Source organism: Collinsella sp. AF28-5AC (assembly GCF_003457875.1).
GTDB lineage: Bacteria > Actinomycetota > Coriobacteriia > Coriobacteriales > Coriobacteriaceae > Collinsella.
Genome location: NZ_QRTA01000002.1, coordinates 226,550 through 284,220, shown reverse-complemented (window position 1 = coordinate 284,220; position 57,671 = coordinate 226,550). Strand labels below are relative to the sequence as shown.

The following is a 57,671-nucleotide window of genomic DNA, read 5'->3' as shown; positions in this document are numbered from 1 at the left end:
GGGTAAGTAATCAGTTCAAGACGATAGAGGTAGCCCTGGCAACATTCATCGACCTCGCTATCAACCCTCAGCCCGAACCCCATACCTTCATTCAAGAGCAAACTTTACGTCGAATGGTCAACCGGAATTTAAACGGCCAAAACCCGATTTACGGAAGTCTTACAAGGGCTTGGGCGATACAACTACTAGAAACCCTTGAAAGCCATTTTTCCTGGAACACATGCCGCGAATGTGGGCGACCGTATAAAATCCGCCAGCAGAGAATGAGGGCCTACGTCAAGCAAGAGGACGCGAACGAAGACCGCCTCAAAGACCGAAACAACGCACGCGATAAAAATGGCTATTGCTGCAAAGCGCACGAACAGCGCATACGGCGCAAAAAAGACAAAAGGATCAGCGACGACCAGATGGATAAAGCTGCCCGAAAAATGGACGAGCGCGACCGATAGAATGGTGAAACTATGAATTTAAATAATTCAATATAAAGGTCAAAATCCGTTTTATTGCACACGTCATTGCACAGTCCGTTGCACACCGCATCCTAAAAACAAGAACGCAGGTCAGAGAAAACAACCTCTGACCTGCGTTTTTGTTAATGGAGCCAGTGACAGGAATCGAACCTGCAACCCACTGATTACAAATCAGTTGCGCTACCGTTGCGCCACACTGGCACACTTGGCGCTTTCACGCGAAGCCAGTTAAGAATAAAGGAATTGCCGACGAGGCGCAACAGGCCCTTCACCCGACCACATCTCAAAACCATTCGTCAGAACGAATAGTTTTAATTACAATTGCTATATATAAAACTATTCGTTCTGACGAAGGGTTTCGCGATGCTTACTACCAAGGAAGCAGCCGAACTGCTCGGCATCACTCCGCGCAGGGTGCAGGAGCTCATAAAAAACGGAGCACTTGAGGCCCGCAAGGCTTCTGGTGTATGGCTCATCGACAAAGACAGCGTCGACACGCGACTCCGCTCCGTGACCAAAACGGGGGGACGTCCCCGCCGCGGCCACGGTAAGAGCGAGATCGCGTTCACCCTCATGAATCGCACGCACGAAGTCGCTCAGCTGGTCTACAGCACATCTCGAAAAGACTTTACCCACATCGGCGCCGACATCGATTACGCCCACGCCCCTATTGGAGTATTTGGCCCTAATAGCCCCATATCGCTCGACTCCTTCCGCATCTGGTGGCGCGGCCGCGGTATCCCGCTCGCACGCATTGGGCTAGCCTCCCTGCTTGCAGAAGCCGCAGTCGATGTTCCCGATGAACTCGTCCAGCGAAATCTTGGCCTCTCCCTATCCGACCAGTATTGGATTAGACCCCAAGATTCCGGTCTCGCCTGGGAGGATATCAACTTCTTCAATAACGCCTTTGATGACGTCTCGCTGTCCATTGCGCCCTTTGCCCCAGAGGGAAAAGCGGCTGCCGCAAAGCCCGATAACACCTCGGACGGCAATCTTCAAAAGTACTGGACGTGCGAGGGCGGGCGTCGAATTCTGCATAAGGCAGGAGCGCACCTGAACCAGGAACCTTATAACGAGCTGGTGGCGACCGCGCTCCACCGTCGCATCCTAAACGCCTGCGATTACGTGCCTTACTCGCTCGAGGGCACGGGCACTTCCGCCCTGAGCATATGCGATGTCTTCTTAACTGATGAAGAAGAGTATGTCCCTGCGTTCTATGTAAACCAGCACGCAAACGCAGATGAACGGCTAACCGACTACGAGCGATATGTAGCAAATTGCGAGGAGCTCGGGGTGGCAGGCGTTAAGGATGCCCTTGACCGCATGATCGTATGCGACGACATCATCGCCAACTACGATCGTCATTGGCGCAACTTCGGCCTCGTGCGAAACGTCAACTCACTGGCCTGCAGACCAGCCCCCATCTTCGATTCGGGCTCATCGCTCTGGTGCAACATATCTCTAGAGGAGCTTAGGGCAGGAGAGCACAGTTTTGCCAGCGCGCAGTTCCATTCAAGTCCCGCGAAACAAATGTTGCTTGTTGAGGATATGAGCTGGTTTGACGGGGGCAAACTCGAAGGTTTTGTCGACGAGGCAATCGAGATTCTGTCTAAAAACGATGCCCTAGCAGCGAGACTGCCTTATCTAAAAGAGGCGCTAACGTGGCGCCTCGAAAGAATGATCGACATCGCTGAATGGAGTTAGCAAGGCAGCATTGCCCCGCCAACTCCCCTACCGTCCGCGCAGGGCCTTGAGCTTGGCCAGGGCATCGGGACTCAGGCGGCTGCCCAGAGTCATCTTAATCTGCGGAGCTTCCTCTGCCTCGTGAACGTCGTTATCGATCTGTTTGATCTCGTCCACCAGCATACGGCTCGAGATGCGCGTGACGCCCTTGCCCATGACAACGGCCTGGATCGTGCCGTCGCTCGATACCACGGAGCACGCGCGGCCTTCCTCACGTGCCTCGATGCAGAGCTTCTGCACCACGGTATCGGCCGAAACACCCGTCGGCGAAAACTCAATGCGCACACCGCGGGCCGGTAGGTTGGGGCGCTCGCTGGAGATATTGCCCGCGCCGTCAAATACGATCACAGCCTCGTAGCGGCCCTGGGCAAACGCAGCTACGTCATTAATGAGCGCCGTGCGCGCCATATCGTGAACGTCGCTGGAATACGGATCGTCAGAATGGTCGTACACGAGCTTTTCGTAGCGCGGCGTACAGTGGATCACGTTGTAGCCGTCGACCACCAGCAGCTCGGGCTTGTTGGAGTGCACCGTCGAGACCGGATCGGCGATGGCCTGCGCAAACGCATTGCCGCCCACGCCATAGGTCGCGGCCGAAACAATCGGCTTGGCCGAGCCCTCGCCAAAGCGCTTGGCCTTGGACTTGGCGCGGTTCTTTTTGGACATGCGCTACTCCTCCCCCATGAGCTCGCCGGCGTTGCGGCGCAGCCACTCAAAGCACAGCGCCGTGGTCGCCTGGGCAACATTGAGGCTCTCGGTCATGCCGCGCTGGGGAAGCTTGGCCAAAAAGTCGCATTTCTCGAGCACCAGGCGCGAGATGCCGTCGCCCTCGGAGCCCATGACGAGCGCCACGCGGCCCTCGAAGGGAGCATCCCAGCAACTGCCTTCGGCGTGCTCGGAGGCACCGCCCACCCAAAAGCCAGCGTCCTTAAGATCGTCGAGTGCGCGGGCGATGTTGGGCACCTGCGCGATAGGCAGATGCATGACGGCGCCGGCTGAAGTCTTGTAGCTGCCCACGGTCACGCCGGCGGCGCGCTTGTTGGCGATGATGACGCCGGCCGCGCCCACAACCTCGGCGGAACGCACGATGGCACCAAAGTTGCCGTCGTCAGTCACATGGTCGAGCACGACGACGAGCGCCGGTCCGTCACCCGCGCGGTCGAGGATGTCGGCGACATCGGCGTAAGGGAAGTTACCAACCTCGAGCGCGATACCCTGGTGAGCGCCATGGCTCGACAGTGCGTCGAGCTGCGCGCGCGGCACATACTTGATGCGGACGCCCGCAGCGTTGAGGTCGTCGACCAGGCGCGACAAGGCGGCATCGCGCTCCCCGCCCTCGGCAATGAGCGCGCACTTGATGGGAAAACCGGTGCGCAGCGCCTCGGCAGCAGCACGGCGACCCTCGATGAACTCACCCTTGGGAGCCTGGGCAGCGTCGCGGTTGCGATCGCGCTGCGGACGTGCGGCCTGGGTGCGATCGCGCTGGCCCTTGGGAGCGGCAGCGCGGTCATTGTGGCGAATCGGACGCGAGCCAGAAGCGGCCTGTTTGCCTCCACGCGGTACACGCTTGCGATTGTCGGCCATAAAACGGCCTCCTTAAATAGATAACGAACAAGAATCGACCGTCCGAGCCACGGCACCTTGCCTTTCAATCGTCGGGCATGACCACCAGGTCTATGCCTTCCCCTTTCAAGGCAATCTGCCACACCTCGAACGGTCGACAAATACTAGAGGGTCTTAATACGAGTACCCGCGGCCGTATCTTCAATGGTGAGGCCCAGGTCCTTGAGCTGGTCGCGGATGGCGTCTGCCAGGTCCCAGTTCTTGACGGCACGGGCCTCGGCGCGGGCCTCGAGAATCTTGGCAGCGGCCTCGTCCACGTCGTCGCCCGTGTAGGCGACCAGGCCGGCGGCAACGCCCAGCAGACCCAGCGGCAGCTCGACCTTGGGCTCGGGAAGCTCGACGCCAAACGTATCGAGCAGCTCGGCCAGCGTGTCGGCGGCGGCAAGCGCGGCGGTCTTGTCGGCAGCGTCGCCCGCCTGCTCCAGGTACTGGTTGCACTCGGTGACAAAGCCAAAGACGGCACCCATGGCACCAGCGGTGTTAAAGTCGTCGTCCATGCACTCCTTAAAGGTGGCACGGGTCTCGGCGGCCTTGGCGGCAAACGCCTCGGCAGCCGCTTCGTCGGCATCGGCCGTCGCGTGGTTCGCGGCCCAACGCAGGTTCTCGACCGTACCGGCGATACGCGTGAGCGAGTTCTCGGCACCCTCCAGGCGCTCCCAAGAAAAGTCGAGCGGCGAGCGATAGCTCGTCTGCAGCATCAGCAGGCGCAGGGCGGCAGCGGAGTGCTGCTCGAGGACCTCGGCCAGCGTAAAGAAGTTGCCGAGCGACTTGGACATCTTCTCGCCGTCTACCAGCAGCATGCCCGTGTGCATCCAGGTGTTGGAGAAGCCCTGGTGCCAGGCGCAGGTGGCCTGGGCGCACTCGTTCTCGTGATGCGGGAAGGCAAGGTCGGAGCCGCCGCCGTGGATGTCGATCGGAGTGCCCAGGTAGCGATGCACCATGGCGGCGCACTCGGTGTGCCAACCGGGACGGCCCTCGCCCCAGGGGCTCGGCCAGCTGGGCTCGCCGGGCTTGGCGGCCTTCCACAGGGCAAAGTCGAGCGGGTCGTTCTTGTCCTCGTTCTCCTCGATGCGCGCGCCAACCATAAGGTCGTCGATGTTGCGGCCCGAGACCTGACCATAGTTGGGATCGCTGCGCACGGCAAAGTACACGTCGCCGTTATCGGCTGCGTAAGCGTGGCCCTGCTCGATAAGCGTCTTGATCATGGCGATCATGGGGCCGATCTCCTTGGTGGCGCGGGGGCGCACATCGGGATCGAGCACGTTGGCGGCGCGCATGACGCCGATGAACTTGTCGGAGAACTCCGTCGCGACCTCGGCGGCCGTACGGCCCTGCTCGTTGGCGCGCTTGATGATCTTGTCGTCGACATCGGTGAGGTTCTGGGCGAACGTGACCTCGTAACCGCTCGCGATGAGCCAGCGGCGAATCACGTCAAAGCTGATGAACGTACGGGCGTTGCCGATGTGGATGTTGTCGTAGACCGTGGGGCCGCACACGTACATGCGGACCTTGCCGGACTCGATGGGCTGGAACTCTTCCTTTTTATGGGTAGCGCTGTTGTAGATACGCATTCGTTACTCCTTAACGGTTTTCTGTAGCAGGCAGACGGCCCAGGCGCCGATTCCCTCGCCCTGGCCTTCCCAACCGAGCTTTTCGGTCGTAGTGGCGGCGACGCCCACGTTTTCGACGTCAACGCCCAGGGCATGGGCAAGGTTGGCGCGCATGGCATCGCGATGCGGGGTGATCTTAGGCTGCTGGCAGGCAATGGTGCAATCGGCATCGACAAACTCAAAGCCCAGCTCACGCGCATAGTCCATCACGCGGGCAAGCAGCACCATCGAATCGGCACCCTCGTAGGCGGGATCGGTGTCGGGGAATAGCTTGCCGATGTCTCCCCCACGGCAGGCGCCCAGAATGGCGTCGGCCAAGGCGTGCGCGAGCACATCGGCATCCGAGTGGCCCAGCAGGCCGCGCTCGTAGGGAATGTCGACACCGCCGATGATACATCGACGCCCCTCCACCAGACGGTGAACGTCGTAGCCATGGCCAATGCGCAGGTTACTGAACATGGGGAAGGTCCTCTCCCTCGGCCATGCGGCCAAGCAGAATCGCGGTTACGGGACGCAGGTCCTCGGGCACCGTCACCTTAAGGTTATCGCGTGGGCTCTGGACGCAGCGGACGCGCCCACCCATGCGCTCGACCAGCGACGAATCATCGGTACCGATAAAGCCCTCGGCAATGGCTGCAGCGTGGGCGCGCTTCATAGCATCGACGCTAAAGATCTGCGGCGTCTGCGCTGCCCAGTAGAGTTCACGCGGCGGCGTCTCGACGATATTATCGCCGTCAACGATCTTGAGCGTGTCGATCGCGGGCTGACCGCACACGACACCGTCGAGGGCACGGTCGCTCACGAGCACGTCGATAGCGTGGTCGATGGCCTCGGTCGTAATGAGCGGACGAGCGCCGTCGTGGATGGCGACATATTCGAAACCCGCCGGAACCGCATGCACGCCGGCACGGGTGGAATCCTGACGGGTATCGCCGGCATCGGCAAAGCTGATGGGCGTGTCATAGTCAAACGGGTCAATGGCCAGGCGGCGCATCTCGGCACGGCGCTCGGCAGGGCAAACCACGACGATATGGCCGACCTTATCGCTACGATCGAACGCGCGGATGGACCAGCTCATGAGCGGACGGCCCGCCACATTAACGAGCTGCTTGCCGCCGGGATTTCCAAAGCGCTGGCCGCTGCCGCCGGCAACGACCACGGCGCATACGGGCGCCATTATGCGTTCCCCTGTTTGGTGCCCTTCATGCGGTACAGCGAGTCCGCAAGAATGGCAGGGTTGTTGACGCCAAAGTCGCCCAAGCGCTCCGGATCCTCGCTGATGTCGTCCATGAGCTCCTGCAGCGAGCCGTACTCGTCGACGATCTTCTCGGCCACGCCGTCGCGCACGACGGACACGCGCGAAAGCGTGCGCAGGCCCAGCGGCGTCATGACGGAGTCCTCGTCCAAGTCGTCATAGCCCAGAACTGCCGCCACGTGCTGCGGGTCGGACAGGTCCTTAGGCGTCATACGGCTCAGCTCGGCGCGAATCTTCTCGGCGTTGGCCTCAGAGGAATCGCTCGCGTAGTCGCGGATCATCAAGTCGTATTCGGTATCCATGCTGGAGCCCGCGAGCTGCTCGAGCTGCATCTGCACGAGCTTACCCTGGTTGCCCAGCTTGACAATGCAATCCTTAAGCTCGGTCTTTGCCTGCTGCATGATCTCGAAGCTCGAGAAAATACCGGTAATGTCGGCGAGTGTGACGTAGTCGTCGAGCTCGAGGGCCGTCAGGCGCAGCAGGGAGCGATCGAGCGACTGACGGGTAGTCTGGAGCGTGGCGACGAGCTGGTTGACCGAGCTCATGATGGTGGTGACGGGCTGGATCTCGTAGCTCTTGCCGTGGACGTACACGTTGACGACGGCGCGACGAGCCGAAACCGAGATCACGATGGCATCGGTGAGCACCGACATGCGAGCGGCAGTACGGTGACGCATGCCCGTCTCACTCGTGGCGAGCGAGGGATCGGGATTGAGGTGGAAGTTGGCGCGCAGGATCTGGGTGAGGTCGCCATCGATAACGATGGCGCCGTCCATCTTGGAAAGCTCGAACAGGCGGTTCGAGGTAAACGAAATGTTGAGCGGGAAGCCGTCGTTACCGGCAGCGAGCACGTTTTCGGTGTCGCCGACGCAGATAAGGGCGCCCAGGTGACCGGCGATGATCATGTCGAGGGCGGTGCGGATCGGCTGACCAGGTGCCGTCAGGCGGATGGCCTGTTCCATACGCTTTTGCAGCTCGTTCTTATCCAAGGCATCGCTCCCATCGTATACGCTCCATAAACGCTAAATAGTTTCTCACGGTTTGTCCCTGCGGCGCTTGCGAAATCCGATGCTTACAGAATGAGCGAACACAGCTGAGAGCCCAACCCAAATCAGCTGTTCATGTGGTAGCATCGGGATTCGCATAAATGAGGGAGTAGTCGCGTGATCGGGTTCGCCTCCGGTGGCGCGGCAAGTCAACACACTGGCCGATGCGGCCTGGCTTGCCTTAATGAACGAGACTCGTGGCTGTGCGCGCAACGCGTACGCCACGGGTCTTTTTTGTTACTCCCCCAAGAGGTACACGCGGGCCCGCCCGCAGAGAGGGAGCCAGACTATGGGACTCGCAGAGCTTGTGTTGCTCGCTATCGGCCTTTCTATGGACGCTTTTGCCGTATCCATCTGCAAGGGCCTTGGCATGAAAAGGATCAACCTTAAGGTCGCCGTGATACTCGGCCTGTTCTTTGGCGGTTTCCAGGCCGGCATGCCCGTAATTGGGTGGGCCCTTGGTAGCCAGTTCATGGGCATCATCAGCCCCATCGACCACTGGATCGCCTTTATCCTGCTCGCCTTTATCGGCGGCAAGATGCTGTGGGAAGCCTTTACTGAGGACGAGAACGAAGGCGACGGCAAGGATGCCGAAAAGATCGACCTGGGCGAATATCTAATCCTTGCCATCGCCACCTCGATTGACGCGCTTGCCGTGGGCATCTCGTTTGCCGCGCTCTCGGTCGATATCGTTCCCGCCGTGTCGCTCATTGGCATCACGACCTTTGTCTTCTCCGTTGCCGGCGTAGCGATCGGCCACACCTTTGGCGCGCGCTACGAAAAGCCCGCCACCATCGTGGGTGGCGTCGTGCTCGTCCTCATCGGGCTTAAGATCTTGCTTGAGCATCTGGGGATTCTCGCACTGTAACGAATAACGGCCGCCCGGCATTACGCCAAGCGGTCGTTTTCATAGCCAGCCGTTTTAGAGCGGCTTAACTAAGGCGACCTTTACGCAGCGAGGCGCTTGAGGACATCGATGAGCAGCTCGTAGAAGCGCTCGGCAGAAGCGAGCTCCATGCTCTCGTCCGGGGTGTGGACATCGGAGAGCGTCGGACCCACGGCGATGGCGTCCAGGCCGTGCAGGGCCTCGGCAAACAGGCCGCACTCAAGGCCGGCGTGAATGGACTCGATGCGCAGCTCGGAACCAAAGAGCTCGCGATAGCTCTCGACGAAGACGTCGCGGACCGGCGAATGCTCGGCATAGCTCCAGCCGGGATACTCGAACTCGAACTTGGCGTCGAAGCCCAGGACATCGGCCAGCGTCTGCAGACGGTCCTTGAACTCGTTCTGCAGCGAGGTGATCGAGGAGCGCGGGGACAGCATGATCTTGACCTCGTCGTCAGAGGTGGCAACCACACCGATGTTGGAGGAAACCTCGACGGAGCCGTCGGTGGCGACGTTGCGGCGGATCACACCGTTGGGGGCAAGACGCAGGGCGCGGATGAGGGCAAGCGCGGACTTCTGGTCCATGGCCTCGACCTCGGCGTCGTCGGCAATCTCGACGGTGCAGGTAAAGCCGGGGTCGAAGACCTCAAGCTCGGCGGTGACGTCGGCGATGATGCCCCTTGCGATCTGGGCCGCGGCCTCGGCGGCAGCGTGGTCGACGTAGACCAGAACAGCCTTGCACTCACGGTTGATGGCGTTGTCCTTGGTGCCGCCGTTAAAGCTAACGATGGCGGGCTCGCCGGCGACCATCAGGCGGTCGATGATGCGGGCCATGATGAGGTTACCATTGCCGCGCTCCAGGTGGATATCGCTGCCGGAGTGACCGCCCAGCAGGCCGGAGATGTCGAGCGTGAGGGTGCTACCGGTCTTGTGCTCGCGCACGATCGGGCAGGTGTAGGTAACGACGACGCCGCCGGCACAGCTGACGGTGGCAACGCCCTCTTCCTCGGAGTCGAGGTTAATCATGGTGCGGGCGCTAATCTGGGACTTGTCGAGCGTCTCGGCGCCGACCAGGCCAGTCTCCTCGTCGGTGGTGAACACGCACTCGAGGGCGGGGTGAATGATCGAATCGTCATCGAGAACAGTGAGCATCAGAGCGACGGCAATACCGTTGTCGGCGCCCAGAGTGGTGCCGTTAGCGGTGAGGACGCCGTCCTTGACGACAAGGTCGATACCATCAGTCGTAAAGTCGTGCTCAACGGAGCCCAACTTGTCGCACACCATATCGATGTGGCCCTGCAGCATCACGGTCGGGGCATTCTCGGCACCGGCAGATGCGGGCTTGCGAATGATGACGTTGTAGACCTCGTCCTGGTACACATCGAGGCCGCGCTCCTTGGCAAACGCGACCAGAAAATCGCTGATGCCCTTCTCGTTGCCAGACCCGCGGGGGATCGCGCTGACCTCCTCAAAGAAATGGAACAGCTGGGCGGGCTCGTAGCCGGTAATCTTGTAGTCCATGGTGCCTCCTTGGCGCAACTGGTTAGACAGTAAGACATGCGACTTGTATATTCCCAGACTTTGCGTGCATAAACCAGTCGAAAACGCCGAGCGCCCTCGCATCATCGGCTAACGGTGGACCGCATAGCGTAACGGTCACAGTTACCGCAGCTCTACAAATCGAGGCGCCCTTTCCGGAGCGCCTCGATTGCGCGTATCAAATTGTCGCCACGCCCTACAGCGCGCCGGAACCGGCTTGCATCATGCCGCCGGGGCCCGAGCTCACGCCACTGCTCACAGGCGCGGCGTTTCCGGTGTGCGGCGCCGCCGGAGCGGTATCGCCCCCGAGTGCACCCGCCGGACGCGGCGCCGGAATCTCACCCGTGCCGTGGCTAAAGACAAACTTGCCGTCGACCACGTCGCACAGGACGGTATCGCCCTCGCCCCACTCACCGGCCAGCAGCTCCTCGGACAGCGGATCCTCGATGAGCTTTTGGATGGCACGACGCAGAGGACGCGCGCCGTTGGTGAGGTCGGTACCCTCCGCCACAATCTTGTCGTAGGCCGCATCGGTAAGCTTGATGTTCATGCCGTTTGCGATCAGGCGCTGGCGCAGATCGTCCACCAGCAGGTGCGCAATCTTGGTCAGGTTCTCGCCCGAGAGCTTCTGGAACACCACAATATCGTCGATACGGTTGAGCAGCTCGGGGCGGAACAGGCGCTTGAGCTCGCCCATCGCACGGCCCTTGATCTCGCTCGACGTGAGACTCTGCTCGCCGGTGGTGCCAAAGCCAACGCTCGCATCCTGCGCGATCTCGCGGGCGCCCACGTTTGACGTCATGATGATCACCGTATTGCGGAAGTCGACCGTCTTGCCCTGGCTATCGGTCAGACGGCCCTCCTCCAACACCTGCAGCAGGATATTGAAGATGTCGGGGTGCGCCTTCTCGATCTCGTCGAACAGCACGACCGAGTACGGGTGACGGCGAACAGCCTTGGTGAGCTGGCCGCCCTCGTCGTGGCCCACATAGCCCGGGGGGCTACCGATGAGCTTGGAGACCTCGAACTCACTGCCAAACTCCGACATATCGAAGCTGATGAGCGCGTCCTTGCTGCCAAAGAGATACTCGGCGAGCGTCTTGGCGAGCTCGGTTTTGCCCGTGCCGGTGGGGCCCAGGAAGATAAAGCTGCCGCCGGGGCGACGCGGGTCCTTGAGCGGCGAGCGGCTGCGGCGCACGGCCTTGGCAACGGCCTCGACGGCCTCGTCCTGACCGATGATGCGCGTCTTGAGCACGCTTTCGGCCTGCAGCAGGCGGCGGCTCTCGCTCTCGGTGAGCGAGGACACCGGCACGCCCGAGGTCACGGACACGATGTCGGCAATCTGGGAGACATCGATGGTGAGCGGGCTGGCGTCGAGCTCGGCCGTCCAGGCAGCCTTGGCCTCGGCGAGCTCAATCTCGGCAGCCTTTTGCTGCTCGGTGATCTCGGCGGCCTTGTTCATGTCGTCGCTCTCGGTGGCCTCCTGCGCGGCGGCCTTAAGCTCCTCCACGCGATGCTCGGCCTCGCGCACCGGCTCGGGCGCGCGGTTGGCGGCGATGCGGGCGCGGGCGCCGGCCTCGTCAATGAGGTCGATGGCCTTATCGGGCAGGAAGCGATCCTGGATGTAGCGGTCGGAGAGGTTCGCGGCGGCCTCGATAGCACCCTGCGTATAGCGCACATGGTGGTGCTCCTCGTAGCGCGGCTTGAGCGCGGTCAGGATCTTGACCGTGTCCTCGACGCTCGGCTCCTCGACATCGATGGTCTGGAAGCGACGCTCGAAGGCCGGGTCCTTGGTGAGGTACTTGCGGAACTCCTCGGCCGTGGTGGCACCGATGATCTGGAAAGCACCGCGTGCGAGAACGGGCTTGAGCATGGAGCTCGCGTCGATGGAGCCCTCGGCAGAGCCGGCACCGATGATGGTGTGCATCTCGTCAATAAACAGGATGACGTCGTCAGCTTCGGTGGCCTCCTGGATCACGTTCTTGAGGCGCTCCTCAAACTCGCCGCGATACTTGGCGCCCGCCACGAGGCCCGGCAGGTCGAGCGTCCAGATATTCTGGTTCATGAGGTTCTCGGGCACGTTGCCGGCTGCAATCTGCTGAGCCAGGCCCTCGACGATGGCCGTCTTGCCCACGCCGGGGTCGCCCAGAATGAGCGGGTTGTTCTTGGTGCGGCGCGAAAGAATTTCCATCATACGCTGGACTTCCTTTTCGCGACCAATTACAGGGTCGAGCTCGCCGTCGCGCGCCTTCTGCGTGAGGTTGGTCGCGAACTGCTTAAGCGTATCGGTGCCACCCCCCCTTTGCTGAGAGGTATCCGAGCCGCTAAAGAACGGCAGGCCCGCACCGGGACGACCAGCACCGGCGCCGGCGAGCGGACGCTTCTTGTCCTGGTCCTTGGCGGTGAGTTTCTCGATAGCCTTTTTGATGGAGGCGGACGACACACCCAGGCGCATGAGGATGTCCATGGCCATGCCGTTGCCCTCTTCGACGATGCCGATCAGCAAGTGCTCGGTCGACACGTAGGTCTGGTTGTTCTCGCGCGCCACGCGGAATGAACGCTCCATCACGCTAATGACGAGCGGCGTAAAGGCGAGCTTGGCCGCCTCGGTCTCCTCACTGGGCTCGGGAACCGTGGTCTGGACCTCTTTGAGAGTATCCATGATGTCATCATAGGAGATGTCGAGCGAACGCAGCGCCTCGGCGGCAATGCCCTCGTCCTCCTTGGCAAGCGCGAGCAGCAGGTGCTCGGTGCCCACCTTATTTGAATGAAGATCGAGCGCTTCTTGCTTGGCCATGGACATGACCTTACGCGCACGATCGGTAAAACGGTCTAACATGCTAGTTCCTCTTAGACGAGCTAGTTTTTTCAAACGCAAAGCGCCGCCCCGCGGCAGCGCTTTGGTCTCTTTACCCATATGGAGTATATGTTAACAGCTGGAGGAATATCTATAAACCCGGCTCACATGAATGCAGGTTATGACCGCATCGCGGGACTCACCGCGCGATGCGCGACGGGCGCCCCGCAAGAGAAACCCTAGACGTCTTTCACCACGTCGGGACTCGTCGCACGCGATGCGCGATAGGCATCGGCCTCCTTGGAGACGCGTTCGAGCAGCTCGGATGTATCGACGCCCTCGACTTGCGCGACCGTTTCAACCGTCTGCATGGCGACCGCCCTCAGGTACGCGCACGCGCTGTCCCCCAGCTGCTCGAGGTCTATCTCCTCGCCGCCCTCCCGGGCAAAGCCGACCGCCATCACAAAGCCCATGATGCCCGAGACCAGAAAGCCCACCGCAAAGCTCGAATCTGCCTTGAGCTCTTCTCCGTCGGGGTGGACGATCTCTCTCACGCGGTCGATGATGATCGTATGGATGCCCTGCTCGACCTGCTCGGCGGCACCCGCCCTCATGGTGATGACGATGCGCCGCAGCAGGCAGCGGACGTCGCGCCGGTCGAACGCCGAAAGGTCGCCCTCGCTCGAAAAATGCCAGAGGGCATCGGTGATGAGCTCGTTATCCTGCAGCAGCTGGGCTATGGCGATGGCGACGAGTTCATCGAAATCGTGAAAATAGTAGTAAAACGTTCCGCGATTGCACTGGGCGGCGCGGGTCACCTCGCCAACCGACAGCTCGAAGATGCTGTTGTTCTCGATGAGCTCCCAAAACGCCTCGATGATACGGGTGCGTGCATCGGGCGCATCGGCGTCCTTACGCGGTCTCGCCATGCGCCTCACCGCACCCCTGCGCCTTGGCGTTCATGATGAGCATCTGAAGACGGTTCTCCACGTTGGCGAAGCTCACGTCGGGATCGTAGTCGAGCGGCAGGAACTGCGCCGTGGGATACTGCTCCTTGAGCGCATGGATGAGCCCGCGCCCCACGACATGGTTGGGCAGACACCCGAACGGCTGCAGGATCACGAAGTTGCGGCAGCCGCGCTTGGCGTGCTCGAGGATCTCCGCCGGAATCAGCACGCCCTCGCCCGCATCGAACGTATGGTGCAGGATCTTATCGCTCGCGCGCACGAGCTCGGGCATGCGCGTCGGCGGCTCGTAGAGCGGGCTCGCCGCGCCCAGGCGGTCGCAACGGTCGTGCGCGAGCTCGAACAGGTTGTCCGCCGTGGCGTACCAGGCCTTTTCGGGCAGCGACAGGTCGACGTGGAACTCGCGCGACTGCGCATGCTTGTAGAAATAGGTCTTGCGGATCACGTCGGTCATGCGCGCCTCGATGACCTCGAGCCCGTTGTCCTCGAGGTAGCGCTCGATCTCGTGGTTGGCGCCGAGATGGAAATTGAGCAGGTACTCGCCCACGATGAGAACGGTCGGATGCGGGTTCGAGCGGTCGTACGGAACGGCGTCCATGATCGCAAGCGCGCGTTTGAAGCCCGTCGCCTGGCCTCTCAGCCCCGAGCGCTCCATGCCCTCGATAACCTCATCGAGCGCGCGGTCGAACGCAGCGTCCGCCGCGCCCTTCTCGAGCTCATAGGGACGGATGCGCCTAAGCATGGCCTCGAGGGCATCGATCATGGGAAGACCGTAGGCGATCTGGATGCTCGGGCCAAGGCCGAGCTTGAAGCCCGGATGCGCATTGTGGGCATCGACGTCGTCGTTGGTGAGCACCGGGACATAGTCGTATCCCGCGTCGTCGAGCGCGCGGCGCAGCAGGGGCATGTAGTGCGTCAGGCGGCAGTCGCCGATATACTTGCCAGTCACCACGGCGACGTCGTGCGGGTCGTACTTACCGCTCTTGAGTGCCGCGAGCGCCTCGCCGATCACGATTTGCGCGGGGAAGCAGATGTCGTTGTGCACATAGCGTTTGCCCAGGCGGATGGCATCCTCGCGCCCGATATCAAGGGCCTCGGCGCGCACGCCCTGATTGCGCATCGCCGCGGTCATGAGCCTGCAGAACGCATGGGAGGTGTTGGGGACCAGCGCGATCTTGTCGTGCCGGTCGCGCTTGGTGTACTTGACCTTATACGGGTCGTCGAGCGGATGGACCGCGTGCACCCGGGCGCCCTCGGCACGCTCTTCCGCGCGACGACGGTTGACCGACTCGATAAACGAACGCACGCGAATGCCCATGGGACCGGCGACGTCGCTCTCATCGAGCTTGATCATCATCGGAACCTTGGAGCCCATCTCGCCCATCATGCGCGCGATCTCGTCGGTGAGATACGCATCGTGGCCGCAGCCGAAGCTGCCCATCTGCACGAGCTCGAGCTCGGGCGTCGATGCGACGATGACCGCGCACGACAGCATGCGCGCATGGTAGTTGTTCACGATGTCGATGCGGCTGTTGGAAAGATCGACGTTGCAGACCCCCGGCACCGCATCGGGCGTCAGCACGGGGATGCCGCGCTCAGAGAAGAGCTTGGGCAGCCCGTGGTTGACCAGCGGGTCGTTGTGGTACGGGCGCGAAGCGATCACCACCGCGTAGCCGCCGTCCTCGCGCACGTTCTCGAGCACCTGCCTGCCGCGCAGCTGCAGCTGGTTCTCAAACGTCTCCTGCGCGCGGTCCGCCTGCTCGGTCGCCTTGGCAACCAGGTCGGCATCGATATCGAAGGTCTCCTTGCACCACGCCTTGAGCTGGCGGTTTCGGTCGCCCTCGTCGTACCAGTGGAACAGCGGCGTATCGAACGGAACGCCGAAACGCTCCTCCGGGTTATCGGAATTGCGCATCACGTAGGGGTATCCCTTTACGACGGCGCACATCCACTCGCTGGTAGAGGCGGTGTTTTCGGTGGGCACCGTCGTGATGATGGGCATGAAGATGCGGTCGACGCCGGCGTCGACGAGATTGCGGATGTGCCCGTGGACGAGCTTGGCCGGGAAGCACACGGTGTCGGATGTGACGTGCGCCAGACCGCGCTCGTACATCGCCTTGGTGCTGCGTCCCGAGACGCGCACCTTAAAGCCGAGCGTGCTGAAGAACGTCGACCAGAACGGCATGGTGTCCCAGAGCTCGAGCACACGGGGAATGCCGATCGTGACATCGCGCCCCCCGCAGACGGGAACCGTGGGGTACGACTCGAACAGCAGCTTCTCGCGGTCGACAAAGAGATTGGGGGCAGCCGCGGTCCGGTCGCGCCCCGTGCCGGGTGCCTGTGCCTCGCAAGCACCCTGCGGACGCAGCTCCTCCGCCGCGGGAACCTCGCGCACGAGCTCATCCCATGAGATGGCGCCGCCGCGCGGGCAGCGATTGCCCGTGACGTAAAGCGAGCCGTCGCCAAATGCCACGACCGCGCGCTGGCAGCGGTTGTTGCACCGACGGCAGGTAACGCCGCCGAACTCGCGATGCTCGAAGCGCTCCACGGCATCGAGCCCGATAAACGACGTGCCGGCGTCGCCCTTGCGGCATTCCTCGCGCGCGAGCAGGGCGATACCGATAGCGCCCATCAGCCCCGGGTGGGGCGCACGCGTGACGGGTTTGCCCAGATACTGCTCGAATGCGCGCAGCACCGCGTCGTTTCGGAACGTGCCGCCCTGGACGACGACTTTGTCGCCCAGACGGTTGAGATTTGAAACGCGAATGACCTTGGTGAACACGTTCTCGATAATCGAACGGCAGAGACCGGCCATGATGTCGCCCGGACCCTTACCGCGCCGCTGCTCGGAAACGACGCTGCTGTTCATGAACACCGTGCAGCGGCTGCCGAGAACGGCGGGGGCTTTGGACGAAAATGCCTCGGTCGCGATATCCTCAACGGCTATTCCGAGGTTTTTGGCAAAACCCTCGAGGAACGAGCCGCAGCCCGCAGAGCACGCCTCGTTGACGACGATATCGGTCAGCACGCCGTGGTTGAGCCAGATGGCCTTCATATCCTGTCCGCCGATGTCGAGCACGAAGGTCGCATCGGGAACGCATGCGCACGCGGCGCGGGCGTGCGCGACCGTCTCGACCGTATGGTAGTCGGCGTGGAACGCGCGCGCGAAAAGCTCCTCGCCGTATCCCGTGGTGCCCACGGCATCGATCGCAAGCGTGACTCCCGCTGTCTCCCAGCGGTTCTTCAAGCTGACAAGACCCTGTTGGGCGACGTCGAGCGGTCTGCCGTTATTAGACGCGTAGAACGAATCGACAAGCTCACCCGCCTCATCGACCAGGGCGAACTTGGTCGTCGTGCTCCCCGAATCGATACCGAGCGCCACACGCACCGTCTCTCCGGGCGCATACGCATCCGGACCCTTTGCCGGCGTCTCTTTGCCATGGCGTGCCGTAAAATCCGCCTGCTCGGCAGGTGTGGCAAAAAAGGGCTGGGCAAGACGTCCCTCCCCGCTTGCGGGCGCGACCGTCTCGAGCTTATCCAGCCGGACAAAAGCGTCGGGAAGGTCGATCGGTTGGGACGATGCGAACATGTCGGTCAGCGACAGGGCGGCACCGCGCGCGACCATGATCTGCGGATCGCGCGGGACGATAACCTGATCGTCCGATAGATTCAGTTGCTCCCGGAACACGCGGACCAGTGTGGGGTTGTAGGCGAGCGTACCGCCCTCGAAGATTACCGGCGGCTCGATGTCGATACCCTGGGCCAGACCGCCGATCGTTTGGCGGGCGACCGCGTGAAGCGCCGAAAGCGCCAGGTCGGTGGCAGGAATGCCCTCGTTGAGCAGCGGCTGGATATCGGTCTTTGCGTACACGCCGCAGCGGCCCGAGACCTCGTGGACGGTCGTTCCCCGGCTTGCGAGCTGCTCGAACTCGCCCGATTCGGTGCCGACCCCCATGAGCTTTGCCATCTCGTCGATAAATGCACCGGTACCGCCTGCGCACGAGCCGTTCATGCGCATGTCGGCAACCTCGATGTCTCCCTTATCGTTGGTGCGGAAGAAGATCATCTTGGCGTCTTGGCCGCCCAGCTCGATGGCGCAGCGCGTCTGCGGATAGAACCTGCTGATCGCGAGCGCGTTGGCGACCACCTCCTGAACGTACGAGGCGCCCAGCGCGGTCGCGATATCGCGCGCACCCGAGCCGGTCACCGCAACGCGCAGCGACTCATGGGGAAAGCGCTCGGCGAGCTCGCCGAGCATGGCGCGCACGCTCGCTGTCTGACACGCCCCGTGGCGGCGATATCCCCACCACGCCTCGGTCATATCCTCGTGCATCGCGTAAACTTTGGTCGTCGTCGACCCTACGTCCAGTCCTACTAGCAACGCCATAATGCTCCGTCTCTCGCATTTTTCCCGCTAGAGATATACCACTCTACGTAATACAACAGACTGTTGTATTTAAACTCCGTATAAAAAGCGGCTGCCGAAACGCTTCAGCAGCCGCCGAATGCACCAACAGATTGTTCTGCGCGCTAGCACGTCGGGCAACGGAGCAGCACGGGCCCTCCGGTCATGCGCACCGCTCACGCCCGCGATGTCGCCGAGAGAGCTATCCACGCTTAGGGCTCCAACCAAGCAAGTCGCCCGCGCTCAGCAGATCCCTAAGCGAGCTACTCGCACTCAGGAGCCATAGCCTGCTCCAAGAGCTCGGCATGCTCCTCCTCGAAAACCGTCCCCACAGGGAAGGCGCGACGGAAGACGAAGCGGGAAATCGGACCGGCTACCAAAAGGTTCCACGGCAGCGCCATCACAAAATTATGCGGGATGTTGATCATCCAGATCGCGGGCACGGAATACAGGTTCGCAAGGATGCCGCCGGGCATGTGCGTCAGACCCTCACAGGCACCGTACAGCGACATGATGATGACCATGGGAACGACCATGCAGGAGCTGACGGCGAGCGTCATGGCAAGTGGCGAGCTCTTGCCCGGCGTGACCAGGAATTTAAAAGCGAAACCCTTGGCAAGGGGACTGGCAACAAACCAGTCGCAGCACATGGCAAAAATGTAGGCAACGGGGAAGCCGAGCCACGCGGCGGCAACAACCTCGCCGTTGATGGCCCCATGCTGCAGGGCAACGTTGTAGATGCTCATCCAGAGCACCATGCAAAAGCACATGATAAAGGTGAACAGCAGGCTCTCCCGTTTGTTGATAGGCATAAAGGGCAGATTCCTCTCTGTGTTGTACCGCGGCGCCACGCAACAAAAACGGGCGGGCAAGATGGAGCTGTTGGGACTTCATCTCGCCCGCCCGTGTTACGCGCGTCTGCGACTACTTATGTGGTGGAACTACCCTAACACGAACGGCGCGCGCTTCGTAAGCGTTGAGTTTGTGGAGATGCAGGGCACCAAAACCCCCGACCCCATAAGTTGCGGTGGAATACGGACTGTTTTGACCCTTTAAGCAACAATTCAGTCCCTATTTCACCGCAACTCATTTGGTGCAAAGTAACCTGTCCCCCTTGTACCAATTAGCTGGTGTGGCGCCAGCGAGGGTCGGTGAGCGTACGCGCCACACCCAGTCCAACGGGCAGAAACGCTACGATGAGCACTGCGCGCACAAACCAGCCGAGCATATTGACCGTGTCGAAGGTGCACATGTAATACATCGAGCGATACAGATACAAGCCCGGCACCATAATGACAATCGAAGGCACCGTGAGGGCGATGCGCGGGTAGGTGAGCTTGACTTCAGCCAAGCTTGCGAGCAGCCCCGATACCAGCGCGCCGATAAACGCTGCTGCCTCGGGAGGCATTCCCGTGCTGAGGCCCAGGAAGGGAATCATCGTCGGCGCATCGACAAGGGTCAGACGCAGGGTATTGGACACGGCGCCGATCAACCCAGCTGCCGCGGCCATCTTTACCGGGCTGTTGAACATCACCGAGAAGCCGAATACGCCAACGAAGCTCATCACCACGCGCAGGAGCGTAAGGGCAAGCGGCGAAAGGCCCAGTGGGGCAAAGTCGTCCGGCGCCAGGCCAACACACTCGGCAACCATCCAACCTACGAGGGTCGCCATCACAATAATCGATACGGCATATGAAAGGCGCTCGATACCGCTTCGCATGTCGAGCTTAGCGATGTCGAGGCCTGCCGTAATGAGTGGAAAGCCGGGAATCACAAAGAGCATGGCGCCGATATAGCCTTCTTGGTGCGACATTGCCCCCGGTATGACCTGGCCAAGGCCGAGCAATGCCAGCAGATACGAAACGCAAGCGAGCGCAACGCCGGTCGTCAGCGCGCTGAACTGACCAAGGCCTTGCTTGAGAATATGGGAGCGGGCAAAGTTGCCGACACCCGCGCCCACGAACGCGCAGGCCATCTCGATAGGGCCGCCGCCGAGCAAAAAGACGAAGGCGCCGCAAGCACAGGCTGCCGCAAGGCCCTGTTGCCAGGGAGAGTAATCAGGCTTTGAGCTCTCAACGGTCCTGAGCATCTCGTGATACTCGTGTACCGTGAAGCGACGACCATAGGTCTCGATTTCCTTGAGGAAACTCTCCATCATCCAAATGCGATGGGTATTGACTCCCGTTGTGGGCAGGCTGACAACCTCGTTAAAGCAGTGGCCATCTTCGATGCAAGTGCACTCAAACGACAGAAGACTCAGGTCGACGTGAATCGTGACGCCGAGTACGGCAGCAACACGATTCATGGTATCGCGCACGCGCCAGGCACCTGTTCCGCTTGCCAGCATAAGCATGCCGGTGCGGCAGATGATGGATGACTTATCGGTGAGTGGCGCATCGACGGCAAGCTCATCGCCTGCCGTCACGATCTGGTGCCAGTCAGTTTTCATATGGAGCGCGCCGGCACGAACGCCGTGGTGCATGGGGGCTCTCGAAAGCAGCGAGTCAAGGCGCGAAGGCTGTGGGGGCTCCGCTGATCCGACCTCGTCCTCGTCGGGCTCTTCATCAATAAGGTCGAAAGTATCGAGCGCCGCCGGCTCGCGACGGTCGATCAATTCCTCGTCCTCATCATCAAAGTAGTTGAACTGATCGAGCATGTCCTCTTCGATTGCACGCTCGCTCGCGTCGTCCATATAGACGCTCCCTTCCTGCCGACTAACCCCCATCCTAGACAGCAACGGCTAAAGGAAACATAAAAGAGACGACTGTCACGCGAGCCATGTGCGCAATATCCGTTGGGCAGTCGTCTCCCTTGCACCAATAGCTTGACAAGGACTGTCCCCAAGTGCCGGCAGAAAAGGAACGTCCCTAAGTGCCAACCAGGGCAACACCGCAGATAGAGGACGGACAGCGAGCGACGTCCAGGGCGAACAAGTTGGCATGAAAAAGGCAAGGCATAGACCTTCTGGTCATGCCTTGCCTTTTGAATGACAAATTGTCGCCCTGGGCGGCGCGCAGCGTCAACTGGTTACGCGGGTTGGTAAACCCGCGTAACCCCCTAGTACATCTTTGCGCCGGCAGGGATGGAGGCGTCGAGCTGGATCAGGTTGAGGCGCTCCTCGCCCTCCTCCTCGTGGACAGCGCTGATCAGCATGCCGCAGCTGGGAATACCCATCATCTTGCGTGGAGGCAGGTTGGTAATGGCGAGCAAGGTCTTGCCGACCAGGTCCTCGGGCTCGTAATAAGCGTGAATACCGGAGAGGATGGTGCGGTCGGTACCGGTACCGTCGTCGAGCGTAAAGTTCAGCAGCTTCTTGGACTTCTTGACGGCCTCGCATGCCTTGACCTTCACAGCGCGGAAGTCGCTCTTGGAGAAGGTATCAAAGTCGACGAACTCCTCAAACAGCGGCTCAACGGCGATCTTGGAGTAATCGAGCGTGGGCTTAAGCGACGTAACGAACGGGCTCGCGGCGTTGCCGGCCTCGGCAGCCTTGGCGGCAGCGGCACCGGACTGGAAACCCTTCTCGGGCTTCATGTGCGGGAACAGCAGCACGTCGCGGATAGAAGCCTGGTTGGTGAGCAGCATGACCACGCGGTCGATACCAATGCCAATGCCGCCCGCGGGAGGCATACCGTACTCGAGGGCGCGCACGTAGTCCTCGTCGTACTCCATGGCCTCGTCGTCACCGCCGGCCTTCTCGGCCATCTGGGCGGCAAAGCGCTCGGCCTGGTCGACCGGGTCGTTGAGCTCGGAGAAAGCGTTGGCGTACTCGTGGCCGGCGATGACCAGCTCAAAGCGGTGGGTCAAACGCGGGTCGTCCTCAAAACGCTTGGCGAGCGGGCTGACCTCGATGGGGTAATCGCACACGAACGTCGGGTTAACGATGGTGTCCTCGCCCAGCTCATCGTAAATCTCGGCGATGATCTTGCCAGCAGTCCACTCGGGCTTGATCTCCAGGCCCTTCTCGCGCGCGGCGGCAGCAAGCTCCTCGACCGGCGTGTCGATGGTGACCTGCTTGCCGAGCACGTCGGAGACGATGTCGGTCATGGGACGGCTGGCCCACTCACCAGAAAGGTCGATGGTCTGGCCCTGGTACTCGATGACCTCGGGGTTGCCGATGGCCTTGTTGGCAGCCTTGATGACACCTTGGGCGAGTGCCTTCATGCCCTCGAGGTCGGAGAAGGCACGGTAGGCCTCCATCGTGGTGAACTCGGGGTTGTGGGTAAGGTCCATGCCCTCGTTACGGAAGATGCGGCCGATCTCGAACACGCGCTCAAAACCACCGACGATGCAGCGCTTGAGGTGCAGCTCGGTGGCAATACGCAGGTAGCACTCCTGATCGAGCGCGTTGAAGTGGGTAATGAACGGCTTGGCAGTAGCGCCGCCTTGGATGGTCTGCAGGATGGGGGTCTCGACCTCCATGTAGCCGTCGGACTCCATAAAGCGACGGAAGGTGGAGAGAATCTGCGAACGCTTACGGAAGGTCTCGCGAACGTCGTCGTTGGCGATCAGGTCGACATAGCGCTGGCGATAGCGGGTCTCCTTATCGGAAAGACCGTGGAACTTCTCGGGCAGCGGACGAACGGCCTTGGCAAGCAGGGTCGCGCTCTTAGGGGCAACGGAAAGCTGGCCACGCTGGGTGCGCACGACCACGCCGGTCACGCCCAGGATGTCGCCCAGGTCGAGGGCCTTGAGCGTACTCCAGGCAGCCTCGTCCATGTCGTTGATGCGGCAGAACAGCTGAATCTCGGCAGTCGCATCGCGCACGACGATGAACATGATCTTGCCCTGACCGCGCTTGGCGACCACACGGCCAGCGATCTTCACGACGTCCTCGGTGTCCTCGCCATCGGCAAGCTCGGCGTACTTAGCCTCGATATCGGCGACGTAGTCCTCAAGCTCAGAGTGCTCGGGATAGGGGTTCTGGCCCGCCTCGAACAGGGCGGCGCGCTTGGCCAGGCGGGTGGCGCGCTCGTCGTTGAGCGTCGATGCCTGATCGGCGGCGTTCTGGTTCTCTGCCATAAGTTAGCTCCTCAAACTAAAACGCTCCCCAGGATTCGGTCCCAGGGAGCGAAAACATACCTTTACGCGGGACCGTGGTCTAGCGTGCGATCTTGGCGATGGTGTAGACGCGAGTCTTGCCGGAAGGCGTAACGACCTCGACGGAATCACCCTCGCCGTGACCGATGATGGCGTGACCGACCGGAGACTCGTTGGAGATCTTGTGCTCGAGCGAGTTGGTCTCGGTGGTACCGACGAGCGTGACTTCCATGACCTCGCCGTTGGGATCAATCAGCGAAACGGTGGAACCGATGGAGACGGTCAGGTCGCCCGTGGTGGCAGCAACCTGAGCGTTGGCGAGGATGGCCTGGATCTCGGCAATACGAGCGGCGTTCTGGGCCTGCTTGTCCTTAGCGGCGTCGTACTCGGAGTTCTCCGAAAGGTCGCCGAACGCGCGGGCTTCCTTGATGTCCTCGACGATCTCCTTGGCGTAATCGCCCTCACGCCAAGCGAGCTCCTCGACGAGCTTCTGGCGGCCCTCAGCGGTCAGTACGATCTGGCTTGCGTCCATACGGATATCTCCCCAACTCTGATCAAACAATCAACTGTCAACAAAACGAAAAAGACCGGCTAGCCTGCGGGCAAGCCGGTCAGGTGCTCACCCCAAAGGGATGGGACTACTCTGCGTCCGCGTCGCTGTCCTCTGCCTGCTTCTTCTTGGCAGCAGCGAGCTTGGCCTCGAGCTCAGCGATCTCCTTGTCCTCCTCGGACTGCTCGACCACGACCTCCTCGGCCTGCTTGGTCTCGGCCTTATCGTCGCCCTCCATACCCTCGCGGATATTCTTGACGGTAGAGCCGAGGGACTTGCCGAGCTTCGGCAGGTTCTTGGGCCCGAAGATAATCAGGACAACGACGAGAATAATGATGAGCTCAGGAGCCCTCAGTCCAAACATGTAGACCTCCACAATACAGCGAGACAAGCTCGAATGAGTATACCGCGGGTATCGCGGTATCACAACACTAGCTAAAAAAAGGGACCGCAAGAAGCGGTCCCTCCTCATGCTCTGGTCGGGTTGACTGGATTTGAACCAGCGACCCCTGCGTCCCGAACGCAGTGCTCTACCAAACTGAGCCACAACCCGTTAGCTCGACTATAGTAACAAAGATTTTCGTCGTGTGCTAGAGAAATTTTTATTTCTTTGGCGCGTCGATTTGAACCGTGTTGGGAATAAGCTCAGTCGCGCAGGCCCACCAGCCATTTTGCTGGGCAGCATCGGCAAGCCTTTCGGCCGTGGCAGCGGTGTCGCAAATGGCAAACGAGCAGGCACCCGATCCGCACACATCTACAGCAACGGTTCCGTCCTGTTTACGCAGCCAGTCGAGGACCGTTTGAATCTGCGACTCCATCTGTGCGGAAATGACACCAAGGTTGTTATGGATGAGCGCATATGCCGTCTCAGCATCACCAGCACGCAAGGCAGAAGCTATCGCGCCGGGCTCGTCCGCAGGCACCGGGGCCTCGTCAAAACGTCGATAGGCTTCAATTGTCGAAACGCTTGCCTCGCGCGGCTTGACCAGCACGACGGGCGTCGCGGGCAGCGCGGGGTACTCAGTTGCCAGCACGTCTCCCCCGCCTACGTAGAACGCAGGACTCGCGTGCAAAAAGAACGGGACGTCAGCACCAATGCCCCGCGCAATGTCGTCGAGCGCCGGGTCGGTGCGATCAATGCCCCAGAGCTCTGCCAAGGCGACAATGACCGCGGCCGCATCCGTCGAGGGGCCGCCCAAGCCGGCGCACAATGGAATGCGCTTCTCAATCGTCACGCAGATGTTTGCCTCGCGACCATAATGCTCGGCCATAGCAACCGCAGCCCGATACGCCGTATTCTTTTGCATGGGAAAATCTGATGCTGGAACCGTCTGGACGGTCAGCGCCTGCGACGGCGTGACCGTCACGGTATCGGAAAGACCGACGGCCGCCATCAGGGAATCGACCCTGTGGTAGCCGCGGTCATCGCGCTCGGTATGAACCCCCAGGTAGAGGTTAATCTTTGCCGGCGCGGAAAGAGTCAGGGACCGATCGGTCACCGTTAATGCTCCTCGAGCTGATTGCCGAGCGGGGTAAAGATGTGCTCGCCGCTCTCGGGGTCGAACAGCTCGACCTGACCGGTGAGCACATCGATATACTGGTAGGACTGACGCGACTTGCGGCCGCGACGCTCGTCGACCTCGACAATGAAGACGGCCGGGTGGACGCTCTTGATGGTGCCCATGCGCTCGACGACGCGGGTACGGCCCATGTTGGCCTTAACCTTGACGCGATCGCCCACCATATCGGTCAGCTTCTCGTGGATGTCGTCGACGTGATTGACTTCCATCTCTTCCATGAACAGGGCCTCCAGAAGGTGCAATTCAAAAAGGGGATAATACCCCTAAGATAGACAAAACTCTAATACTATAGCACCCTGTTGTGGCCATACGCAAGTAGCTAAAAACCCGGTCCCAAATTGATTACTTACAGACTATCGGTGTCCAAGACGATGGTGAATGGGCCGTCGTTGACCAGGTCGACCTTCATGTCGGCGCCAAAGATACCGTGCGCCACATGCTCAACGTCCTCGCGCACAAGCGTCAAGAAGTACTCGTAGAGCTCGTTGGCGACATCGGGGGCGCCGGCATCCGTAAACGACGGACGGCGGCCGTGGCGGCAGTCGGCAAACAGCGTGAACTGCGACACCACGAGTACCTCGCCGTCGACATCGGCAAGTGCCAGGTTGGTCTTGCCGTTCTCATCCTCGTTGATACGCAGCCCGCGGAGCTTGCCCCACAGCTTGTCGGCCTCGGCACGCGTATCGCCATGGCCCACACCCAGCAGCACCAGGTAGCCGCGTCCAATGCGACCCACGCACTCGCCGTCGACCGTCACGCCGGCGTTGAGCACGCGCTGCACCACCGCGCGCACGGCCTACTCCTCGCCCGTCAGTTTGGCGGATAGGTGCTCGAGCGCATGGAATCGATGGCTGATGGCGTTCTTCTCGTCCGCCGTCAGCTCGGCCATGGTCTTGCCCGGCGTGTCGACCGGCAGGAACAGCGGGTCATAGCCAAAGCCGTGATCGCCGCGCCCCTCGTGTGCGATAGTGCCCTCGCAGGCGCCCTCACCATAGGTGACCAAACCGTCCGTGTCGATGAGTGCAACGACGCTCATAAAGCGCGCGGTGCGATCCTCGTCGGCCACGCCTTCCAGGTTAACGAGCAGCTTGGCGTTGTTGGCGGCATCGTCGCCATGCACGCCCGCATAGCGCGCGCTATACACGCCCGGCTCGCCGTCCAGGGCATCAACGACCAAGCCCGAATCGTCGGCAATGGCCATGAGCCCCGTCTCCTCGACCGCAGCCTGCGCCTTGATGATGGCGTTCTCCAAAAACGTCGTGCCGTTTTCCTCGGGGTCCTCAAAATCGCCCAGCTGACCGAGCGCCACAAAGCGTACCTCGGGCATGACCTTGCCCAAAATGACCTCGATCTCGGTGAGCTTATGGGCGTTGCCGGTTGCCACGACGATGGTCGCCGCCGGGTCGAGGGTGTCGATGTCAATCTTCTCAAGTGCCATAGCTGGCCTCCTTGTCTCTATAGCAATGCCGTGTTGAGGACGACGAGGACCTCGGCCTCTCTCCCCTCTCAATCAACGGCAGTCTTATACTTCGACGTTTTCCCAGATAAAACCTACCAAAATAAACCTGTCCCTTTTTGGTAGGTTAGGCGAGGGCTTGGCGCTGGAGCTCGATGAGCTCGGCGATACCCTTGTCGCCCAGGTCGAGCAGGGCGTTGAGGCGTTTGCGGTCGAAGGGCGCCTGCTCGCCAGTGCCCTGGAGCTCGATCATCTCACCAGTGTCGGTGGCGACGAGGTTCATGTCGACCTCGGCATGGCTGTCCTCGGAATAATCCAAGTCGAGCAGAGTGTTGCCGTCGACAACGCCCATGGAGATGGCAGCCACCTGGCCGATAAGCGGGATGCGCTCGATCTTGCCCGCCTCGACCCACATGGCGAGGGCGTCGTGCAGCGCCACCCAGGCACCGGTGATGCTCGCTGTACGCGTGCCGCCATCGGCCTGAATCACATCGCAGTCGACGGTGACGGTGTACTCGCCGAGCGCCTTCATGTTGACGACGGTACGCAGGCTGCGGCCAATGAGGCGCTCGATCTCCATGGAGCGGCCCTTGCGGTTGGCGTGCTCGCGCTTGCAGCGCTTGCCGGTCGACGCCGGCAGCATGGCGTATTCCGCGGTCACCCAGCCGGCCTTAGCTCCCTTTCGCCAGCCCGGCACGCCCTCCTCGATAGTGGCGGCGCACAGCACGCGCGTGTCACCGAACTCGGCCAGACACGAGCCGTGAGCGTGCTTCATGACGCCACGGGTGAGCTTAACGGGGCGCAACTCGTTGGCGGCGCGACCGTTGGCGCGGTTGACCTGCATGTACTCCATAGAAATATCCTTTCGGCAAAAGATGAGGCGAAGGCTTTGGCGGCTGCCTTACATCTATTTCAGCTCATCGATATCGATATGTTCGATGCTCTTGAGCGGCTGACCAAAGATAAAGCTGCCCGCCACCGCAAACTCGGCAATGTTATCGGCCGTCGTGGCAAAACGATGCTGCGGCTCGGCGGCGTCGCCCGCCAGCTGCTCGCGGCGCGTGAGGATATCGGTCAGCTCGCACGTGGTCTCCTCGGCGGAACTCACGACGCGCACCCCAGGCCCCAGCGCATGGCGGATAGGTCCCACCAACAGCGGAAAATGTGTACAGCCGAGCACCACGGTATCGATACCGTGGTCGCGCAGCGGCTCAACCGTGGCACCCACCAGCGCACGCACGGCAGGCGTATCGAAGATGTCCTCGTTCTCAAGCCACTGTTCCTGCAGATGTGCACCCGAGGCGAGCTCGTGTTCGACAACCTCGACAAAGCTCGAGGCAGGACAGCCGTATACATCGACGCCGGCATCTAGATCCTGAATGGCGCGCGTGTAGGCGCCCGAGCGAATAGTGAGGTTGGTGGCGAGCACGCCCACCCGGCGCGTGCGGGTGCTGTTGATTGCCGCACGGGCACCCGGCGCGATCACGCCGATCACAGGAACGTCGAGCACCTGCTGGGCCAGACGCAAGGCCGCAGCAGTCGCCGTATTGCAGGCGATGACCATAATCTTGACGTCGTGCTTCGAAAGCCAACGACCCGCCTGCAACGCAAACGAGCGCACCTCATCCTCGGTGCGCGTGCCGTAGGGGCAGCGTTTGGTGTCGCCAAAGTAGTAGACGGACTCGTGCGGCAGCGCCGTCGCGATGGCGCGCGCAACCGTCAGACCGCCCAAACCAGAATCGAACACGCCAATCGGGCGCGTGTCGCCTGCCGGATTCTCGATATCGGACATTACCTCACCAGTCTCTCTCGAAAAGACATGTCCAAGTGCGGCGGCGCCGCGCTACGAACGCGCCGCGACCAGCAGCTCTGCCGTCGCCGCCCAACCGTCGACAATTTTGCCGCGCGTAACGAAAGCGTTCTCGCAAGCAGCCAGGAACTCGGGCGCGCCGGCGCTCGTCAGGCCATTCTCGACCAGGCAGAACGTGCCCACGTGATCGGCCATGTAGAAGTCGGACTCGGAATCGCCGAGCGCGAGCGTCTCCTCGCGCTCGATCCCCAGGTGCTCGCAGAAGCGCGCGATGGCAACGCCCTTGTTGAGACCCGCGGGGTTGATGTTGAATGAGCGACCGTCCTCGACGCGATCGAGCTCGAGCGTCGTCGGCTTGGACAGGTGAGTCAGATGGCCGTTGCAAGCCCAGATCAGACCGCAGCCGGCCTCGTCCAGGATGGCCTGAACCTCATCGTCGGGCACATCGCCGCGCATGCCGACGGTGACCTCACGGTATTTGTAGCCGGTCGACATGTCGTTGTGATACTCGATCTTGTGCGGCCAGCGGGCGAGGATCTTCTCGCACACGCCGGTCTGCTCGATCACCTGGTGCGGCGTGAGGCCGCAAGAGGAGTCGTAGGGCATGTCGCCGGTCAGATACTCCCAATCGTTGGCTTTGAGGTCGTACATGACCAGGCCGCCCATCTCGCCGATGTAGGAGTTGAGACCGAGCACGCGCGCGTCCTCGTGGATCATGGTACGGTTGCGGCCCGAGGTGGGAACCACCTGAATACCAGCGCGAGCGAGCGCCACGACGGCCTCGACGAGTTTGGTCGAGGGGTTGCCGTCGTTGTCGCGCAGCACGCACGAGCCGGGTGCGAGCATCGTGGCATCCAGGTCGGTAAAGACGTACTTGACCTTGGCCAAGCGCTCGCGCATCTCGCCCGAAAGCTCAGCGACGGTCGGCAGGGTATTGTGGGACATGGTTACTCCGTTTACGTAGAAGGGTTTGGACTTGGACGGCATGTTTTGATTGAGGGAACACGCTTATGGCGACAGCGCACTCAGGGCGCCGCCGCCATCATGGTTCATTAGTCAAACTGGGTAACATCGATCAGGCGATTGGCCAGCGAAAGGTCGCTCTCGATGGGCACGAACTCGTCGCCCACATGCATGAGCTCCTCGTCACCCTTCGCCAGCAGCAAGACAATGGTGGGAGCATCGGGGTTGACGTACTCCTCGCGCGCCGCCTTGAACGCCGCATGCACAGCGGCTTCGCGATCGAGGATGATCTTGTTCGGCGTATCGTCGGGAACATGCTCGGCAAGCTCGCGACAGACCTTCATCGGGTCCTCGTGAGCTGGATCCTCGTTGGCAAAGATCATCAGGTCGGAATATGGTGCGGCCTCGCGCGGAAGCTGCTCGCGACGCTCCTGCGCCTTGCCGCCGGCAGCGCCAAACAGCGCAATGACGGGGCTAGCGGGAAACGCGCGCTTAACCGACGAGAAAAGCGAGCGGAACGAAAGCTGGTTGTGCGCGTAGTCGACGACACAAATCACGCGGCCGTCCTTCGACTCCACGACCTCCATACGGCCCGGCACACGCAGTTTGGAGAGGCCCTTCTTGATGGCCTCGATACCGATGCCGATCTCGCGCGCGGCGGCGATAGCGACCAGCGCGTTCTCCACGTTAAAGTCTCCCGCGATGCCCAGCAGGATCTTCTCCCCCGCCTCGGACTCGTCGGCACACAGGCCATGCAAGTTGAACTCGATGCTAAAGCCGACCATGCGTACATCGCTCGCCCACAGGCTTGCCTCGGGATGCTCGACGCCAACGGTCACCAAGCGCTCGGCCGTCGACGCTGCCTCCAGCACACGGTCGACCTCTTCGATGCCCAGATTCACCACGGCGGTCTTTGCCTGGTCAAAGATCCTGAGTTTGCTCTCAAAATAATCCTCAAACGTGGGGTGTTCAATCGGTGAGATGTGGTCACGGCCGATGTTGAGGAAGCACGCCACGTCAAACGGCAGATTCTCGACGCGTTGGTACTTGAGCGCTTGGCTCGAGACCTCCATGACCATGGACTGGCGACCGGACGTGCGGCAGTTGGCGATATGGCGCCAAACCTCGGGGGCCTCGGGCGTGGTGTTGGTGCTCTCGTAGCACTCGATACCATCGTCGGTACTCACCGAGCCGATCATGCCGCAGGACTCGCCCGCCGCCTTGATGATGGACTGGAGCATAAAAGCGGCCGTGGTCTTTCCCTTGGTGCCGGTGATGCCCACGATCTTGACGTCGTGGTCGGGACGGTCGTAGACCTCCGGCGGCAACAAGGCCATGGCCGTGCGAACGCTGTCCACGACCAGCATCGCAGCACCGCTCTCCTGCGCCAGCGGCTCCAGAGACTCGACCAGCGACTCCTCGCACACAAATGCGACGGCGCCCGCATCGAGCGCCATGCGCAAAAACGCGGGCTTAAAGGCAGCACCTTTGCAGAAGAACACGTCACCTGCCGAGACCGCGCGCGAATCAAACGAGCAGCCGGTCACGGCACGCTCGTCAACCTGCTCTGATGCGCGCAGCTCGCCGCACACATCGAGCAGCTTGGCAAGCGTATCGACCGTGGTCACGGTCGCGGAATCCGAATGGTGCATCTTTCACCTTTCTCAGCCATTTGGCAGGGACGGTTTTTATAGTAACTGAAACGCACCCACGCAAAAACGGCTCCCGGAGGAGCCGTTACGCGCAGGCGTTCGTAAGCCGAGGCTAGGCAGCCTGAACAGAAGGCTGGCCCTCGTCGATAAAGAAGCGCTTGTACCACACTAGGAACACGAGCGGCGTATAGATCTTGCGCTGGAAATCGCCCTTGCCCGCAAAGTGCAGATCGAGCAGGCGCATGAGCTCGTCGGTATCGAAGAACTCGCTTGCCCACGGCGCGGTGAAGTACTCCTTGACATAGTCGTACCACTTTTGCTCGCGCAGCCAGTAGACAATCGGCACCGGGAAGCCCACCTTGGGACGGGTGGCCCACTCATCGGGCAGCGACTTGTTGGCAGCGTGGCGGAGTACCTGCTTGTTGCCGTTCTCGTTGATGCGGTAGCGATCGGGAATGTGCTCGGCGAACTCCATGACTTTGCGGTCCAGGAAGGGCACGCGCAGCTCCAGTGAGTGTGCCATGCACATCTTGTCGGCCTTGAGCAGAATGTCGCCCGGGAGCCACATGTTCATGTCCAGGTACTGCTTCTTGACCAGCTCGGGCTGACCCTTCACGCGCGCATAGATGGGAGCGGCAAGCTCGAAGGCACCATCGCCGGTGTTGTACTCGGGCTTGAGCACGTCGTCGACCTCGCGCTCCGGCCATACCAGAGCCTGTCCCAGGAACGACTTCTCGGGGATCTCGGCACCCTTGACCAGGAAGTTATGTCCCTTGAAGTACGGCATATGCAGCGCCAGGTTACCGAGCGCGCGACGGACGGGCAGCGGCACCATCTTTTTGTACTTGCGCACCGGGACCGTATCCTCGTAGTAGGCGTAGCCGCCAAAGAGTTCGTCGGCGCCTTCGCCCGAAAGCACCACGGTGACGTCCTTGCGGGCCATCTCGGCCAAGAACCACAGCGGCACGGAAGACAGGTTGGACTGCGGCTCGTCCATGTGATACTGGATGTCCTCGAGCGCACCGAAGAACTCGTCGGCGGTAATCATCTTGCGAACGTTTTCGACGCCGAGCTTATCGGAAAGCTCCTTGGCGTAGTTGGTCTCGTTGAAGTTCTTGTAGTCAAAGCCCACCGAGAAGGTCTTGTCGGGCATGAGGCAAGCGGCGATGTAGCTGGAGTCGACGCCACCGGAGAGGAACGACGCGACCTTGACGTCGGCGATGCGATGGGCCTCGACGCTCTCGTGCACGACCTCGTCCAGCTCATCGACATACTCTTCGAACGGCTTCTCGACGGCAGAGTAATCGCAATCCCAGTAACGCTCGATGTTCATCTTGCCGGTCGGGATATCGACGGTAAAGTAGTGCGCCGGCGGCAGCTTGTAGACACCCTCGAAGAAGGTCTCCTCGGTTGCCGAATACTGCAGCGTCATGTACGGACGCAGAGCCTTTTTGTTGACCGCCTTGTGGAAGTGCGGGTAGTCCAGGAAGCTCTTGATCTCGGAACCAAAGAGCACGCCCGGAGCGCCGTCGCCCGCATCGGCCATGGGATAGTAGTAGAGCGGCTTGATGCCAAAGATGTCGCGGGCGCCAAAAAGCTTGTTCTTCTTTTTGTCCCAGATGACGAAGGCGTACATACCGCGCAGGCGATCGAGAACGGCCTCGCCCCACTCCTCGTAGCCGTGCAGGAGGCTCTCGGTGTCGGCGCCGCAGTGGAACTTGTAGCCCTTGGCCTCGAGCTCGGAACGGAGTTCTTGGAAGTTGTAGATCTCGCCGTTAAAGACAATGACGACGCTGCCGTCCTCGTTGGCCATGGGCTGAGCGCCGGCCTCGGTCAGGTCGAGGATCGACAGGCGGCGGAAGCCCAGGGCAACGCGGCCGTCGATAAACTGACCGCCCATGTCGGGACCGCGATGGACGATGCGGTCCATCATCTTGGTGAGCACCTCGGATTGGTTATCCGTCCCACCGACAAAACCGACAAAACCGCACATATACTATCCCCTCTGCTGTTGCTGGGCATCAAATCGAATCAGTAGCTTTTGAGTATACCCGAGGGCGTAAAGAGGGGCGGAATGTTCAGGCAATCTCAACTGAATCAGCTCCGCTGTGACACGCGCGAGTTACCTTTAATGGATATGAGGTGAATGGGGCGATTGTTTTGCTATACTCTCTCCGCACGGGCGATTGGCGCAACGGTTAGCGCAGGTGCTTTACACGCACAAGGCTGGGGGTTCGAATCCCTCATCGCCCACCACTGATTTGATAGGCTCCCAGCAATGGGAGCCTTTCTTTTTTGGGCCCAGCGCATGGGATTCGAACCCGACAGGGTGCGGAGCTGAGGAAACGCGCAAGCGTTTTCCAGCGCAGCACGCGAGGGCCGCAGGCCCGAAGCGAGAGCGGGCGGCGAAGCCGCACGCGACATCCCTCATCGCCCACCACTGAATTGGAAACGGTCCTCGCAAGGGGACCGTTTTGTTTGCGCCCATTTCATGGGATTCGAACCCGCCAGGGTGCGGAGCTGAGGAAACGCGAAGCGTTTTCCAGCGCAGCACGCGAGGGCCGCAGGCCCGAAGCGGAAGCGGGCGGCGCCAGCCGCACGCGGACATCCCTCATCGCCCACCACTGATTTGATAGGCTCCCAGCAATGGGGGCCTTTCTTTTTTGGGCCCATCGCAGAGGGATTCGAACCCGCCAGCACATCTATCGCAAAGGCCGTGGTCAAAAAATGGCAAAAATGAGTACTGCTACTTTGTTTGCAACATATAAAAAGATAGTATTTGCTTTAGTTACGCAACATATGTCCATTATAAGTACTAACAGTTGGATCAAAATCGTGCTTTCATCGCCATTTTGACTTGCTATCTGGCCTTATTAGTCCAAAATTGCTGCTATCAAATCGGTAGCAGTACTCATATTTGATGTTTTTTGACCAGCAGGTCTCCCTGCCTTAGCAAATCTAAGGCAAAACGGGTTCCAGACCGCTGAATCATGCCGCATAGGGCACGTCCGCAGTCCGGAACCCGGTCAAAATTGAGTTATTGCGCCGCGTTAGCCCAAAACACCCGACAGTATCTCGATCAGGCTGTCCACGTCGGCTTCCTCGCAGACAAGTGGCGGCAGGAAACGCAGCGTATGCGCACCCGTAGCGTTGATCACGGCACCGGCGGCCAGCGCGCGGGCAACAACATCATGCGCGTCGCCCGCGGCATCATCCAAATCACAGCCGAGCATCAAGCCGCGGCCACGTACCTCGGTCACGTGCGGCAGCTTGGCGAGCTTTGCCTCCATATAGGCGCCCACCTTGGCAGCATGGTCGGCATAATCGCCGCGCACGAGCGCGGAGAGCGTCGCGGCACACGCCGCGATGGCCAAGCAGCTACCGCCAAAGGTCGAGCCGTGGTCGCCCGGCTTAAACACGTCGGCAATCTCCTTCTTTGCCACGACGGCACCCATGGGCACGCCGTCGGCAATGCCCTTGGCAAGGCTCATGATGTCGGGCTCCACGCCATAGGTCTGGAACGCAAACGGCTTACCCGTGCGGAAGATACCGCACTGGACCTCGTCGGCGATAAGCACGGCACCCACCTCGTGCGCCAAGTCGCGCGCCGTAGCCATAAACTCCTCGGTCATGGGGTGCACGCCACTCTCACCCTGGATCGGCTCGAGCATCACGGCACAAATCTCGCTCCCCAGCTGCTTAAAGATTGCACGCAGTTCATCGACATCGTTGGGCGTGCAGGCCACAAAGCCACCCGGCAGCGGGCGGAAACTGTCCTGCAGCCAATCCTGCATGGTGGCCGCAATAGTCTCGAGCGTACGGCCGTGGAAGCCGCCGCGCATGCACACGATAGTGTTGCCGCCATTACCGGCACGCTTGGCGTACAGGCGCGCAAGCTTCATCGAGCCCTCGTTGGCCTCGGCGCCGGAGTTGGCAAAGAACGTCTCCCACACCTGCTCGCCCGCAGCCGGGGCACCAAGAGCAGCTGCCGTGGTCTCATCGCCGGCGACAATGGCATCGGCAAGAACGCGCGCACCATCTACGTCGTCGTTAGCAAGCTTGGACAGCAGCGCCGCGACCTGTCCGCGCTGCTCGATGTAGAAGTAATTGGAGACATGCATGAGCTTTTTGGTCTGTGCCTCGAGCGCCGAGAGCACAGCCGGGTCGCCATGACCTAGGCTGCACACGCCGATGCCGGCAAGAAAGTCGAGGTACTCACGGCCATCGTCGCCGGTGAGCTTCATGCCGTGACCCTCGACAAACTCGACCGGAGAGCGGCCAAAGGTATGCATAACGTAATGGGATTCAAGCGATTGCTGAGCTGCAAGTGACATGGGATGCCTTTCGTTGGGCGCCAGACGGCGCGGGGCTATGGGTGCAGGAATGGGGCGGCTGCGGGTCAGCTAGACCGTCTGAAGCTTCTCGACCTCGTCAAGGTTCTCGGTCAGACGCGCAGCAAACGTCGAAAGCGGATGCGGATGCGTATCGAACTCGTACGCCGTCTCGGTGGAATGGATCACGGTGCCGACGCCGGCATCGGTCAGCAGCTCCAGGAGCAGCGAATGCGGCGTCGTGCCGTTGATGATGTGGGCTCGGAACACGCCAGCGGTAAGCGCGTCGACAGCCGCACGCAGCTTGGGAATCATGCCCTTATCGACCTCGCCGCCGTAGAGCATTTCGTTAACCTCGTCGAGCGTTAGGTTGGAGATAAGCGAGTCCTTGTCGCTAAAGTCCTTGTACAGACCATCGACATCGGTCAAAAAGATCGCCTTATGCGCGTGGAGCGCCGCGGCAACGGCACCGGCGGCGGTGTCGGCGTTGATGTTGAAGAAACCGCCGTCCTCCCCCGCCGCGACGGTAGCGATGACGGGGATGTACTCGCTATCGAGTAAGCGCTCGATATAGTCGGTGTTGACGTGCGTCACTTTGCCCACGCGACCGAGCTCGGGGTCGAGCGGCTCGGCGATGAGCGTGCCGGCATCGCTGCCCGACACGCCCACGGCCAGGTTACCGTGGTGGTTGATGGCAGCAACCAACTCCTGGTTGACCTTGCCGCCCAGCACCTCGCGCACGATATCCATAGTCGCCGGCGTGGTCACGCGCTGGCCGTTCTTAAACTCGACGGGAATATCGTAATGGCTCAGCGCCTCGTTGATAGCCTTGCCGCCGCCATGCACGATGACGGGGCGCATACCGATGATCTTGAGCAAAACGATGTCGCTCATCACGTCGCGGCGCAGCTGCTCATCAACCATGGCGGCTCCGCCATATTTGATAACAACCGTCTTGCCGGTCAGGTTCTTAATCCACGGCAGCGCTTCGAACAGCAGCTGCGCGGTTGCTTCGTTGGATTCGCTCGAACGACAATCGCGTGCGAATTTCATAATCTGCCTCGTCTTTCGTATCGTTATCGCGCCGTGCTCCGCTGTCCGCAATCGCGGCAAGATACGCAGCGTGCCTGGAATCTAGGAACGGTAGTCGCCGTTGATGGAGATGTACTCGTGCGTGAGGTCGCAGGTCCACACAGTCGTTGCCGCGTCGCCTGCGCCCAGGTCGGCCGAGATCACGATCTCGGGCGCTTCGAAACGTCGTAGAGCCTCGTCCTCGTCAAAGGGAACAGTCAGACCGTCGCGACAGACGGGCATGCCCATCATGTCGATAGAAACGTCTTCCTGATTAAACTTCACGCCGCACTTACCAAGCGCCATAGCAACGCGGCCCCAGTTGCAGTCGTGGCCGGCGATGCAGGTCTTAACGAGCGGCGAGTTGGCAACGGCGCGGGCGGCGATATCGGCTTCCTCGTCGTTAGCGGCGCCGGTAACGTTAACCGTCACGAGCTTTGACGCACCCTCGCCATCGGCCGCAATGTTGCGCGCCAGGCTCTCGCACACCTCGTGCACGGCAAAGGCCAGCTCGTCAAAGGCATCAGTGCCCTCGACGATGGCCTCGGCATCTGCGGCAGCGGCGCCGGAGGCAAGCATGATGCAGGTGTCGTTGGTCGAGGTGTCGGAATCGACCGTTACCTTGTTAAAAGTCTGCTTGGCGGTCGAGAGCAGCAGGGCATGAAGTGCCGCAGGCTCGACGGGGGCATCGGTGGTGATAACTGCGATCATGGTGGCCATGTTGGGCATGATCATGCCCGAGCCCTTGCACATGCCGCCTACCGTATAGACATTACCCGCATGACCCGCCGCCTCGCTGACGTAGGACACGGCGTACTCCTTGGAGTGCGTGTCGGTCGTCATGATGGCGCAAGCGGCATCGGCGCCACCGTGGGCGGAGAGCGCCTCGTAGGCGGCAGGAATGGCGGTCTCAAACGTGTCGATCGGCAGAATCTGGCCAATCACACCCGTGGAGGCAACCAGAATCTGCTGGGGCTCACAGCCGATGACCTGCGATGCGATGCTGCACGTCTCGCGCGCGCATGCAAGGCCGGTCTCACCCGTGGCGGCGTTAGCATTGCCAGAGTTAACCGAAACGCCGGCGATGATTCCGTAGCCCTTGTCGGCACCGCCCAGGTTGGCACGGCTCACCTGCACGGGCGCCGCGCAAAAGCGATTGGTGGTAAACACGCCGGCACCGGGACAGGGTTTATCGGGCACGACGAGCGCGTAATCCAGACGCTCGGGGTTCTTGCGGAACCCAGCGTGGATGCCTGCAGCCTTAAAACCAGCCGCAGCCGTAACGCCACCCTCGACGGCGCGAATCTTGATATCAAACAGCTCGGTATTCATCGTCTTTATGACTCCTTATGTCAAACAAAAAACGGACATCGGTTGGTGCGCCATGCCAGTCGTGATCATGAGACCAGCTTAAGAGTGGCGCCCCACTCGATGCCCGACTACCAAATCGTTAACAATCGAATGTGCTACACCGGGCACGCCACTGTGGGCAAGCCTCGTCGCTCGTCAAAGCCAAAGACGATATTGGCGCACTGGACTGCTTGGCCCGCAGCGCCCTTGCACAGATTGTCGATGGCGCCCGTCGCCACCAGCACGCCCGCGCACTTGTTGAGCGCGAGGCCGATCTGGGCGGCGTTGGTGCCGACGACCGAAGCCGTCTTGGGCTGCTGGCCGGCGTCGAGTACGCGCACGAAAGTGCGACCAGCGTAGAACTGCTTGTAATAGTCGACAACGTCCTCAAGGGTCAGGGAGTCGATGGCCTGCGGCGTGAGCGGCAGCGTCACCGTGGAGAGCAGGCCGCGCTTGAGCGGTGCCAGGTGCGGGGTAAAGACGACGCGATCTGTTAGACCAAGGATTTGCTCGATTTCGGGCGTGTGACGATGCTTACCCACGCCGTAGGCCTCCAAGTTCTCGTCGGCGCTGCAAAAATGGGTGCGGGCGTTGCAGGACTTACCGGCGCCCGTCACGCCGCTAATGGCATCGACAATCACGGGACCGTTCTCAGCCACCCAGCCCGCACGCACGGCAGGAGCGGCAGCAAGGCTCGTTGCGGTGGGATAGCAGCCGGCGCAGGCGACCAACACGGGCCTGCCAGCGGCATGGTTGGAAGCAGCGGTCTCTAAGTCCTGGCAGAACAGCTCGGGCAGACCGAAGGCGCGGGTCTTGAGCAACTCGGGGCTCGTGTGCTCGGCGGCATACCAGGCCTCAAAGGTGGCCGGATCGCTCAGGCGATAGTCGGCCGAGAGGTCAATGCAGGAGACTCCCGCGGCAAGCAGGGCGGGCACCTGAGCCATGGCAGCCGTGTGCGGCACGGCCAAAAATACCGCGTCGCAGTTCTTGAGCTCGGGGGCATCATGCGTCGTGAAGACAAGATCGCTTACGCCGGTGAAGCTCGGGTACACCGCAGACAACGGCTGGCCGGCATCAGCGTTGGACGTAATGGCAACAAGTTCAAACTCGGGATGACCGAGCACGAGGCGAATGAGCTCGGCTCCGGCATATCCAGCCGCGCCGACGATTCCAACCTTCAAAGACATATCAGACTCCTTGTCTGCGATTTATGCACCGATGCGCATTTCGCAGCGGTCGTTATGAAGTGGCTTGAAACTTTAGCACCAAAAGATGCATGAACACGTAAATGACTTGCATATTCATGCATTGAAACATTCCCGACACATTCGCTCGAAGGAATTGACAAATGGAGCGGGCCCCGTATTGACCGGCGCTCCTAACGGCGCCGGGCAATACGGGGCCCGCCCATGCGAAAACCAAGTTGTTAGGATGAGCCAGCTGGCTAGAGCTCGACCGGCACCCATTCGTCGTGATTGCAGATAAAAGCCTCGGAATCCTCGACGCTAAAGAAGACGAGCGTGGGGTCGTTAGGCCCCTCATAGTGCTCACCCAGGCGCTCTAGATGCTTCCACCCGGCTTCGCGCATTTCGCTCGAAGCCCGGTCATCCAAGCCGGCACGCCCGCGCAAGATGAGCCAGCCATGGCCCGGCCACCAACTCGTGGCCTCAAAGCGCTGATTTTGTAGCAGCTCTTGCCACACGTCTTTGGTGCGCGCTGTTACAAACCACAGCTTGCCATCCTGGATCTGCACAAACGAAAACGGACGCACATGAGGCTGTCCGTCAACGCTCGTCGCCAAATACCATGCCGGCACCGACGTCAGATACTCCAACACCGTATTCAATCCGTCCATGTGTCCTCCTGTCGCCTGACCAGTCTTTTTGGAATGGGTAATCAATTTGGGAAATTAGAGCTCCAGGCGCTCCTCGCTGCCGTCGATATCACAGAAGCGCGCGGCAATGTTGCGGACCGAGAAGAACGCAAGGCGGCCGTCGTTGGCGCTCTCGTGTTCCTCGCCGATGCCCACCATGTGCTTAAAACCCGCTTGACGCACCTTGTCGCTCGCAACTGCGTCGTCCTCAAGTGCGGCCTCGCCGGTCAACACGATCCAGCACTCCCCCGGCTTCCAGCCCGAGAGTTCAAACTTGGGATTCGCACTCAGCTCCGCCCACACATCCTTGTCGCGCGATGTGCAAAACCACAGCTTACCGTCATCGACCATGGCAAATGAAAACGGCCTCACGCGAGGCTGATACCCGTCGGCCACATCGGTCGTGGCCAGATACCACGCCGGAATGCGCCTGAGATACGAACAGGCGCGCTCAAGCTGAGCCGTGCGGTCGTTGTCGGTCATAGGGACCCCTTTCTTGCGCTCGAATCGCGCCTAAACAAGTTGAAGATTGATGACGATGACGCAGATGAGCAGCAACGCCGTCACCACCGCCGCCAACGCATCGCTGCGGCCAAATGCAAGCGCATGCAAACGTGCGCGGCCCTGCTCGCCATGATAGCAACGGGCATCCATGGCGGCCGAAAGCGTCTCGGCATGACGGAACACGCCCGTGAACAGCGGAATCGCCACACTGCCGAGCATACGCACGCCGCCGAGCGGACCGCATGTCACGCGCGCGCCGCGGCTTGCCTGCGCGTCCGCCGTCTGCTTCATCTCGGTGGCGAACTGCGGCATAAAGCGCAACGCGATACCCATGATCATGCCGAGCTCATGCGCAGGGAGCCCCACGCGCGCAAACGGTGCGAGCAGACGCTCAAAGCCCGCGGTGAGGTCGAGCGTGGGCGTGGTGAGCGTAATGGCGCTCATGCCGGCCATCATCAGGGTCAGGCGGCACGCCATAAAGGCGGCAGAACGCAGCGAGCCCTCGCTTATCTGCAGAAAGCAGAGCTGCCACAGGATGCGCCCGCTCTGGTCGGAAAACAGGTTGAGCACTGCGACCACCACGACAATCGCCAGCAATGGTGCCATCGATGATAGGACCCGGCGCAACGGCACCCGGGACACGGCATAGATCAGGACAACGAAGATTGCGACCGGGGCCAGTCCGCGGAAGCTGCTGACTGTGAGCGTCGTGATCAGAAACACAAAGCCCAAGAGCAACTTAGTTCGCGGGTCTAGGCGGTGGATCGCACTATCGCCGGGATAGTAGCTGCCAAACGAAAACGCCTCCATTAGCAGCCCTCCTCTCGCGCGACCGTCTTGGATTTAGCAATGTCCGCGACGTTAGAAGGACCGCCCGAGCGACCGATTAGCAGGTCCACCAACTCGTCTGCCAGCGACTCAACCGTATAGAGGCCGTCAAAGCGCAGCGGCACGCCTGCCTTCGCGAGCGCCAGCGCCATGCGCTGGGCGGCGGGAACACCCAAGCCGATTGATTTAAGCTCATCCGCATGCGCAAAAACCTGAGCGGGCGTTCCCTCGGCAAACACCGCGCCCTCGTTCATCACAACGATACGGTCACAACAATTTGCCAGGTCATCCATGCTGTGCGAAACCATGACAACGGTCAGGCCTTCGTCATGTAAACGGCCAATGAGCTCCAGGAAATCCCTGCGGGCAGCCGGATCGAGGCCTGCCATGGGCTCGTCGAGCGCCAGCACCTCAGGTTCCATGGCGAGCACGCCGGCAAACGCCACGCGACGCTGCTGGCCGCCCGAAAGCTCAAAGGGGCTCTTGTCGCCGACCGTGGAAAGATCGAGGCCCACGCGCGAGAGCGATGACTCGACACGACGGTCGACTTCATCTTGCGGCAAGCCAAGGTTGTGCGGACCAAACGCCACGTCCTGCGCCACGGTTTCGGCAAACAGCTGACGCTCAGGATACTGAAACACCACGCCGACCTTGGCCTTAACCGCAGCGGCGTCTTTCTTGTTTGATAGGTCGAGCCCCAGCGCGCAAATGCTTCCCTCCTGCGGACGGATCAGCCCGTTGAGATGCTGGACCAGAGTCGATTTACCCGAGCCGGTATGGCCTGCTAGCCCCAGGAACTCGCCGCGACGCACCGTCAGCGATACATCGCGCAGCGCCCACGGACTGCTGGGGTCGTTTCCCCAGAGAGCCTGTTTGCTCGATTTGCCCGCAGTGGCCGAGCGCTTATGCCAGCGGCGGCGCTCGCGCGGACTGAGCGAATAACTGTACGAAACATGGGATAGCTCTATGACGGGCTCCGACGCGTTGCCCTCGTTGTCTACCGGAACAGTGCCGTCAGCGATTTCCAACTGGGATGCGGAAGACTGCCCCGCGGTGCCTGCCCCACTTCGCTCGGCATAAGTCTGCGCAATCTCGGCGACCATATCCGCCTCACGTACCTGCGCGCAAACGGGCACGCCCTTCGCACGAAGTGTCCTACCTAAGCAGCACGACGCCGGCATATCCAGGTTGAGCTGAGCGAGTTCATTCGCCCGCGTCAGAATCTCCTCGGGCGTACCCAGCATGGCAACATGCCCCGCCCGAAACACCGCGACACGATCGGCCTCGGCGGCCTCTTCCATAAAGTGCGTAATCATCACGATGGTCATGCCGCGATCGTGCAACGCGCGGCAAGCCTTCATGAGGGCCTTGCGCCCACGCGGATCAAGCATCGAGGAAGCCTCGTCCAATATGAGCACGCGCGGTTCCATGGCAAGCACGCCGGCAAGCGCCACGCGCTGCTTTTGGCCGCCCGAAAGCGCATGGGTCTCGTGGTGCTCAAAGCCCACCAGGCCCACGCCCTTCAGCGCCTCGCGTACGCGCTGCGCAATTTGCGCCGATGGCACGCCTAGGTTTTCGGGACCAAACGCAATGTCATCTTCGACAAGCGTTGCCACCAGCTGGTCGTCGGGATTCTGGAATACCATGCCCGCGGTCGAACGAATGTCGTAGACCAGCTCGGGGTCGGACGCATCCATGCCGTTGATGCGTACCGTGCCCGCATCGGGCTGCAACAGCGCATTCAGATGCTTGGCAAACGTCGACTTGCCCGACCCATTGCCACCGAGGATGCAGAAAAACTCCCCGTCCTCGATGTTCAGATCGACGCCGTCGAGCGCCGGTGCGGCACCGTCATAACTAAAGGAAACGCCCCGACACTCAATCATGCGCGGCCTTTGACCTGGTCCTTTTTAGGCGTGATGAGGTTGGAAACCGCCTTGTACACCGCAAGCGTCAATACCGAGTTAAGCACGGTCTTGATAAGGTTGAACGGCAGCACGGCAGGAATCATGAGCGGGGCGATCACATCGACCGAGCCATACCAGAACCATACGCCAATGGTAAGGTTTGCGACCATAGACAACGCCGTAGCGGCAATAACGCCGAGCACCAGGCCAATCACGGCACCCTTATAGGTATGCATCTTCTGGTAGACGATAGCCGCGGGCAGAATGTAGCCCAGCGTGGCAACCAGATTCATAAGCGCGCCGACCCAGTCACCCGTAGTGAGCGCATGGATAACGATCGCCATGGCGGCAACAGCAGTACCGGCACCGGGGCCATACGCAAACCCGCACACCATCGCCGGCACCAGCGACGGGTCATACGTCAAAAACGGTGCCGAGGGAAGGATGGGCAGCTGCACATACATAAACAGCGCTCCCAAGGCGCACATCAACGCCATGGTAACGAGCTGTTTGGTGCTCCACCTATTCGTGTTCTCAAAATGGATATGCTGCGACTGTTCAGACATTAAGATCACCTGCCTCTTTCATCCGGACTCTAACCGTTGGCACTGGGATCTCACCAGTTCAGCCGGCATGCGAACCAACACACGCACGGGTCGCGGACTCATCGGCTCGGTCGCAGACGCCTCGCCTGCTCCACGGCGCCCCTTTGGCACCGCCCGATTTACCGCCAGTGGGGAATTCCACCCCGCCCTGAAACAGCAATTGCAAGTGTAGCACGAGGGAAGAGAGGTACAAGTACGCCAGGGGTAATTTCTGGCGAGGGCCAGTTGCCGCAACAACCACGTTCCCCACCCATCCCAAAGTAACGCGCCTTTCGCGCAAAGCGCGAAACAGCGAAGGGACACGTACTCCTATCGACCACGTCCTTCTACGCCCGCCGACCTCAAGGCCGTAAACGCAGGGAATCCGGGGGCGGGACGGGGACTTCTCTCCGGAATATTCCGCAGGACGCAAAGAGGCTCCGCAGCGCGAAGCGCGATGCGGAGCCTCTTTGCATGTCCGAGGACGTTCCGGAGAGAAGTCCCCGTCCCGCCCCTGGATTCCCGGTGGGAGTTCTAGACCTTGTCGGCCTTAGTACATACCGCCGCCCTGCTGACCAGCGGTGGCAGCAGCGATAGCGTCCTCAAGCTGAGTGTTCTTGGGCACATCGGAGACGGTGGCCTCGGTGATGAGAATCAGGCTGGCAACAGAAGCAGCGTTCTGCAGGGTGACGCGGCTGACCTTGACGGGGTCGAGGACGCCCATCTCGATCATGTCGCCCCACTCGCCGTTGGCAGAGTTGAGACCCTGGCCGGCGGGCAGCTCGGCAACCTTGTCGACCACGACGGCGCCCTCAAAGCCAGCGTTCTTGGCGATGGTAGCAACCGGAGCAGTCAGAGCCTTCTTGACGATGTCGACACCGATCTTCTCCTCGGGGTCGTCAATCTCGACAGCATCGAGCGCAGGAGCAGCGTCCATGAAGGCGACGCCGCCACCGGCGACGATACCCTCCTCGACAGCAGCGCGAGTAGCCTGCAGGGCGTCCTCGACGCGATGCTTGATCTCCTTGAGCTCGGACTCGGTAGCAGCGCCGACCTTGATGACGGCAACGCCACCGGAGAGCTTGGCCAGGCGCTCCTGGAGCTTCTCACGGTCGAAGTCAGAGGTGGTGTTCTCCATCTCACCCTTGATCTGAGCGATACGAGCGTCGATGGCCTCCTTGGAGCCAGCGCCGCCGACGACGACGGTATTGTCCTTGGAGATGGTGACGGACTTAGCGGTACCGAGCATATCGGCGGTGATGTCAGCGACCTTCACGCCCAGCTCGTCCAGGGCAGCCTGGCCGCCGGTGAGGACGGCGATGTCCTCGAGGATGCGCTTGCGGCGATCGCCGTAGCCCGGAGCCTTGACGGCGCAGACGTTGAGGGCGCCACGGATCTTGTTGAGAACCAGGGTAGGCAGAGCCTCGCCGTCGATGTCCTCAGCGATGATGAGCAGGCCACGGCCAGCGCGCTGGACAGCCTCGAGAACGGGCATAATGTCCTGAACGCTGGAGATCTTCTGGTCGGTGATGAGGATGTACGGATCCTTCATCACGGCCTCCATGCGGTCGTTATCCGTGACGAAGTAAGCGGAGACATAGCCCTTGTCGAACTGCATGCCCTCGACGGTGTCGATGGTGATGTCGAACGTCTGGGAATCCTCGACGGTGATGACGCCGTCCTTGCCCACGACCTCCATGGCCTCGGCGATCTTCTCGCCGACCTCGGGGTCACCGGCGGAGATGGTACCGACGGAAGCGATCTGCTCCTTGGTCTCGACCGGCTTGGCCTGCTTCTTCATCTCGGCGACGGCGGCGTTAACGGCCTTGTCGATGCCGCGACGGATGGCCAGCGGGTTGGCGCCAGCGGCGACGTTGCGCAGACCGTCGTTGACGATGGCCTGGGCGAGCAGAGTTGCGGTGGTGGTGCCGTCACCCACGGTGTCGTTGGTCTTGGTGGCAACCTCCTTCACCAGCTGAGCGCCCATGTTCTCGATGTTGTCCTCGAGCTCGATCTCCTTGGCGACGGAAACGCCGTCGTTGGTGATGGTCGGGGCACCGAACGTGCGCTGCAGCGCAACGTAGCGACCCTTGGGGCCCATGGTGACGGTAACGGCGTCGGCCAAAGTGTTGACGCCCTTGGCAAGCTTAGCGCGGGCATCGGTGTTGAACGTAATGTTCTTTGCCATGGTAGGTAATCCTCCAAAAGAAATGTGACTCGCGTCGCCGCTTCCGAGTCCTGTGCGGCGGGCGCGTTCAAAGACGAATCAGAGATTCTGACGAGACTAGGCCTCGACGACGGCGTAGATGTCGTCGGCGCGCATCAGCAGATACTTCTCGCCGTCGACCTTGACCTCGTTGCCACCGAACTTACCGTAGATGACAACGTCACCGACCTTGACGTCCATGGGGATGCGCTCACCCTTGTCGTTGACCTTGCCGGCGCCAACGGCAACGATGGTGCCACGCTGCGGCTTCTCCTGAGCGTTGCTGGCGATATACAGACCAGAAGCGGTCTTCTGCTCGGCCTCGTCGGGCTTGACCAGAACACGATCTGCAAGCGGCTTCAAAGACGACATGCTTGTCTCCTCCTTTTTGGGCCGCGCGGTTATACCACGCGAATTAACCCTTTTTGTTTGCGTACGCGTTGAATGGTACCCACGAATGGCGGGTTATACAACACAGAGTCAAAAAATCTTATTTTTTGGCACTTAGATTTTCTGAATGCCGGGGGATAACTTAGCAGTGGCTCCCGTGTGGCTCCGGAGGGGCGGGGCATAAGGTTTCCTGCTCGGGCAGTCCTGCTCGCACGAAGGCCACATTAAGTGGCCTTCGGCTCGTGCGGAACTCGCGATAAACCTTATGCCCCGCCCCTCCGGAGCCACACGGGAGCCACTGCTAAGTTATCCCCCGGCATTCAGAAAAGTCAGTGCAGCAAAAAGGCGATGCGGATAGCGACATGGGCATGGTTTTCGTTGCGAGCACGGGTCCCCTGGGGAGCACCGTGCATTTTTGGGAGTTTTCAGCAGGCCGGGACAAATGCATACGCACCGGGCGCATCTAATTAGTCCCACGGTAGCCTTCGACCGGCGATTTGGGTCGGCAGACAGGCCTCGTCGAGACAAACAAGCATGCCTCGCGCCACGTCGGACCCCAAAATGACGTCGATCTCCGCAATGCTACCCGACTGCAGCGGCACCGGCAGAGCTCGCGGTGCTGAATACTCCGTTTTTTGCACGGCACGGGCGGGGGTACATCAGGATCAGGAAGAATATCCCAGCCTTTTTATGCAATCTGTAATGGGAAGTATGCAAAACACCAAGAGGCAGCATTGCTGATGTCCAAATTGAGCGCGCAGGGCAGCGGCGCATCCGCCCTGCGCCCAAATCCATCAGAGCGGGGACGCTCCTAACAAATCCCCACCGGCAAACAAACGCGACTCGAGCGCTATCCCAAAATAGGCTGTCCGAGCCGCGCTTAACGGTACGGCATGAATACTTAGCGCTCGTAAATCAAGTTACCTGCCAGGTAGGTGGCCTGAACTTTTGTGGCCTGGAGGTCTTGGGGGTCAACGGTGAGCGGGTTTTGGTCCAGGACTACCAGATCGGCGTATTTGCCGAGTTCCAGGCTGCCGAGGTTTTGCTCGTCGCCTGCCGCGTAGGCGCTGCCCAGGGTGTAGTTGCGCAGGGCTGTTGCCGCATCGATGCGCTCGCTCGGCAGCCAGCCGCCCTCGGGCCAGTGGCTTTTGGGGTCCTGGCGCGTGATAGCCGTGTAGAGCACGTTCATGCTGGTAACAGCTGTGATGGGGCTGTCGGTACCGAAGGCTTGGCGAATGCCGCGCTGCTTATAGGTTGCGAACGGCCACATGATGCGGCTGCGCTCCAAGCCCAGGTCGCGCTCCGGACCACCCGGGTCGAGCGTGATATGGCAGGGCTGGCTCGAGGCAACCACGTCGAGCTTGCGCAGGCGGTCGATGTCCTCGGGCAAGAGGTTCTCCAGATGCTCAAGCGTGTTATGACCGTGCTGGGGCAGGCCGTACAGGTCGGCCGCTTCCTCGAAGATATCCAGCGCGGCATGAATCGCACCGTCACCAATGACGTGGATGCGCACGGTGTGACCGCGCTCCGCGGCCGCCAGAACCAGTTTGCGCATGCGCTCAGCCGGAACCGTCAGACGGCCCTGGTCGCCCGGGAAGCGCGGATTGGTATAGGGCTCGGTGAGATATGCCGTGTGTTCGCTCGACACGCCATCGAAGAACTGCTTAAAACCAGGCGCCGAGAGCAGCGCGTTGTTCGCGTAGCGGGTCTGCAGTTCTTCTAAGCGCGATTGGTCATCCAGCAGTGTGGGGAATAGATGGGCTCGGATGCCCAGTTTGCCGGCTGCCTGCAGTTTGTCGTAGACGTCGTCGCGGATAAAATCGCAGCCCGGCATGGGCATGAGCGACATATCGCAGATCGAGGTGATGCCCTGCTCGGCCATACGCTTCATCTGGTCGGCGTAAGCGCTCGCGATGCGGTCCTCGCCCAGCCACTCCAGGCAGCGCGGTAGCAGCTGCATGGCAGCCGCCTCGTGAGCAATGCCCGTGAGCTCGCCGTTTGCATCCTTGTCGTAGCTGCCGCCCGCTGGCGGCTCGCTGTCGCGTGTGACGCCGAGCGCCTCGAGTGCGCGGCTGTTGAGCCAAAGCGTATGCCCGTCGCCCGAATACATAACGCAGGGACGATCGGGGAATGCCGCATCGAGCGACGCCTTGGTAGGATGCTCGGGCGGGTCCCAACGGTAGTCGCGCCAGCCCTGCGTCACAACCCAAGCGTCATCGGGCAGGTCCTGGGAAAACTCGAGCGCATGTTGCACCAGCGCCGCCTCGGACGTGCCCATATCCATAAGCATGTACGGCGAGGAACCGACCGAGGTATGGAAGAAGTGCAGATGAGCGTCATGGAAACCGGGGCAGACAAACTGCTCGCCGTAGTCGATAACCGACGTGGCGGCGGGAGCGGCGGCGATCACGTCATCGGGCGCACCGACTGCGACGATACGGTCGCCTGCGATGGCAATCGCCAGCTCGCGGGCGGTATCGATGCCGTCTTGCGCGGTAAAGACGTTCTTGGAGCGGATAATCCGATCGATATGTTGCATGGGCATCCCCATCTCTGGCAGGAAATTCAACACCCCCGAGTGTACTCCCCCGCCCTTGTAACAAAACCCCAAGCGGCAAACGGCAACTTTACCAGCCCTAGCGGCAGGTGGCATACTGGAGAGAGCCTGTACGATTTTGCGATCAACCCAGCAAGGAGCAAATCGACCATGACGAAGACCAAGGCACAGCAGATTATGGCGGCGACCGAGGCTCGCGCGGCTGACGACGTCACCGCAGCCATCAAAGATATCGCTACCGAGTTTGAACCCTATATCATCAAGCAGCGCCGGCACTTCCATAAGCACCCGGAGCTGAGCCTTGCCGAGGAGCGCACGACCTCCGACATCGCCAACCAGCTCGACGCCATGAATATCCCCTATGAGCGTCCCCTTAAGACGGGTCTGGTGGCGACCCTTCGCGGCACCGCGCCCGATGCCTACCGCGAGGACGGCACGCCGCGCCGCCGCATCCTGCTGCGTGCGGATATCGACGCCCTGCCCGTCACCGAGCAGACCGGCGAGGAATTTGCCAGCGTCAACGAGGGCTGCATGCACGCCTGCGGCCACGACTGCCACATCGCCATGATGCTCGGCACGCTGCAGATTCTGCGCCATATGACCGACGACATCCACGGCGAGGTCCGCATCGTCTTCCAGCCCAGCGAGGAAAACGGCCAGGGCGCCAAGCTCATGATCGGCACGGGTGTGCTCGACGGCGTCGATGGCGCCTACGCCGCGCACATCTGGAGTGAGGTCGACGCCGGCACCGTGAGCTGCGAGCCCGGCCCGCGCATGGCCAATACCGACTGGTTCCGCATCGACGTCCGCGGCACCTCATGCCACGGCGCCATGCCCCAGCGCGGCCACGACGCCGTTATGGTTGCCGCCGAGATCGTCAACGCTCTGCAGACCATCGTCTCGCGCGAGATCAGCCCCTATGAGCCGGCTGTCATCACCGTCGGCGAGCTGCACGGCGGCACCGCGCGCAACGTTATCGCCGGCACGGCCTACCTTGCCGGCACGGTGCGCACCTACGGAGATTCGACCCACGAGGAAATGCCGGAGCTTATGCGCCGCATCGTGGAGCATACCGCGGCCGCCTTGGGCGCCGAGGCAGAGCTCACCGACTACACCATCGCCAACTACAAGGTCGAAAACGACGCCGCCTCGAGCGAGCGCTGCCGTCAGGCTGTAATCAAGTGCCTGGGCCCCACCGGTCAAGGCCATTACCGTGGCACGCTTTCGGGCGAGGATTTTTCGGAGTACCTGCGCCGCGTGCCGGGCGTGCTCGCCTTTGTAGGTACGCGCAACCCCAAGATTGGTGCCACGTACGCCCAACATTCCTGCTTCTACAAGATCGACGAGACCGTGCTGGCAAAGGGCTCCATGGTGGCCGCCCAGTATGCTATCGACTTTTTGGCCGAGCCCACGCAAGAGGAGCTCGACGGCCCCACGATCGCCGCGGTTGCCGAGACCAACCCCGACTTGGCCGCCAAGCTGCGCTCTGCCAAGGCAACAGCCGCTGAGGCGCGCGACGCCATGCACGATGCTCGCACCGCTCGCCATGCTGCAATCAAGGGCATCCACGATGCGCGGGCTGCCGCTCGCCACGAGGAGAAGCGCGACGAGTAGCCATCACGCCCACCCATAACAACCTGGCTAGAGCAAAGCGGGGGCGAACGTTATCTCAACGTTCGCCCCCGCTTATGTGTCGACCGCTTTTCTAGCGCGTCCTCCGTCACGACAGGAAAGAGCGAAGGATGGTGAGCCAGCGTGGGGGTTCGAGGTGGATGATGTCGTCGGGGACTCCGGCGGGCGCATGGCCGCCAAAGAGTAGGCCGGCATCTACCGGATTGATGAGGCGCACGATCCATACGGCGATGACCAGCATGCACAACACGGTGACTGCAATGTCGACACCACGCTTTAGTTTGCTCGATGCCACCTCCTCGCGCACGAACGCGAGCACAAACGCAATCGGCACCACCCAAAACAGCGGATGGTAGGCAAAGGCCGCCGCAAAATCGAGACGCAGCGCCGCCAGCCACGCCCTCGTCATGCCGCATCCCGGACAAGGAGCGCCCGTCATCATTCGAAAAATGCAGCCGATATCGAGCAGGTAGAGCGCGAGCCAGGCAACAAAGAGCGCGCCGGTGCAAAAAAGGGCGCGGCGAAGGAGCTCTGCCGTGCCCCTATGTCCCTGGGAGCTGTTCACGCCGCCCTTATTGTTAGGCACGAGCGCCAAGGCGAGTGTTGTAAGCCGTTGCCATGGCATTGGTATTATTGATGATGATGTTCATAGCGAAGATGGGACCAAGGCCGCACAGGAGCGCGCCGAAGATCTGCCACAGAAGAACGGTGGTGCCGTTTTCCTGGAACACCAGGCCGTAGCGAGGAGCGTTGGCCTGCAGGCGGTTGCCAATCTTGTAATACCAGTAGTACGCGTAGAAGCCGCAGGTCACAAACGATAGAAGGATGAATTCCGCCAGACCCGGCGTGTAATCGCCGTCATCCTGACACAACGTGTTGACGTCGCGTGCCAAGCAATACAGGAAGTAGAACGAATAGATACCGCAGGTCACAAGAGAGAGCAGCAGCCAGCCGATCAGGCTGCGGTCAGCCTTAATGGGGCCATAGCCCATCGGAGCGGATGCGGACTGTTGGGCGTATTGACCGGTGTACTGCTGCTGAGGCTGGGGCACGGGCTGAATAGCCTGGGCCGGAGCGGGCTGGGGCTGCGGGGCCGGAGCGGCAGAAGCGGCACCAACGGCGGATCCGCAAACAGGGCAGAATTTGGCATCATCCGAAATGGGAGAACCACAAGTGGGACAGAACATGAGCCTCTCCTTTTCCTAAGGCGTCGCACGCCTTCAAACCTTACACGTCTACGTTCTCAACAATAGCCGCGACGTTGTTGCGCAACATTGACCAATTTCCGAGAAATTTTGCTGCAACCGTTTTCCCAGGCATTTTCTTGCTTTCGCAGTAGAAAAAGGCACCCCGGGCTCAGTTGCCCAGGGCGCCTCGACCGGCTATTCGGTTTGATTGTTTTCGGCAGCAGGATTATCGCCCGGCTCATCCGCCGGCGTGGCAACGGCATCCCAATCGGGCTCCGCAGGCGTCGCCTCGGACGCCGGTGCGGGGACAGGAGCAGGTGCCGGGGCAGGGGCAGGCGCGGGTGCCGGGGCAGGTGCAGGCGCGGGTGCCGGGGCAGGCGCAGCACCAGTGGCTGCCGTGGGATTGAATCCCGCAGGAGCAGGCTTCTTCTCACCCGGGAGCACAAAAGTCAAAACGTCGTCCTTGTCCTCATCGGCCCATTCGCTTGCATAACGTGCAGCCCAATAGCCAACGGCACGGTGCTTGAGCATCTTGCCAAAGACCGTAAGGAACACCGTGACGAATGCAATCAGCACCAGGAACAATACGAGCGTGACACCACCGGCGGTAACAATCGCCTCGATACCCGTGGGGCGATAGTAATAGCCGTACGCGCCAATTCCGGCGATGGCACCAAAGACAGCTGTCAAGATCCACGTAATGGCGTTGGAAACCAGGCCCGTCAAAAACTCGGGAAGGAACGAAGCGCAGAACAGCTTGGTCTTGTTGTGCTTAAACGCCGCCCAGACCTTGTCGAGCGAAAACGCGCTCTCAACGCGCCCGGTCACCGCAAAGTGCATCACGGCAATGTCGGCGAACATCTTAAAGAAGACCCCCAAGACTGCCGTGGCAATCATAGCCAGGACAAGCAGGCCGAGCGAACCGAACAGCGCAGCCTCGAGCGCATAGGAGCCATAGTAGGAGTACGAGCCTGCGGCACCAAGCGCCACGCCCTCCACCAGCGAAAGCACTACACCGATAACGGGAATGGCAGCGATAACCTCGAGCACGACCGAAATAACGCTCGAAAAGACTCCGAGACCAAACGACGTGGAACGCATCAGCGGACGATCCATGCCGTCATCGATCTTAAGCGACAGATCGCGACCCCACTCGATGCCAAAGCCGGAACCGCACACGCTCGCAATGCAAGCTGCCAAAAAGCCGATGGCAGCCGCAATGCCGCCAATAACGGGAATAAACAACACGAGCACCGACACAACGCAAATCAGCGCCGGCAAAAACGCGATTTGGCATACACGCTGAAGCACGCCCGGGGTCTTGGTCATATCCTGGAACGCCTGAACCACACAGCCCTTTGGCGCATTCGCCACGGGCGGTTGCGGAACAAACTGCTGGGGCTGAGGCTGTCCCTGGGGAGCGGGGCCAGCGGCACCGGCATTAGGAGCACCACACACGCCGCAGAACTTGTCGTTATCGCCCATGGGGGCGCCACACTGCGAGCAGAACATAGAATCATCCCTTCGTATCTAGAGCGAATCACCTGGATCGCAAACGATGTCTTTGGCATCATTATCACCCAATGTGAGTTCAAATACTCTTAGATGACGTATTTGCAACGCGCGAGGCGCTTTTCGATTGTTTGATGAATGCGTTCGCGCTAGTTCGTGCCGCGGAAACCCTTGCCGACGATCTCGGAACTGTCGACAATCGTGATAAAGGCACCCGGATCGACCTCGCGCGCATAGCGGCGCAGTTGCACGGCCTCGCGACGGCTCAGCACGCTCATGATCACCGTCACGCACTTGCCCGAGAAGGCACCGTAGCCGCGACTAATGGTCGCCGTACGGTTGAGATGCTTGACGATAAACTCCTCGACCTTAAGGGGCTCGGAACAAATGACCGTGCAGACCTTACGAAGGTGAATGCTCTCGATGGCTTTGTCGACCACAAGCGTCTTGGCAAACAGGCCGAGCACGCAATACAGACCGACACGCGGGCCGTACAAGAAGGCCGCGATGGCCACGATGCCGATATCGACCAGCAGCAGGGCGCGGCCAATCTCGAGCGTCGTGCGGCGCTTGAGGATCATGGCAAGAATGTCCGTGCCACCCGTCGAGGCGCCGATATCAAAGACGATGGCGCTGCCGAGCGCCGGCAGAATCACGGCAAAACACAGGTCGAGCCACATATCGCCCGTCATCGAGACACTGGTCGGGATAAAGAGCTCGAAAAGCGAAACATAGGCGGACAGCGCAAACGAGGCGAAGACGCTCCACAGGATTGCCTTGCGCTCCAAAAAGATAAAGCCCAAAACGACGAGAACCGCGTTGATAATCCACATAAAGACGCCGACGGGCAGGGTCGGGAACAGCGTGGACAGAATAACCGACACGCCCGAGGTGCCGCCAAAAGCAAAGTGATTAGGGGTTTTAAACGCAACGATGGCAAAGGCCGTAAGAATCAGGCCCAGATTGAGCTCGGCGAAAAAGCGCGGGAAGCCTGGCTCCTGGCTACGCTTTTGGCCGGCACGCTCGCCGCGCTCGATATCGGTGCGATCAACCACGCGCTCCATCGGCACCACGGGAGGACGATGTACCTCCTCGGCAGCTCGCGATGCCGCCTCTGCCGCGGCAGCCTCAATCGCCCATGCCTGGCTTTCTGTTTCGTGCTCGTCAGCCATTACGGCAACCCCTCGTTAACAATTTGGAAACAATGCGCCCATTAGGGTAACGCGGAACACGACGATTGCAACCCCTAGTTAGACGAGCGGTATGCCTACATCGGGGACATACAAATAACGGCCGGCCGCACATACATCCGTGCGGCCGGCCGTTTGACGTTTTCGCAGATAAAACCTGCTAAAATAAACATCCCTTTTTGGTAGGTTACTCGTGCTGGTTGGTGCGGTGCTCGTACTCCTCGGGGGTGATGACATCCTCGATGCGTAGGTTGACGCCTGCCACCTCAAGGCCGGTCATCGCGGCCAGACGCTCGGTCACGCGCGCCTTGACGTCGTCGAAAATCGCGGGCGCGTAGGCGCCGTACTCGATAATGACGGAAATGTTGACGACCACGCGGTTGTCATCGGTGACCTCGACCGTCACGCCCTTGGTCAGGTTCTCGGCACCAAACTGCTCCTGCACAAAGTGCATGAGGTTGCCCTTCATGCCCAGGACGTGCGGCACCTCGCGGGTGGCCATGGCGACGATCTTCTCGATTACACCGTTGGAATAGGTCAGCGAGTCCTCGGACTCGTCTGTTTCCTCATCATCCTCGTCCGCATCGTCGGCGGGTTCGGCCTCGACGAGCGCCTCGTCCTCGAGCGTTACGTCCTCGGCCTCGGCGGCGACGGTCTCGTCTGCCTCGGGCTCAGTATCGGCCACATCGACCTTCGTGTTAAAAGCCATGGTTCCTCCTTATGCCCACCGCACACGCGGCGGTCGAATACATACTAGCGGCCGCTAAACAGACGGCCGAAGAAGTTGACGATCCCGTTCTCGCCGTCACGGATCTGGCCAATCACGGCGCCGATCAGTACAAAGAATGCGATGACGAGCGTATCCCACAGGCCGAGCGTGAGCACCAGTACGGCGAGCACAAAACCAGCGACGGCTCCAAGCGTGGTATTGGGATGACGGACGGCATAGCTCCAGATGGCTGCCCCCGTACCCTTGATGAGACCCATGGCCTCATCAAAATCATTGGCGACCGCGTCATGCGACTCGGTACCCTCCACCTTGGGATCGACGACCTCGCTAGCCGGCGCGGCGCTCTGATCGATAGTCAGGCGCGGAGTGCGGACGGTCTTGTCTTGATTGGTATCACTCACCGGAAACCTCCACGGTCTGGACGGTAGTCTTGGACGGCAAAAAACGAACGCGTGCGGTCGTGCCCGGCGTGCCGAGCATGGTGTCGCAGGCCTCCTCGATACGTTGCTGCATCGCGGCTGCAAGGGAGGCCACATCCCGGTCGTCGAGCGCGATGGCGTCGACCTTAAAACGGACGCGCGATTCGTCGGAGCCCTGCACGCGCGCCTCGACATGCTCGACCATCACGCGGTCGTCGCGCTCTGCCGCGGTGCGAGCACACGAGGAGAGGGCGGCGAGCGTGACCTCGATATTACGCTCCCCCGCCGGATGCACGCAGGACGGCTCGCGACGAGCAAACATCAGGCGAAAGAAACACACGAGCACGCCGAGCGCCACGACACCGCCGCACGCCGTAACAACGATGCGAGGCAGCGGATCGCGCATCAACAGCATAAAGCGATAGGTATATGGCCCCCAAAACTGGCAGACTAACGTACCCAGCGCCACGACGGCGGCGGCAAGATACACGATCGCCAGGGCTCGTTTGAGCACGCGCATGCAGCGCTCCCTTCAAATCTCGATCCACAGAATGCAAAACGATTCGCATCATTATAAAAGAGCCGGGTCCGGTGCCTCATTGCACGCGGATCCGGCTCATCTATTCCACGAGGCTTGCATGCTCGCTTCATTATGCCCAGATATGCACGGCTCAATCCGTGCGGGCCTACTCCTCCTCGAGGGCAGCGATGACCTCGTCGGTCATGTCCATGGTGCTGTAAACATCCTGGACGTCGTCGAGCTCCTCAAGACGGTCGATGAGGCGCTGAACCTTCTTGGCGTCGGCGCCGGAGACCTCGGTCGGGGTGGTCGGGACCATGGTGGTCTCGGAGCCCTTGACCTGGACGCCCTGCTCCTCGAGCGCCTTGGAGACAGCCATGACCTCGTTGGCGGTAGTCCAGACGATCCACTCCTCGCCGGCGTCCTCGTAGTCCTCGCCACCGGCCTCGGCGATGGCCATCATGAACTCATCCTCGTCACCAGCAGCACCGTTGGCGATCATGGTCTCCTTCTTGGCGTTCTCGTCCAGGATCTCCTTGGCGACGACGATCTGACCCTTGCGCTCAAACTGGAAGGCGACGGAGCCGGAGGTGCCCAGGTTGCCACCAGCGTGGGAGAAGGCGGAACGGACATCGGCGGCGGTGCGGTTGCGGTTGTCGGTCAGGCAGTCGACGTAGACGGCGACACCGGCGGGACCGTAGCCCTCGTACACGATGTTCTCGTAGACGGCGGCATCGGCACCCGAACCAAAGGCCTTATCGATAGCAGACTTGATCTTGTCCTTAGGCATGGACTGAGCCTTAGCCTTGGCAACGGCAGCGGCGAGGCTGGCGTTGTTCTCGGGCAGCGGGTCGCCGCCGAGACGGGCAGCAACGGTGATGTTGCGGCTGAGCTTGGAGAAGAGGGCGGAACGCTTGGCGTCCTGCGCGCCCTTACGATGCTTGGTTGTGGCCCACTTAGAGTGTCCGGACATACGTGTCTCCTATCGGTTTCGACCTAAAGCCCAGCGCGAATGCTCGGGCAATATAAACAAACGCTATAAATGATATACCTACTGGCCTGTGAGATAAACAAAAAAATGAAGGCGTCGTGATGATGCAGCCCCTTGGCACAAAGCAGCCTGACCCCAATGCGCTAATCTTTGGTTAGGTCCAGAGGAGGTCGCTGCGGGTGATCGTGGCGCCGATGGCGAAAGGCATGCATGCAATGACCGGGTACAGGTAGCGCATGTAGGTCGACCCATTACATGGACCAATCAGGCACACAACGAGCACACCCAGCAGCGGTATCCAGATGGCCAGCGCGCGCCACGAATGGCGGCGCAACAGGTAGACCACCACGACGATCATGATCCACACGTAGGTGGCCGAGCTCATGGTGAGCGAGATAAACGGAATGCGCTGCACCGCCACGCGGTACAGGTTAATCAGGTGGTCGCACCAGCGCACGGCTTTGCTGTCGACCGGATGGAAGTCAAAGTACTTGAGGTTA

The 57,671-nt window shown here is 61.0% G+C and carries 49 protein-coding genes, 3 tRNA genes and 1 riboswitch (2 of these 53 running past the window's edge); of the genes, 5 read left to right on the top strand and 47 right to left on the bottom strand.

What is annotated here, in order from left to right:
- Positions 1-449: the 3' end of a hypothetical protein gene (locus DWZ01_RS03170; RefSeq protein ID WP_117848043.1), read on the top strand. The gene continues 742 nt to the left of window position 1, outside the view; only the last 449 of its 1,191 coding nucleotides appear in the window; the start codon falls outside the window, past its left edge; it ends in the stop codon at positions 447-449.
- 147 nt (positions 450-596) lie between these two features.
- On the opposite strand, the gene DWZ01_RS03165 is transcribed toward DWZ01_RS03170, so the two are convergent.
- Positions 597-671: transfer RNA gene (locus tag DWZ01_RS03165), tRNA-Thr, on the bottom strand.
- A gap of 162 nt (positions 672-833) precedes the next feature.
- Between DWZ01_RS03165 and DWZ01_RS03160 the strand changes: the two genes are divergently transcribed.
- Positions 834-2,174: a DNA-binding protein gene (locus DWZ01_RS03160; protein WP_117848041.1), complete on the top strand. Its 1,341-nt coding sequence runs from the start codon at positions 834-836 to the stop codon at positions 2,172-2,174.
- Positions 2,175-2,201: 27 nt separating this feature from the next.
- On the opposite strand, the gene DWZ01_RS03155 is transcribed toward DWZ01_RS03160, so the two are convergent.
- The 6 genes from DWZ01_RS03155 to disA form a co-directional block, all read right to left on the bottom strand.
- The gene (locus tag DWZ01_RS03155; protein WP_006234978.1) at positions 2,202-2,879 is read right to left on the bottom strand and encodes an NYN domain-containing protein; all 678 of its coding nucleotides are present in this window, start codon (positions 2,877-2,879) and stop codon (positions 2,202-2,204) included.
- Positions 2,880-2,882: 3 nt separating this feature from the next.
- Positions 2,883-3,797, bottom strand: a complete 915-nt coding sequence (gene rlmB / locus DWZ01_RS03150; RefSeq protein WP_117848039.1) for a 23S rRNA (guanosine(2251)-2'-O)-methyltransferase RlmB — start codon at positions 3,795-3,797, stop codon at positions 2,883-2,885.
- Positions 3,798-3,940: 143 nt separating this feature from the next.
- On the bottom strand, positions 3,941-5,407 hold the full coding sequence (cysS, locus tag DWZ01_RS03145) for a cysteine--tRNA ligase (RefSeq protein WP_117848038.1): 1,467 nt from the start codon (positions 5,405-5,407) through the stop codon (positions 3,941-3,943).
- Positions 5,408-5,410: 3 nt separating this feature from the next.
- A complete protein-coding gene (ispF, locus tag DWZ01_RS03140; RefSeq protein ID WP_006234975.1) occupies positions 5,411-5,905 on the bottom strand; it encodes a 2-C-methyl-D-erythritol 2,4-cyclodiphosphate synthase in 495 nt (164 codons plus the stop codon).
- Positions 5,895-6,623, bottom strand: coding sequence for a 2-C-methyl-D-erythritol 4-phosphate cytidylyltransferase (ispD, locus tag DWZ01_RS03135; protein WP_035137545.1), 729 nt, complete (start codon positions 6,621-6,623; stop codon positions 5,895-5,897). The genes ispF and ispD overlap by 11 nt, the downstream gene beginning before the upstream one ends.
- Positions 6,623-7,663 carry a DNA integrity scanning diadenylate cyclase DisA gene (disA, locus tag DWZ01_RS03130; RefSeq protein ID WP_369796797.1) on the bottom strand — a complete coding sequence of 347 codons (1,041 nt, stop codon included), beginning with the start codon at positions 7,661-7,663 and terminating at the stop codon, positions 6,623-6,625. Before disA ends, ispD begins: the two co-directional genes overlap by 1 nt.
- A 373-nt stretch (positions 7,664-8,036) precedes the next feature.
- Between disA and DWZ01_RS03125 the strand changes: the two genes are divergently transcribed.
- Entirely contained in the window at positions 8,037-8,615 is a 579-nt protein-coding gene (locus DWZ01_RS03125; RefSeq protein WP_117745788.1) for a manganese efflux pump MntP family protein, read from the top strand.
- Between the two features lie 80 nt (positions 8,616-8,695).
- On the opposite strand, the gene DWZ01_RS03120 is transcribed toward DWZ01_RS03125, so the two are convergent.
- The 19 genes from DWZ01_RS03120 to asnB form a co-directional block, all read right to left on the bottom strand.
- A complete protein-coding gene (locus DWZ01_RS03120; protein ID WP_117848036.1) occupies positions 8,696-10,153 on the bottom strand; it encodes an aminoacyl-histidine dipeptidase in 1,458 nt (485 codons plus the stop codon).
- Positions 10,154-10,367: 214 nt separating this feature from the next.
- Complete coding sequence (locus DWZ01_RS03115; protein WP_117848034.1) at positions 10,368-13,010, bottom strand: ATP-dependent Clp protease ATP-binding subunit; 2,643 nt, start codon at positions 13,008-13,010, stop codon at positions 10,368-10,370.
- Positions 13,011-13,207: 197 nt separating this feature from the next.
- The gene (locus DWZ01_RS03110; protein WP_117848032.1) at positions 13,208-13,897 is read right to left on the bottom strand and encodes a TetR/AcrR family transcriptional regulator; all 690 of its coding nucleotides are present in this window, start codon (positions 13,895-13,897) and stop codon (positions 13,208-13,210) included.
- Positions 13,881-18,320 carry an acyl-CoA dehydratase activase gene (locus DWZ01_RS03105; RefSeq protein ID WP_117848031.1) on the bottom strand — a complete coding sequence of 1,480 codons (4,440 nt, stop codon included), beginning with the start codon at positions 18,318-18,320 and terminating at the stop codon, positions 13,881-13,883. Before DWZ01_RS03105 ends, DWZ01_RS03110 begins: the two co-directional genes overlap by 17 nt.
- A 281-nt stretch (positions 18,321-18,601) precedes the next feature.
- Entirely contained in the window at positions 18,602-19,150 is a 549-nt protein-coding gene (locus tag DWZ01_RS03100; RefSeq protein WP_117848029.1) for a DUF2798 domain-containing protein, read from the bottom strand.
- A gap of 311 nt (positions 19,151-19,461) precedes the next feature.
- Positions 19,462-21,030, bottom strand: a complete 1,569-nt coding sequence (locus tag DWZ01_RS03095; protein WP_225093848.1) for a threonine/serine exporter ThrE family protein — start codon at positions 21,028-21,030, stop codon at positions 19,462-19,464.
- 365 nt (positions 21,031-21,395) lie between these two features.
- Positions 21,396-23,360 carry a lysine--tRNA ligase gene (lysS, locus tag DWZ01_RS03090; protein WP_117848026.1) on the bottom strand — a complete coding sequence of 655 codons (1,965 nt, stop codon included), beginning with the start codon at positions 23,358-23,360 and terminating at the stop codon, positions 21,396-21,398.
- A gap of 79 nt (positions 23,361-23,439) precedes the next feature.
- Positions 23,440-23,910: a transcription elongation factor GreA gene (gene greA / locus DWZ01_RS03085; RefSeq protein WP_006234960.1), complete on the bottom strand. Its 471-nt coding sequence runs from the start codon at positions 23,908-23,910 to the stop codon at positions 23,440-23,442.
- Between the two features lie 106 nt (positions 23,911-24,016).
- Positions 24,017-24,292, bottom strand: coding sequence for a twin-arginine translocase TatA/TatE family subunit (tatA, locus tag DWZ01_RS03080; RefSeq protein ID WP_022094895.1), 276 nt, complete (start codon positions 24,290-24,292; stop codon positions 24,017-24,019).
- A gap of 112 nt (positions 24,293-24,404) precedes the next feature.
- Positions 24,405-24,481 (bottom strand) — tRNA-Pro (locus DWZ01_RS03075).
- A gap of 49 nt (positions 24,482-24,530) precedes the next feature.
- Positions 24,531-25,427: a 4-(cytidine 5'-diphospho)-2-C-methyl-D-erythritol kinase gene (ispE, locus tag DWZ01_RS03070; protein ID WP_233506163.1), complete on the bottom strand. Its 897-nt coding sequence runs from the start codon at positions 25,425-25,427 to the stop codon at positions 24,531-24,533.
- A gap of 2 nt (positions 25,428-25,429) precedes the next feature.
- Positions 25,430-25,726, bottom strand: coding sequence for a Veg family protein (locus tag DWZ01_RS03065; RefSeq protein ID WP_006234957.1), 297 nt, complete (start codon positions 25,724-25,726; stop codon positions 25,430-25,432).
- 128 nt (positions 25,727-25,854) lie between these two features.
- Positions 25,855-26,301 carry a D-aminoacyl-tRNA deacylase gene (gene dtd, locus DWZ01_RS03060; RefSeq protein WP_117848025.1) on the bottom strand — a complete coding sequence of 149 codons (447 nt, stop codon included), beginning with the start codon at positions 26,299-26,301 and terminating at the stop codon, positions 25,855-25,857.
- A 3-nt stretch (positions 26,302-26,304) separates the two neighbouring features.
- Positions 26,305-26,946: an RdgB/HAM1 family non-canonical purine NTP pyrophosphatase gene (gene rdgB / locus DWZ01_RS03055; protein WP_117848023.1), complete on the bottom strand. Its 642-nt coding sequence runs from the start codon at positions 26,944-26,946 to the stop codon at positions 26,305-26,307.
- 145 nt (positions 26,947-27,091) lie between these two features.
- Positions 27,092-27,817: a ribonuclease PH gene (gene rph / locus DWZ01_RS03050; RefSeq protein WP_117848021.1), complete on the bottom strand. Its 726-nt coding sequence runs from the start codon at positions 27,815-27,817 to the stop codon at positions 27,092-27,094.
- A gap of 54 nt (positions 27,818-27,871) precedes the next feature.
- Entirely contained in the window at positions 27,872-28,756 is an 885-nt protein-coding gene (gene murI, locus DWZ01_RS03045) for a glutamate racemase (RefSeq protein WP_117848019.1), read from the bottom strand.
- Between the two features lie 51 nt (positions 28,757-28,807).
- Entirely contained in the window at positions 28,808-29,719 is a 912-nt protein-coding gene (locus tag DWZ01_RS03040; protein WP_117848017.1) for an HAD family hydrolase, read from the bottom strand.
- A 107-nt stretch (positions 29,720-29,826) separates the two neighbouring features.
- Positions 29,827-31,389, bottom strand: coding sequence for a Mur ligase family protein (locus DWZ01_RS03035; RefSeq protein ID WP_117848016.1), 1,563 nt, complete (start codon positions 31,387-31,389; stop codon positions 29,827-29,829).
- A 112-nt stretch (positions 31,390-31,501) separates the two neighbouring features.
- Positions 31,502-33,382, bottom strand: coding sequence for an asparagine synthase (glutamine-hydrolyzing) (gene asnB, locus DWZ01_RS03030; protein WP_117848014.1), 1,881 nt, complete (start codon positions 33,380-33,382; stop codon positions 31,502-31,504).
- A 187-nt stretch (positions 33,383-33,569) separates the two neighbouring features.
- Between asnB and DWZ01_RS03025 the strand changes: the two genes are divergently transcribed.
- Positions 33,570-33,645: transfer RNA gene (locus DWZ01_RS03025), tRNA-Val, on the top strand.
- 794 nt (positions 33,646-34,439) lie between these two features.
- Here DWZ01_RS03025 and DWZ01_RS03020 read toward each other — a convergent pair.
- From DWZ01_RS03020 to DWZ01_RS02965, 12 genes are all read right to left on the bottom strand, one after another.
- Complete coding sequence (locus DWZ01_RS03020) at positions 34,440-35,723, bottom strand: aminotransferase class III-fold pyridoxal phosphate-dependent enzyme (protein ID WP_117848012.1); 1,284 nt, start codon at positions 35,721-35,723, stop codon at positions 34,440-34,442.
- A 69-nt stretch (positions 35,724-35,792) separates the two neighbouring features.
- Positions 35,793-36,773 carry an acetylglutamate kinase gene (argB, locus tag DWZ01_RS03015; RefSeq protein WP_117798529.1) on the bottom strand — a complete coding sequence of 327 codons (981 nt, stop codon included), beginning with the start codon at positions 36,771-36,773 and terminating at the stop codon, positions 35,793-35,795.
- A gap of 81 nt (positions 36,774-36,854) precedes the next feature.
- The gene (gene argJ, locus DWZ01_RS03010) at positions 36,855-38,123 is read right to left on the bottom strand and encodes a bifunctional glutamate N-acetyltransferase/amino-acid acetyltransferase ArgJ (protein ID WP_199412372.1); all 1,269 of its coding nucleotides are present in this window, start codon (positions 38,121-38,123) and stop codon (positions 36,855-36,857) included.
- 134 nt (positions 38,124-38,257) lie between these two features.
- Positions 38,258-39,328, bottom strand: a complete 1,071-nt coding sequence (argC, locus tag DWZ01_RS03005) for an N-acetyl-gamma-glutamyl-phosphate reductase (protein WP_117848009.1) — start codon at positions 39,326-39,328, stop codon at positions 38,258-38,260.
- Between the two features lie 257 nt (positions 39,329-39,585).
- Positions 39,586-39,996, bottom strand: a complete 411-nt coding sequence (locus DWZ01_RS03000; protein ID WP_117848007.1) for a pyridoxamine 5'-phosphate oxidase family protein — start codon at positions 39,994-39,996, stop codon at positions 39,586-39,588.
- A 54-nt stretch (positions 39,997-40,050) separates the two neighbouring features.
- Positions 40,051-40,497, bottom strand: a complete 447-nt coding sequence (locus DWZ01_RS02995; RefSeq protein ID WP_117848005.1) for a pyridoxamine 5'-phosphate oxidase family protein — start codon at positions 40,495-40,497, stop codon at positions 40,051-40,053.
- Positions 40,498-40,527: 30 nt separating this feature from the next.
- On the bottom strand, positions 40,528-41,328 hold the full coding sequence (locus tag DWZ01_RS02990; RefSeq protein WP_117848004.1) for an energy-coupling factor transporter transmembrane protein EcfT: 801 nt from the start codon (positions 41,326-41,328) through the stop codon (positions 40,528-40,530).
- Positions 41,328-43,232, bottom strand: a complete 1,905-nt coding sequence (locus DWZ01_RS02985; RefSeq protein ID WP_117848002.1) for an energy-coupling factor transporter ATPase — start codon at positions 43,230-43,232, stop codon at positions 41,328-41,330. The genes DWZ01_RS02990 and DWZ01_RS02985 overlap by 1 nt, the downstream gene beginning before the upstream one ends.
- Positions 43,229-43,819, bottom strand: a complete 591-nt coding sequence (locus DWZ01_RS02980; protein WP_055252299.1) for an ECF transporter S component — start codon at positions 43,817-43,819, stop codon at positions 43,229-43,231. The genes DWZ01_RS02985 and DWZ01_RS02980 overlap by 4 nt, the downstream gene beginning before the upstream one ends.
- A gap of 6 nt (positions 43,820-43,825) precedes the next feature.
- Positions 43,826-44,018: riboswitch (FMN riboswitch) on the bottom strand.
- 369 nt (positions 44,019-44,387) lie between these two features.
- On the bottom strand, positions 44,388-46,025 hold the full coding sequence (groL, locus tag DWZ01_RS02975) for a chaperonin GroEL (protein ID WP_006234938.1): 1,638 nt from the start codon (positions 46,023-46,025) through the stop codon (positions 44,388-44,390).
- A 96-nt stretch (positions 46,026-46,121) separates the two neighbouring features.
- A complete protein-coding gene (groES, locus tag DWZ01_RS02970; protein ID WP_022094351.1) occupies positions 46,122-46,415 on the bottom strand; it encodes a co-chaperone GroES in 294 nt (97 codons plus the stop codon).
- A gap of 919 nt (positions 46,416-47,334) precedes the next feature.
- A complete protein-coding gene (locus DWZ01_RS02965; RefSeq protein ID WP_233506162.1) occupies positions 47,335-48,972 on the bottom strand; it encodes an amidohydrolase in 1,638 nt (545 codons plus the stop codon).
- 168 nt (positions 48,973-49,140) lie between these two features.
- Between DWZ01_RS02965 and DWZ01_RS02960 the strand changes: the two genes are divergently transcribed.
- Positions 49,141-50,604: a M20 family metallopeptidase gene (locus tag DWZ01_RS02960; protein ID WP_117848000.1), complete on the top strand. Its 1,464-nt coding sequence runs from the start codon at positions 49,141-49,143 to the stop codon at positions 50,602-50,604.
- A gap of 106 nt (positions 50,605-50,710) precedes the next feature.
- Here DWZ01_RS02960 and DWZ01_RS02955 read toward each other — a convergent pair whose 3' ends face one another.
- The 9 genes from DWZ01_RS02955 to DWZ01_RS02920 form a co-directional block, all read right to left on the bottom strand.
- A complete protein-coding gene (locus DWZ01_RS02955) occupies positions 50,711-51,187 on the bottom strand; it encodes a DUF2752 domain-containing protein (RefSeq protein WP_199411372.1) in 477 nt (158 codons plus the stop codon).
- A gap of 13 nt (positions 51,188-51,200) precedes the next feature.
- Positions 51,201-51,809 carry a DUF4234 domain-containing protein gene (locus DWZ01_RS02950; RefSeq protein ID WP_117770102.1) on the bottom strand — a complete coding sequence of 203 codons (609 nt, stop codon included), beginning with the start codon at positions 51,807-51,809 and terminating at the stop codon, positions 51,201-51,203.
- Positions 51,810-52,004: 195 nt separating this feature from the next.
- Positions 52,005-53,321, bottom strand: a complete 1,317-nt coding sequence (locus DWZ01_RS02945) for a zinc-ribbon domain-containing protein (protein ID WP_117770101.1) — start codon at positions 53,319-53,321, stop codon at positions 52,005-52,007.
- Positions 53,322-53,470: 149 nt separating this feature from the next.
- Complete coding sequence (locus tag DWZ01_RS02940) at positions 53,471-54,493, bottom strand: YitT family protein (RefSeq protein WP_117770100.1); 1,023 nt, start codon at positions 54,491-54,493, stop codon at positions 53,471-53,473.
- Positions 54,494-54,698: 205 nt separating this feature from the next.
- On the bottom strand, positions 54,699-55,220 hold the full coding sequence (locus DWZ01_RS02935; protein ID WP_117770099.1) for an Asp23/Gls24 family envelope stress response protein: 522 nt from the start codon (positions 55,218-55,220) through the stop codon (positions 54,699-54,701).
- Positions 55,221-55,264: 44 nt separating this feature from the next.
- On the bottom strand, positions 55,265-55,642 hold the full coding sequence (locus DWZ01_RS10895; RefSeq protein ID WP_233504631.1) for a DUF2273 domain-containing protein: 378 nt from the start codon (positions 55,640-55,642) through the stop codon (positions 55,265-55,267).
- Complete coding sequence (locus DWZ01_RS10775) at positions 55,635-56,180, bottom strand: hypothetical protein (RefSeq protein ID WP_199412371.1); 546 nt, start codon at positions 56,178-56,180, stop codon at positions 55,635-55,637. Before DWZ01_RS10775 ends, DWZ01_RS10895 begins: the two co-directional genes overlap by 8 nt.
- Positions 56,181-56,346: 166 nt before the next feature.
- Entirely contained in the window at positions 56,347-57,153 is an 807-nt protein-coding gene (locus DWZ01_RS02925) for a YebC/PmpR family DNA-binding transcriptional regulator (RefSeq protein WP_006234926.1), read from the bottom strand.
- Positions 57,154-57,325: 172 nt separating this feature from the next.
- Positions 57,326-57,671 carry the end of a DUF6020 family protein gene (locus DWZ01_RS02920; protein ID WP_233504630.1) on the bottom strand. Its footprint extends 1,838 nt past the window's final position, so the window shows 346 of its 2,184 coding nt (coding positions 1,839-2,184); the start codon falls outside the window, past its right edge; its stop codon occupies positions 57,326-57,328.

Bases quoted from the DNA above. Each gene is read 5' to 3' on its own strand.
- DWZ01_RS03105 (WP_117848031.1), bottom strand. From the start codon at position 18,320: ATGGCGTTGCTAGTAGGACTGGACGTAGGGTCGACGACGACCAAAGTT.
- DWZ01_RS02960 (WP_117848000.1), top strand. From the start codon at position 49,141: ATGACGAAGACCAAGGCACAGCAGATTATGGCGGCGACCGAGGCTCGC.
- asnB (WP_117848014.1), bottom strand. From the start codon at position 33,382: ATGTGCGGTTTTGTCGGTTTTGTCGGTGGGACGGATAACCAATCCGAG.
- DWZ01_RS02980 (WP_055252299.1), bottom strand. From the start codon at position 43,819: ATGTCTGAACAGTCGCAGCATATCCATTTTGAGAACACGAATAGGTGG.
- DWZ01_RS03160 (WP_117848041.1), top strand. From the start codon at position 834: ATGCTTACTACCAAGGAAGCAGCCGAACTGCTCGGCATCACTCCGCGC.
- argB (WP_117798529.1), bottom strand. From the start codon at position 36,773: ATGAAATTCGCACGCGATTGTCGTTCGAGCGAATCCAACGAAGCAACC.
- rdgB (WP_117848023.1), bottom strand. From the start codon at position 26,946: ATGGCACTTGAGAAGATTGACATCGACACCCTCGACCCGGCGGCGACC.
- DWZ01_RS03100 (WP_117848029.1), bottom strand. From the start codon at position 19,150: ATGCCTATCAACAAACGGGAGAGCCTGCTGTTCACCTTTATCATGTGC.
- DWZ01_RS02995 (WP_117848005.1), bottom strand. From the start codon at position 40,497: ATGACCGACAACGACCGCACGGCTCAGCTTGAGCGCGCCTGTTCGTAT.
- DWZ01_RS03040 (WP_117848017.1), bottom strand. From the start codon at position 29,719: ATGTCCCACAATACCCTGCCGACCGTCGCTGAGCTTTCGGGCGAGATG.
- tatA (WP_022094895.1), bottom strand. From the start codon at position 24,292: ATGTTTGGACTGAGGGCTCCTGAGCTCATCATTATTCTCGTCGTTGTC.
- cysS (WP_117848038.1), bottom strand. From the start codon at position 5,407: ATGCGTATCTACAACAGCGCTACCCATAAAAAGGAAGAGTTCCAGCCC.
- lysS (WP_117848026.1), bottom strand. From the start codon at position 23,360: ATGGCAGAGAACCAGAACGCCGCCGATCAGGCATCGACGCTCAACGAC.
- disA (WP_369796797.1), bottom strand. From the start codon at position 7,663: ATGGAACAGGCCATCCGCCTGACGGCACCTGGTCAGCCGATCCGCACC.
- DWZ01_RS03110 (WP_117848032.1), bottom strand. From the start codon at position 13,897: ATGGCGAGACCGCGTAAGGACGCCGATGCGCCCGATGCACGCACCCGT.
- argC (WP_117848009.1), bottom strand. From the start codon at position 39,328: ATGTCTTTGAAGGTTGGAATCGTCGGCGCGGCTGGATATGCCGGAGCC.
- DWZ01_RS03020 (WP_117848012.1), bottom strand. From the start codon at position 35,723: ATGTCACTTGCAGCTCAGCAATCGCTTGAATCCCATTACGTTATGCAT.
- DWZ01_RS03115 (WP_117848034.1), bottom strand. From the start codon at position 13,010: ATGTTAGACCGTTTTACCGATCGTGCGCGTAAGGTCATGTCCATGGCC.
- rph (WP_117848021.1), bottom strand. From the start codon at position 27,817: ATGGAGTACATGCAGGTCAACCGCGCCAACGGTCGCGCCGCCAACGAG.
- greA (WP_006234960.1), bottom strand. From the start codon at position 23,910: ATGGACGCAAGCCAGATCGTACTGACCGCTGAGGGCCGCCAGAAGCTC.
- DWZ01_RS03095 (WP_225093848.1), bottom strand. From the start codon at position 21,030: ATGGACGACGCGAGCGAGCGTGCAATCGAAGAGGACATGCTCGATCAG.
- DWZ01_RS03125 (WP_117745788.1), top strand. From the start codon at position 8,037: ATGGGACTCGCAGAGCTTGTGTTGCTCGCTATCGGCCTTTCTATGGAC.
- DWZ01_RS03155 (WP_006234978.1), bottom strand. From the start codon at position 2,879: ATGTCCAAAAAGAACCGCGCCAAGTCCAAGGCCAAGCGCTTTGGCGAG.
- DWZ01_RS03000 (WP_117848007.1), bottom strand. From the start codon at position 39,996: ATGGACGGATTGAATACGGTGTTGGAGTATCTGACGTCGGTGCCGGCA.
- DWZ01_RS10775 (WP_199412371.1), bottom strand. From the start codon at position 56,180: ATGCGCGTGCTCAAACGAGCCCTGGCGATCGTGTATCTTGCCGCCGCC.
- DWZ01_RS02925 (WP_006234926.1), bottom strand. From the start codon at position 57,153: ATGTCCGGACACTCTAAGTGGGCCACAACCAAGCATCGTAAGGGCGCG.
- groL (WP_006234938.1), bottom strand. From the start codon at position 46,025: ATGGCAAAGAACATTACGTTCAACACCGATGCCCGCGCTAAGCTTGCC.
- DWZ01_RS03035 (WP_117848016.1), bottom strand. From the start codon at position 31,389: ATGCACCATTCGGATTCCGCGACCGTGACCACGGTCGATACGCTTGCC.
- DWZ01_RS02940 (WP_117770100.1), bottom strand. From the start codon at position 54,493: ATGGCTGACGAGCACGAAACAGAAAGCCAGGCATGGGCGATTGAGGCT.
- DWZ01_RS02945 (WP_117770101.1), bottom strand. From the start codon at position 53,321: ATGTTCTGCTCGCAGTGTGGCGCCCCCATGGGCGATAACGACAAGTTC.
- DWZ01_RS03065 (WP_006234957.1), bottom strand. From the start codon at position 25,726: ATGGAAGAGATGGAAGTCAATCACGTCGACGACATCCACGAGAAGCTG.
- rlmB (WP_117848039.1), bottom strand. From the start codon at position 3,797: ATGGCCGACAATCGCAAGCGTGTACCGCGTGGAGGCAAACAGGCCGCT.
- DWZ01_RS02985 (WP_117848002.1), bottom strand. From the start codon at position 43,232: ATGATTGAGTGTCGGGGCGTTTCCTTTAGTTATGACGGTGCCGCACCG.
- DWZ01_RS02990 (WP_117848004.1), bottom strand. From the start codon at position 41,328: ATGGAGGCGTTTTCGTTTGGCAGCTACTATCCCGGCGATAGTGCGATC.
- groES (WP_022094351.1), bottom strand. From the start codon at position 46,415: ATGTCGTCTTTGAAGCCGCTTGCAGATCGTGTTCTGGTCAAGCCCGAC.
- argJ (WP_199412372.1), bottom strand. From the start codon at position 38,123: ATGAATACCGAGCTGTTTGATATCAAGATTCGCGCCGTCGAGGGTGGC.
- DWZ01_RS02950 (WP_117770102.1), bottom strand. From the start codon at position 51,809: ATGTTCTGTCCCACTTGTGGTTCTCCCATTTCGGATGATGCCAAATTC.
- DWZ01_RS02935 (WP_117770099.1), bottom strand. From the start codon at position 55,220: ATGGCTTTTAACACGAAGGTCGATGTGGCCGATACTGAGCCCGAGGCA.
- DWZ01_RS02965 (WP_233506162.1), bottom strand. From the start codon at position 48,972: ATGCAACATATCGATCGGATTATCCGCTCCAAGAACGTCTTTACCGCG.
- ispD (WP_035137545.1), bottom strand. From the start codon at position 6,623: ATGGCGCCCGTATGCGCCGTGGTCGTTGCCGGCGGCAGCGGCCAGCGC.
- DWZ01_RS03120 (WP_117848036.1), bottom strand. From the start codon at position 10,153: ATGGACTACAAGATTACCGGCTACGAGCCCGCCCAGCTGTTCCATTTC.
- ispF (WP_006234975.1), bottom strand. From the start codon at position 5,905: ATGTTCAGTAACCTGCGCATTGGCCATGGCTACGACGTTCACCGTCTG.
- murI (WP_117848019.1), bottom strand. From the start codon at position 28,756: ATGTCCGATATCGAGAATCCGGCAGGCGACACGCGCCCGATTGGCGTG.